This is a genomic window from Mycobacterium sp. 48b, assembly GCF_048282725.1.
In the GTDB taxonomy this organism is placed as follows: domain Bacteria; phylum Actinomycetota; class Actinomycetes; order Mycobacteriales; family Mycobacteriaceae; genus Mycobacterium.
Genome location: NZ_JBLVUL010000001.1, coordinates 5,605,921 through 5,661,397, shown reverse-complemented (window position 1 = coordinate 5,661,397; position 55,477 = coordinate 5,605,921). Strand labels below are relative to the sequence as shown.

At 67.2% G+C, this 55,477-nt stretch carries 58 protein-coding genes (2 of these 58 running past the window's edge); 16 read left to right on the top strand and 42 right to left on the bottom strand.

Features of this window, described 5'->3' with window-relative positions:
• The 5 genes from ACNQR1_RS27625 to ACNQR1_RS27605 form a co-directional block, all read right to left on the bottom strand.
• Positions 1-240, bottom strand: partial view of a nitroreductase family deazaflavin-dependent oxidoreductase gene (locus ACNQR1_RS27625; RefSeq protein WP_418048794.1) — the 5' portion only. It extends 183 nt beyond the left edge of the window; 240 of the gene's 423 nt are visible here — the first part of the coding sequence; it begins with the start codon at positions 238-240; its stop codon lies beyond the left edge, outside the window.
• Between the two features lie 61 nt (positions 241-301).
• Positions 302-628: a hypothetical protein gene (locus ACNQR1_RS27620; RefSeq protein WP_418048793.1), complete on the bottom strand. Its 327-nt coding sequence runs from the start codon at positions 626-628 to the stop codon at positions 302-304.
• 91 nt (positions 629-719) lie between these two features.
• On the bottom strand, positions 720-2,297 hold the full coding sequence (locus ACNQR1_RS27615; RefSeq protein WP_418048792.1) for a M20/M25/M40 family metallo-hydrolase: 1,578 nt from the start codon (positions 2,295-2,297) through the stop codon (positions 720-722).
• A gap of 18 nt (positions 2,298-2,315) precedes the next feature.
• Positions 2,316-3,458, bottom strand: a complete 1,143-nt coding sequence (locus tag ACNQR1_RS27610) for a zinc metalloprotease (protein WP_418048791.1) — start codon at positions 3,456-3,458, stop codon at positions 2,316-2,318.
• Between the two features lie 120 nt (positions 3,459-3,578).
• Positions 3,579-4,550 carry an NADPH:quinone oxidoreductase family protein gene (locus tag ACNQR1_RS27605; RefSeq protein ID WP_418048790.1) on the bottom strand — a complete coding sequence of 324 codons (972 nt, stop codon included), beginning with the start codon at positions 4,548-4,550 and terminating at the stop codon, positions 3,579-3,581.
• A 69-nt stretch (positions 4,551-4,619) separates the two neighbouring features.
• Between ACNQR1_RS27605 and ACNQR1_RS27600 the strand changes: the two genes are divergently transcribed.
• Positions 4,620-5,717, top strand: coding sequence for an NAD(P)-dependent alcohol dehydrogenase (locus ACNQR1_RS27600; RefSeq protein ID WP_418048789.1), 1,098 nt, complete (start codon positions 4,620-4,622; stop codon positions 5,715-5,717).
• Between the two features lie 43 nt (positions 5,718-5,760).
• Positions 5,761-6,684, top strand: a complete 924-nt coding sequence (locus ACNQR1_RS27595; RefSeq protein WP_418048788.1) for an alpha/beta fold hydrolase — start codon at positions 5,761-5,763, stop codon at positions 6,682-6,684.
• A 7-nt stretch (positions 6,685-6,691) separates the two neighbouring features.
• On the opposite strand, the gene ACNQR1_RS27590 is transcribed toward ACNQR1_RS27595, so the two are convergent.
• On the bottom strand, positions 6,692-8,044 hold the full coding sequence (locus ACNQR1_RS27590) for a flavin monoamine oxidase family protein (RefSeq protein WP_418048787.1): 1,353 nt from the start codon (positions 8,042-8,044) through the stop codon (positions 6,692-6,694).
• 27 nt (positions 8,045-8,071) lie between these two features.
• Here ACNQR1_RS27590 and ACNQR1_RS27585 point away from each other — a divergent pair, with 27 nt between their 5' ends.
• Positions 8,072-9,043, top strand: a complete 972-nt coding sequence (locus tag ACNQR1_RS27585) for a TIGR03617 family F420-dependent LLM class oxidoreductase (protein ID WP_418050531.1) — start codon at positions 8,072-8,074, stop codon at positions 9,041-9,043.
• Positions 9,044-9,088: 45 nt separating this feature from the next.
• Positions 9,089-10,591, top strand: coding sequence for a flavin-containing monooxygenase (locus tag ACNQR1_RS27580; protein ID WP_418048786.1), 1,503 nt, complete (start codon positions 9,089-9,091; stop codon positions 10,589-10,591).
• A gap of 44 nt (positions 10,592-10,635) precedes the next feature.
• Here ACNQR1_RS27580 and ACNQR1_RS27575 read toward each other — a convergent pair whose 3' ends face one another.
• Positions 10,636-11,412 (bottom strand): helix-turn-helix domain-containing protein, encoded by a 777-nt coding sequence (locus ACNQR1_RS27575; RefSeq protein WP_418048785.1) that lies wholly within the window; start codon positions 11,410-11,412, stop codon positions 10,636-10,638.
• On the opposite strand from ACNQR1_RS27575, the gene ACNQR1_RS27570 reads away from it, so the two are divergent.
• On the top strand, positions 11,411-11,812 hold the full coding sequence (locus ACNQR1_RS27570; protein WP_418048784.1) for a DUF4345 domain-containing protein: 402 nt from the start codon (positions 11,411-11,413) through the stop codon (positions 11,810-11,812). The genes ACNQR1_RS27575 and ACNQR1_RS27570 overlap by 2 nt on opposite strands.
• Positions 11,813-11,931: 119 nt before the next feature.
• Here ACNQR1_RS27570 and ACNQR1_RS27565 read toward each other — a convergent pair whose 3' ends face one another.
• Both ACNQR1_RS27565 and ACNQR1_RS27560 read right to left on the bottom strand, forming a co-directional pair.
• Positions 11,932-13,047 carry a hypothetical protein gene (locus ACNQR1_RS27565; RefSeq protein ID WP_418048783.1) on the bottom strand — a complete coding sequence of 372 codons (1,116 nt, stop codon included), beginning with the start codon at positions 13,045-13,047 and terminating at the stop codon, positions 11,932-11,934.
• Positions 13,048-14,193, bottom strand: coding sequence for a phosphotransferase family protein (locus tag ACNQR1_RS27560; protein WP_418048782.1), 1,146 nt, complete (start codon positions 14,191-14,193; stop codon positions 13,048-13,050).
• A gap of 45 nt (positions 14,194-14,238) precedes the next feature.
• Between ACNQR1_RS27560 and ACNQR1_RS27555 the strand changes: the two genes are divergently transcribed.
• The 6 genes from ACNQR1_RS27555 to ACNQR1_RS27530 all read left to right on the top strand — a co-directional run bounded on the left by ACNQR1_RS27555 (position 14,239) and on the right by ACNQR1_RS27530 (position 19,775).
• Entirely contained in the window at positions 14,239-14,847 is a 609-nt protein-coding gene (locus tag ACNQR1_RS27555) for a TetR/AcrR family transcriptional regulator (RefSeq protein ID WP_418048781.1), read from the top strand.
• A gap of 96 nt (positions 14,848-14,943) precedes the next feature.
• Complete coding sequence (locus ACNQR1_RS27550) at positions 14,944-16,236, top strand: MFS transporter (RefSeq protein ID WP_418050530.1); 1,293 nt, start codon at positions 14,944-14,946, stop codon at positions 16,234-16,236.
• Positions 16,233-17,597: an LLM class flavin-dependent oxidoreductase gene (locus ACNQR1_RS27545; protein WP_418048780.1), complete on the top strand. Its 1,365-nt coding sequence runs from the start codon at positions 16,233-16,235 to the stop codon at positions 17,595-17,597. The genes ACNQR1_RS27550 and ACNQR1_RS27545 overlap by 4 nt, the downstream gene beginning before the upstream one ends.
• 33 nt (positions 17,598-17,630) lie before the next feature.
• Positions 17,631-18,029, top strand: a complete 399-nt coding sequence (locus ACNQR1_RS27540; protein ID WP_418048779.1) for an SgcJ/EcaC family oxidoreductase — start codon at positions 17,631-17,633, stop codon at positions 18,027-18,029.
• Positions 18,030-18,031: 2 nt separating this feature from the next.
• The gene (locus ACNQR1_RS27535; protein WP_418048778.1) at positions 18,032-18,706 is read left to right on the top strand and encodes a PIG-L deacetylase family protein; all 675 of its coding nucleotides are present in this window, start codon (positions 18,032-18,034) and stop codon (positions 18,704-18,706) included.
• Between the two features lie 22 nt (positions 18,707-18,728).
• Entirely contained in the window at positions 18,729-19,775 is a 1,047-nt protein-coding gene (locus ACNQR1_RS27530; RefSeq protein ID WP_418048777.1) for a zinc-dependent alcohol dehydrogenase family protein, read from the top strand.
• Here ACNQR1_RS27530 and ACNQR1_RS27525 read toward each other — a convergent pair.
• From ACNQR1_RS27525 to ACNQR1_RS27440, 18 genes are all read right to left on the bottom strand, one after another.
• Complete coding sequence (locus ACNQR1_RS27525) at positions 19,772-20,539, bottom strand: enoyl-CoA hydratase (protein WP_418048776.1); 768 nt, start codon at positions 20,537-20,539, stop codon at positions 19,772-19,774. The two genes, ACNQR1_RS27530 and ACNQR1_RS27525, sit on opposite strands and share 4 nt — an antisense overlap.
• 19 nt (positions 20,540-20,558) lie before the next feature.
• Entirely contained in the window at positions 20,559-22,124 is a 1,566-nt protein-coding gene (gene nuoN, locus ACNQR1_RS27520) for an NADH-quinone oxidoreductase subunit NuoN (RefSeq protein ID WP_418048775.1), read from the bottom strand.
• 2 nt (positions 22,125-22,126) lie between these two features.
• Entirely contained in the window at positions 22,127-23,716 is a 1,590-nt protein-coding gene (locus tag ACNQR1_RS27515; protein ID WP_418048774.1) for an NADH-quinone oxidoreductase subunit M, read from the bottom strand.
• Positions 23,710-25,590: an NADH-quinone oxidoreductase subunit L gene (nuoL, locus tag ACNQR1_RS27510; protein WP_418048773.1), complete on the bottom strand. Its 1,881-nt coding sequence runs from the start codon at positions 25,588-25,590 to the stop codon at positions 23,710-23,712. The genes ACNQR1_RS27515 and nuoL overlap by 7 nt, the downstream gene beginning before the upstream one ends.
• 7 nt (positions 25,591-25,597) lie before the next feature.
• A complete protein-coding gene (gene nuoK, locus ACNQR1_RS27505) occupies positions 25,598-25,897 on the bottom strand; it encodes an NADH-quinone oxidoreductase subunit NuoK (RefSeq protein WP_003881446.1) in 300 nt (99 codons plus the stop codon).
• 4 nt (positions 25,898-25,901) lie between these two features.
• Positions 25,902-26,615 carry an NADH-quinone oxidoreductase subunit J gene (locus ACNQR1_RS27500; protein WP_418048772.1) on the bottom strand — a complete coding sequence of 238 codons (714 nt, stop codon included), beginning with the start codon at positions 26,613-26,615 and terminating at the stop codon, positions 25,902-25,904.
• Positions 26,612-27,136 (bottom strand): NADH-quinone oxidoreductase subunit NuoI, encoded by a 525-nt coding sequence (gene nuoI / locus ACNQR1_RS27495; protein ID WP_418048771.1) that lies wholly within the window; start codon positions 27,134-27,136, stop codon positions 26,612-26,614. Before nuoI ends, ACNQR1_RS27500 begins: the two co-directional genes overlap by 4 nt.
• Positions 27,129-28,352, bottom strand: a complete 1,224-nt coding sequence (nuoH, locus tag ACNQR1_RS27490; protein ID WP_418048770.1) for an NADH-quinone oxidoreductase subunit NuoH — start codon at positions 28,350-28,352, stop codon at positions 27,129-27,131. The genes nuoI and nuoH overlap by 8 nt, the downstream gene beginning before the upstream one ends.
• Positions 28,349-30,736: an NADH-quinone oxidoreductase subunit G gene (locus tag ACNQR1_RS27485; RefSeq protein ID WP_418048769.1), complete on the bottom strand. Its 2,388-nt coding sequence runs from the start codon at positions 30,734-30,736 to the stop codon at positions 28,349-28,351. Before ACNQR1_RS27485 ends, nuoH begins: the two co-directional genes overlap by 4 nt.
• Positions 30,737-30,768: 32 nt before the next feature.
• The gene (gene nuoF / locus ACNQR1_RS27480) at positions 30,769-32,085 is read right to left on the bottom strand and encodes an NADH-quinone oxidoreductase subunit NuoF (protein WP_418048768.1); all 1,317 of its coding nucleotides are present in this window, start codon (positions 32,083-32,085) and stop codon (positions 30,769-30,771) included.
• Positions 32,082-32,810, bottom strand: coding sequence for an NADH-quinone oxidoreductase subunit NuoE (gene nuoE / locus ACNQR1_RS27475; protein WP_418048767.1), 729 nt, complete (start codon positions 32,808-32,810; stop codon positions 32,082-32,084). Before nuoE ends, nuoF begins: the two co-directional genes overlap by 4 nt.
• 61 nt (positions 32,811-32,871) lie before the next feature.
• Entirely contained in the window at positions 32,872-34,176 is a 1,305-nt protein-coding gene (gene nuoD, locus ACNQR1_RS27470; RefSeq protein ID WP_418048766.1) for an NADH dehydrogenase (quinone) subunit D, read from the bottom strand.
• On the bottom strand, positions 34,176-34,868 hold the full coding sequence (locus ACNQR1_RS27465) for an NADH-quinone oxidoreductase subunit C (protein ID WP_418048765.1): 693 nt from the start codon (positions 34,866-34,868) through the stop codon (positions 34,176-34,178). The genes nuoD and ACNQR1_RS27465 overlap by 1 nt, the downstream gene beginning before the upstream one ends.
• On the bottom strand, positions 34,865-35,419 hold the full coding sequence (locus ACNQR1_RS27460) for a NuoB/complex I 20 kDa subunit family protein (protein WP_036388633.1): 555 nt from the start codon (positions 35,417-35,419) through the stop codon (positions 34,865-34,867). The genes ACNQR1_RS27465 and ACNQR1_RS27460 overlap by 4 nt, the downstream gene beginning before the upstream one ends.
• Positions 35,410-35,778 carry an NADH-quinone oxidoreductase subunit A gene (locus ACNQR1_RS27455; protein WP_003881436.1) on the bottom strand — a complete coding sequence of 123 codons (369 nt, stop codon included), beginning with the start codon at positions 35,776-35,778 and terminating at the stop codon, positions 35,410-35,412. The genes ACNQR1_RS27460 and ACNQR1_RS27455 overlap by 10 nt, the downstream gene beginning before the upstream one ends.
• Before the next feature lie 173 nt (positions 35,779-35,951).
• Positions 35,952-36,350: a hypothetical protein gene (locus ACNQR1_RS27450; RefSeq protein WP_418048764.1), complete on the bottom strand. Its 399-nt coding sequence runs from the start codon at positions 36,348-36,350 to the stop codon at positions 35,952-35,954.
• 64 nt (positions 36,351-36,414) lie between these two features.
• The gene (locus ACNQR1_RS27445; protein WP_418048763.1) at positions 36,415-36,930 is read right to left on the bottom strand and encodes a YceI family protein; all 516 of its coding nucleotides are present in this window, start codon (positions 36,928-36,930) and stop codon (positions 36,415-36,417) included.
• Between the two features lie 25 nt (positions 36,931-36,955).
• Positions 36,956-37,345: a nuclear transport factor 2 family protein gene (locus ACNQR1_RS27440; RefSeq protein ID WP_418048762.1), complete on the bottom strand. Its 390-nt coding sequence runs from the start codon at positions 37,343-37,345 to the stop codon at positions 36,956-36,958.
• A 58-nt stretch (positions 37,346-37,403) separates the two neighbouring features.
• Here ACNQR1_RS27440 and ACNQR1_RS27435 point away from each other — a divergent pair, with 58 nt between their 5' ends.
• On the top strand, positions 37,404-38,039 hold the full coding sequence (locus ACNQR1_RS27435) for a class I SAM-dependent methyltransferase (RefSeq protein WP_418048761.1): 636 nt from the start codon (positions 37,404-37,406) through the stop codon (positions 38,037-38,039).
• Positions 38,040-38,044: 5 nt separating this feature from the next.
• Here the strand turns inward: ACNQR1_RS27435 and ACNQR1_RS27430 are convergent, their stop codons facing one another.
• The 8 genes from ACNQR1_RS27430 to ACNQR1_RS27395 are packed head-to-tail and all read right to left on the bottom strand — an operon-like array spanning position 38,045 to position 45,704.
• The gene (locus ACNQR1_RS27430; protein WP_418048760.1) at positions 38,045-38,401 is read right to left on the bottom strand and encodes a DUF6285 domain-containing protein; all 357 of its coding nucleotides are present in this window, start codon (positions 38,399-38,401) and stop codon (positions 38,045-38,047) included.
• Positions 38,398-39,378, bottom strand: a complete 981-nt coding sequence (locus ACNQR1_RS27425; RefSeq protein WP_418048759.1) for a phosphotransferase family protein — start codon at positions 39,376-39,378, stop codon at positions 38,398-38,400. Before ACNQR1_RS27425 ends, ACNQR1_RS27430 begins: the two co-directional genes overlap by 4 nt.
• Positions 39,375-40,619, bottom strand: a complete 1,245-nt coding sequence (locus ACNQR1_RS27420; protein WP_418048758.1) for an acyl-CoA dehydrogenase family protein — start codon at positions 40,617-40,619, stop codon at positions 39,375-39,377. Before ACNQR1_RS27420 ends, ACNQR1_RS27425 begins: the two co-directional genes overlap by 4 nt.
• Positions 40,620-40,652: 33 nt before the next feature.
• The gene (locus ACNQR1_RS27415) at positions 40,653-41,264 is read right to left on the bottom strand and encodes a TetR/AcrR family transcriptional regulator (protein WP_418048757.1); all 612 of its coding nucleotides are present in this window, start codon (positions 41,262-41,264) and stop codon (positions 40,653-40,655) included.
• A 7-nt stretch (positions 41,265-41,271) separates the two neighbouring features.
• Positions 41,272-42,174 carry a hydroxymethylglutaryl-CoA lyase gene (locus ACNQR1_RS27410; protein ID WP_418048756.1) on the bottom strand — a complete coding sequence of 301 codons (903 nt, stop codon included), beginning with the start codon at positions 42,172-42,174 and terminating at the stop codon, positions 41,272-41,274.
• A gap of 1 nt (position 42,175) precedes the next feature.
• Entirely contained in the window at positions 42,176-43,378 is a 1,203-nt protein-coding gene (locus ACNQR1_RS27405) for a CaiB/BaiF CoA transferase family protein (protein ID WP_418048755.1), read from the bottom strand.
• The gene (locus ACNQR1_RS27400; protein WP_418048754.1) at positions 43,375-44,610 is read right to left on the bottom strand and encodes an alpha/beta hydrolase family protein; all 1,236 of its coding nucleotides are present in this window, start codon (positions 44,608-44,610) and stop codon (positions 43,375-43,377) included. Before ACNQR1_RS27400 ends, ACNQR1_RS27405 begins: the two co-directional genes overlap by 4 nt.
• Positions 44,611-44,612: 2 nt before the next feature.
• Positions 44,613-45,704: a homogentisate 1,2-dioxygenase gene (locus ACNQR1_RS27395; protein ID WP_418048753.1), complete on the bottom strand. Its 1,092-nt coding sequence runs from the start codon at positions 45,702-45,704 to the stop codon at positions 44,613-44,615.
• A 176-nt stretch (positions 45,705-45,880) separates the two neighbouring features.
• Between ACNQR1_RS27395 and ACNQR1_RS27390 the strand changes: the two genes are divergently transcribed.
• Positions 45,881-46,438 carry a type 1 glutamine amidotransferase domain-containing protein gene (locus ACNQR1_RS27390; RefSeq protein WP_418048752.1) on the top strand — a complete coding sequence of 186 codons (558 nt, stop codon included), beginning with the start codon at positions 45,881-45,883 and terminating at the stop codon, positions 46,436-46,438.
• Between the two features lie 7 nt (positions 46,439-46,445).
• Here the strand turns inward: ACNQR1_RS27390 and ACNQR1_RS27385 are convergent, their stop codons facing one another.
• Positions 46,446-47,069, bottom strand: coding sequence for an NAD(P)H-dependent oxidoreductase (locus tag ACNQR1_RS27385; protein WP_418048751.1), 624 nt, complete (start codon positions 47,067-47,069; stop codon positions 46,446-46,448).
• A 12-nt stretch (positions 47,070-47,081) separates the two neighbouring features.
• Entirely contained in the window at positions 47,082-48,248 is a 1,167-nt protein-coding gene (locus tag ACNQR1_RS27380) for an acyl-CoA dehydrogenase family protein (RefSeq protein ID WP_418048750.1), read from the bottom strand.
• Positions 48,249-48,710: 462 nt separating this feature from the next.
• Here ACNQR1_RS27380 and ACNQR1_RS27375 point away from each other — a divergent pair, with 462 nt between their 5' ends.
• Positions 48,711-49,688: an esterase family protein gene (locus tag ACNQR1_RS27375; protein ID WP_418048749.1), complete on the top strand. Its 978-nt coding sequence runs from the start codon at positions 48,711-48,713 to the stop codon at positions 49,686-49,688.
• A gap of 215 nt (positions 49,689-49,903) precedes the next feature.
• Here ACNQR1_RS27375 and ACNQR1_RS27370 read toward each other — a convergent pair whose 3' ends face one another.
• The 3 genes from ACNQR1_RS27370 to ACNQR1_RS27360 form a co-directional block, all read right to left on the bottom strand.
• On the bottom strand, positions 49,904-51,124 hold the full coding sequence (locus ACNQR1_RS27370) for an acyl-CoA dehydrogenase family protein (protein ID WP_418048748.1): 1,221 nt from the start codon (positions 51,122-51,124) through the stop codon (positions 49,904-49,906).
• Between the two features lie 37 nt (positions 51,125-51,161).
• Positions 51,162-52,559, bottom strand: coding sequence for an acyl-CoA dehydrogenase family protein (locus ACNQR1_RS27365; RefSeq protein ID WP_418048747.1), 1,398 nt, complete (start codon positions 52,557-52,559; stop codon positions 51,162-51,164).
• 94 nt (positions 52,560-52,653) lie between these two features.
• Positions 52,654-53,103, bottom strand: coding sequence for a winged helix-turn-helix transcriptional regulator (locus tag ACNQR1_RS27360; protein ID WP_418048746.1), 450 nt, complete (start codon positions 53,101-53,103; stop codon positions 52,654-52,656).
• Between the two features lie 136 nt (positions 53,104-53,239).
• Here ACNQR1_RS27360 and ACNQR1_RS27355 point away from each other — a divergent pair, with 136 nt between their 5' ends.
• A complete protein-coding gene (locus ACNQR1_RS27355; protein ID WP_418048745.1) occupies positions 53,240-54,157 on the top strand; it encodes an NADP-dependent oxidoreductase in 918 nt (305 codons plus the stop codon).
• 6 nt (positions 54,158-54,163) lie between these two features.
• Here the strand turns inward: ACNQR1_RS27355 and hisN are convergent, their stop codons facing one another.
• Positions 54,164-54,943, bottom strand: coding sequence for a histidinol-phosphatase (gene hisN, locus ACNQR1_RS27350; RefSeq protein ID WP_418048744.1), 780 nt, complete (start codon positions 54,941-54,943; stop codon positions 54,164-54,166).
• Positions 54,944-54,966: 23 nt separating this feature from the next.
• Here hisN and ACNQR1_RS27345 point away from each other — a divergent pair, with 23 nt between their 5' ends.
• Complete coding sequence (locus ACNQR1_RS27345; protein ID WP_418048743.1) at positions 54,967-55,314, top strand: hypothetical protein; 348 nt, start codon at positions 54,967-54,969, stop codon at positions 55,312-55,314.
• Here ACNQR1_RS27345 and ACNQR1_RS27340 read toward each other — a convergent pair whose 3' ends face one another.
• Positions 55,315-55,477: the 3' end of an FAD-dependent oxidoreductase gene (locus ACNQR1_RS27340; protein WP_418048742.1), read on the bottom strand. 1,208 nt of this gene lie beyond the right edge of the window; 163 of the gene's 1,371 nt are visible here — the last part of the coding sequence; the start codon falls outside the window, past its right edge; it ends in the stop codon at positions 55,315-55,317.

Sequence of the window (55,477 nt, the reverse complement as noted above, 5' to 3'; positions counted from 1 at the left end):
GAAGTACCAGGACGGGTGCGCCGGGTCTCCGCCCTTGGACGCCACCATGGCGTAGCGGCCGTCTTCCTCCACGCGCATCAGCGGCACGTAGCGCTTCTTACCTGACTTGGCGCCCGTCGTCGTGAACAGCACGATCGGGCGGTCCAGCACCTCGACGCCGTCGGTGGTGCCTTGTTCCAGGATGCGTTGGGTCTGGTCGCGTACCCGGTCTGTCGGGCTCAGTTCAGCTTGCTCACTCACGCACCCCGCAACACCGGCGACGTCGCTGCTATTCCACGGTGCCGCCGGCTTGCTTGCGGCCTCAACTTCCCGGCGTGATCGGCGCGACGACAAGTTGCCGGTCATCCGCCGTCACGATCTCGAAGGTCTCGTTCCACCCCGGCAGGGAGATCGCCAGCACATCGCCGGCGGGGCGATGTTCGACCGACCAGGTGCCCGCCTGACGGGCACCGCGGTCGTCGGGCCCCGGCGTACCCACCACGGCGCTGTGGTCGGGCAGCAGCGTGAAGGTCGTTCGTCCGCGCGACGGCGGCAGCGGCTGGTCGGCAGGCCGGAAGGTCTGGGTCGCTCCGCGGTCCTCCTCGTGCGAATGCGTCCAGGAACCAACGACCTGAGTTTCATCGATCACGGCGGGCACCCTTCGAGGCCGGTTGTGGCGTAGTCGCCGGTTCCATATTCGCTCCGAACGACGGCGCGCGTGGCAACAATGTCAGACACGTCTAGCCGAGCGCGGAGACCATCAAAGCCACGTTCATGCGCAGAATCTCGACCGCCAGACGGATGTCGATGAACTCCATGGTGTCGGCAGAACTGTGAACATGGTCGTTGGCGCCGTCGGCGCCCTCGATGGTCAGGACGGCCGCAATGCCCTGGTCGATGAACGGCACGTGGTCGCTGTTGAACGGATTGAGACTGGTCTGCACGGTCAGCCCGGTGTAGGTGTGTGCGGCGTCGGCGAGGTCGTCGATCAGCTGCTGCGACATCGGGGCGCCTTCCAGCAGCACCGTGGGGTCTGCGGTGTTGAGCGTCGCGATCATGTCCATGTTGACCACCGCGCGGATCCGTGATCGTTCGGCCGGGCTCAGGCTCGCGACGTAGGCCAGGCTTCCGAACAACCCTTCCTCCTCGCCGCCGAAGAGAATGAACCGTGCGTCGTGCTGACCCGAATGATGTTGGATGGCGCGGGCAATGGTCAGGACACCTGCGCTGCCCGACCCGTTGTCGTCGGCGCCGGGCGCGGGCGCGGCCGGGCCACCGGCGAGATTGATCGAATCCAGGTGCGCGGTCACCAGCACCACGCCCCGCGGCGCGGGTGCCGAGCCGGGGCGCTCGGCGATCACGTTGCGGCTGGTCCTGGCCCCCACGTCGATGGTCTGAGTGTGGGTGCGGTACCCCGCGGTCTCGAGTTCGGATTGTGCCCAGTCGGCTGCCCGGCCGAACTGTGCGCTGGTGGAATGCCGGGTGCCGAAGTCGACCAGCTTGCGCAGGTCGAGCTCGTACCGTTCGGCCGACACTGCGTCGACGCATTTCTGTACCGCCGGGTCGGGCTCGTGGGCAATCCGGTGCCTCGTCTCGAAAACAGCTCTACCCCAGGGAATATCGCGCACGCTGTAGCACGGAAAGTCGTCATCGGTGACGTCATCGGACGGGTCGGGGCCGACATCGATCACCAGGTAGCGTCCCTTGTCCGTGACCACCGGAACGTGGGGATGGGCTTTCTGGTAGAGCCGGCCGTGCTGAACCACAAGCCGCAGTTGCGCCTGGCGGGCGCGTGATGCGGCGTGTGTGGTGTCGCGGCGCAGCACCGTGTCGCCCAACTGCACCCAATCGGCTCCGATGAAATCCTGCACACGGGAAGGCAGTTCGGACAGCGATCCGATATCGCCACCACCTTCGCCGGGCGGACGGACCTGGATGGCGTCGAGGCCCAGCGCGCGTGCGGCCGCGACGTGCGCGGAGTTCTCCGTGATGAACAGCACGTCGGCGAACGTCAGTGCGGGGTTGGCCTTGGCGACCGCCCTGGCGAAGAACTCCCTGGCCGGCTTGTGCACCCCCACTTCACCCGAGAGCGTGACGTGGGTGTTCACCGGTTCGAAAAAGCCACGGATACCGAGCGTTTCGAGGATTCGGTAGTAATGCTGCGCTGGTTCGTCGAAGTCCGAGGCGAGCCCGAGCAACACGGGGATGCCGTCCTCGTCCCTGAGCTCGGCGAGATCGGTCAGTGCCTGTAACGCTCCCGGCAACAGGGCATCGCCGTCCTCGAGGGTCTGGCCGAGGTCGAACAAGACGAGTTTCATCGCAGCTGCCTGCTCCGGCTAGCTGCGGGCGACCAGGGTGGCGATCTGGGCGAGGACGGACCGCAGTTGTGCCACCTCGCGACGCAGCTCACCGACCTCCGCATCGGCCGTGGCGGTGGCGACGGCAGGTGCCGGCGATGCCTGCGGGGCTTCGCCTGCGCCGTTGGTGCCCACCGTTGCGCCGACCAGCACCCGGGGTTGCGCCGGCTCGGCCGGGGCGGCGGTGCGCGCCAGGAACGAGGCACGCGGGCCCTCCAGCGTCGCCGACATGCGAACCGACTGGCCCGCGGTGAACATGAACATTCCGGCGTCGTCGGTGTAATCCATGTAGTTCATGAACATGTCGCCGTGCGGTCCGTTGCTGCAGGTGACGTGGGGGAACGTGGGCCTGCCGAAATTCGCCCGGGCCTGATTGGGTGTGTCGTCCACAAAATCGCCACCGCTGCATCCGGATCCGTCGTCGCCCCAGATGTGCCGCAGGCTCAGCCAATGGCCGATCTCGTGGGTGGCGGTGCGCCCGAGGTCGTACGGTGCGCTGACCGTGCCAGTGGTGCCGAAGAACGTATGTGCGATGACCACACCGTCGGTTTCCGGTGGCCCACCGGGGAATTGCGCGTAGCCGAGGATGGCCTGCCCGCCGCTGCGCAGCTCACCGCAGACCCAGAGGTTGAGATAGTCCAGGGACGGCCAGGGGTCGGCGCCGCCCGTCGCGCTCGATTTCACGTCCTCGTCGTCGGCGGTGAAGAACGTCTTGTCGGTTGCGGTCCGGGTGATGCCGTCGGTCGGGTTGCCCTCGGGGTCGACGGTTGCCAGTTCGAACTCGACCTCGCAGTCGGCGATGAGGTTCGTCCAGACGGCCGGCACGCCGACCCGGTCGGGGTTGGTGGCCCGGAAGTCTTGGTTGAGGACGTCGATCTGGCTGTCGATCTGTTCCTTGCTGATGTTCTCGGCCGGCGACGCAGGGTTGTGCAGGACGTGGACCACGACGGGAATGGTCACGATGCCGCGTCTGGGCGCGCGCATCCCCGACTCGTACGCCATCGCCCTGTTCTCGAACTGATCGCACCGTTGCCGGTAACTCTCGCTCTTGTTGAGCAGGTTGTAGTGGATGGCCATCGTGGCGCACAGCTGGCGCGACAACGGAACCTGTTGTTCTTCCATGGCCGTTCCTTTCGGCGAACCGGGGGCGTCCGTGCCCGCTCAAAGTATTGGCGGGCCGAGCTTTCCGGGACACGCGTAGTCGACTACTCGACTTCGAGGATCGGCGAGGTGCGCCCTGGGTCAGCGCAGCTTCAGCACCACTTTGCCTTTGGCGCTGCGGTTCTCCAGCGATGCGATGGCCTGCGCGGCCCGCTCCAGCGGGTACACCTCGGGCTGTGGTGCGGCGACTGCGCCGGAGGCCAGCAGCGGCTGCAGTTCTGCCCACTGCTCCTGCAGGTAGCCGGGGTGGGAGAACGTCCACGCGCCCCAACCGGCGCCGATCACATCGACGTTGTTGAGCAACAGGCGATTGACCTTGACCGTGGGGATCTCGCCCCCGGTGAACCCGACGACCAGCAGCCGTCCACCCACGGCCAGCGACCGGAGCGAGTCGGTGAACCGGTCACCGCCGACCGGATCGAGGACGACGTCCACGCCGCGGCCGCCGGTAAGTTCCTTTACCGCGTCCCGGAATCCGTCGGCCAGCACCACATCCGATGCGCCTGCGGCCCTGGCGATCTCGGCCTTCTCCTCGGTGGACACCACCGCGATGGTGCGCGAGGCCCCCAGTGCCGGCGCGAGCCGCAGGGCCGAGGTGCCGATGCCGCCTGCCGCGCCGTGCACCAGGACGGTTTCGCCCTCGGCCAGCCTGCCACGCGTCCGCAACGCGAACTGCACCGTCAGGTCGTTGAACAGAATGCCTGCGCCGGCCTCGAACGACACGGCGTCCGGCAGCGCGAACACGCGCTCGGCGGGCAGTGCCACGACTTCGGCCATGCCGCCGGACAACATGGTCAGGCCCAGCACGCGGTCACCGGCGCGGACATGGGCATCCGCCGGTGCGCTGCGCACCACTCCCGCGACCTCGGCACCCGGGGTGAACGGCAGATCGGGCTTGTACTGGTAGAGACCGCGGGTGAGCAGAGTGTCCGGGAAGGCGACTCCGGCGGCGTGGACGTCGATCACCACCGCGCCGTCGGAAGAGGGCTCCTCCACCTCGGCCACCCGCACAGCGTCGGGTCCGTCGAGCCGGGTGATCTGTGCTGCACGCATCGGTGTCTCCTTCGGGTGGGGTCGCCAGCCAATTGTGACAGGTGTCAACTCCGTGGTTAGCATCACCGGATGCTCAACGCCCGCGCCGCGGTGGTGCTCGACGCCGGAGCCGATCCACGGCTCACCGACGTTCAGATCCGGGAACCGGTCGGCGACGAAGTGCTGGTCCGCATCGACGCGGTGGGCATCTGCCACACCGACGTGAGCGTGGCCGCGCGCTTCCGCAAGCTGCCGATGGTGTTCGGCCACGAGGGCGCGGGCACCGTGGTCCAGGCCGGACCGACTGCCACACCCCGGGTCGGCGATCAGGTGGTGCTCACCTTCGCCAGCTGCGGCGCCTGCCACAACTGCCAGGCTGACGCACCGGCGTACTGCGAGCGTTCGACCGACCTCAACATGCGCGGTGGCCGCCGCGACGAGTCCAGCGCACTGCACGCCGACGGTGCGCCCATCGGGGCCGGGTTCTTCGGCCAGTCCAGCTTCTGCACCTATGCGATCGCCGGCAGCCGCAACGCGGTGGTGCTGCCCGAGCCGATCGACCCAGCGCTGGCGGCCCCGCTGGGCTGTAGCGTGCAGACCGGTGTCGGCGCCGTGCTCAATGTGCTCGCGCCGCAACCCGCGGACGCGCTGGTGGTGTTCGGCGCCGGCGCTGTCGGGCTTTCGGCGGTCATGGGAGCCCGCGTCGCGGGGTGCCGGACCATCGTCGCCGTCGACCCGATCGCGCAGCGGCGCACGCTGGCAACCGAATTGGGGGCAACCGCGACGATCGACCCGACCGCTTCCGACGCCGCCGCGACGATCCTCGAGCTGACCGGGGGAGCCGCCGCGGCGGTCGACACCACCGCCCGGCCCGAGGTTCTGGCCGCGGCGGTGGGGATATTGCGGGAACGCGGCACCCTGGCGCTGCTGGGTCTCGGTGCGCTGACGGCCGAGCTGCCCGTCGCGGCCATCATGGGCAAGGGCCTGACCGTGCGCGGTGTGGTGGAGGGGGACAGCGAACCGCAGACCTTCATCCCGCGCCTCATCGATCTGCACCGCCGTGGCGAACTTCCGCTCGACAAGTTCGTGACCCGGTACCCGTTCGGTGACTTCGACCGGGCCTGGGCTGCCGCCAAGGCCGCTGACGTGGTCAAACCCGTGCTGATCACCGGCGCGGTAGGCTCGTGAATCCCCAGTTTCACTTGGCAACGGCGCCTATGATCGGAGCAGCATGACCCTTCCTCAGCTACCGCCGGCACGCAACGTCGAGGTTCGCGCCATCGACGGAGTGCGGCTGCATGCCGAGGTATTCGGGCCCGAGGACGGCTACCCGATCGTGCTGGCGCACGGCATCACCTGTGCCATCGGGGTCTGGGCCCACCAGATCGCCGATCTGGCCACCGACTACCGCGTCATCGCCTACGACCATCGCGGGCACGGCCGCAGCGAGACTCCGCACGGACGTCGCCGGTACAGCCTCAACCATCTCGCCGCCGACCTGGATGCCGTACTCGACGCCACGCTGAAGCCCGGTGAGCGGGCCATCATCGCGGGGCATTCGATGGGCGGCATCGCGATCACCTCATGGTCGCAGCGCTATCCGGCCCGGGTGGCCGCCCGAGCCGATGCGGTCGCGCTGATCAACACCACCACCGGGGACCTGCTGCGCCATGTGAAACTGGCGCCCGTCCCCGCGCCGCTGTCGGCGGCGCGCATCCGCGCGGCCGGCACCTTCCTCAAGACCTTCGGTGCCACGCCGGTGCCCCGCCTCGCCGACGGGCCGAACAAGCGGTTTGTGGCCTATCTGGCCGTGGGCCGCGACGCCGAACCGTGGGTCGCCGAGTTCGTGCACCACCTTTTCGCCGCCACGCCACCGGCCAGTCGTGGCGGCTGGGCCCGCGCTCTCGTGGACAGTTTGGGGACCACGCACATCTCGCTGCGTAACCTCGTCGTCCCGACCCTGGTGATCGGCAGCACCAAAGACCGGCTGCTGCCGATCGTCGCCTCACGCCGCATCGCCACCGACGCGCCGAACCTCGCCTCGTTGGTGGAGCTGCCGGGAGGTCACTGCGCGATCCTCGAGCGGCCGGACGAGGTCAGCGCCCACCTGCGTCGTCTTACCGAATCCGTTGCGCCACAGCGCCGTATCGGCTGAGGCGGAATCAGCCGGCCAGTAGCCCGGCCACCTCGTCTGCGGCTCGCTGCCCCGACCGCACCGCACCGTCCAGGAATCCGGTCCACTCATCGGCGGTTTCGGTGCCGGCCCAGTGAATGGCATCCACCGGCTCGCGCAGCCACCGGCCGTACTGTGTCCACGATCCCGGCGGCACCGCCGCCGTTGGCCCGCCTGGTGCGAATTGCTCTGTGCTCCAACAGTGGTCGACGTAGTCGGTGGGCTTCAGGGCGGCGTCACCGAACAGGGTGGCGAACCCGGACAGGGCCTGCTCGCGTCGCTGATCCGGTGTCAACCGGTCGAACGTGCGGGAATCGGTGAACCCCAGCAGAATGCCGGGACCACCGTCGCCGGGACTGACATCGAAGGTGATGAACACCGGCCCCTCGTCGGACAAGGCTTCGCCCGAACAACCGTTGGTGCGCCAGAACGGCCGCTCATATGCGGCGTAGGCCTTGCTCAGGTTGCCTTGTGGCCAGTTCGCGGCCAGCTCGGCGTAGGGCTTGGGTAATGGTGGGCTGAACTCGATACCGGTGCGGTGCTGGGGCGGGATCGCCACGATCACCGCACGCGCGTGCACTTCGCCGCCCGAGCAACTCACCGCCACGGTGCCGTCGGGGCGGCGCTCGATGCGGCCCACCGGGGCGCTCAGCACCACCCGATTTCCGAGTTCGTCGGCCATCTTGCAGGCGATCTGCTGGGTACCGCCCGGAAACCGGTCCTGCTGGGCGCCGCCGCGGACGTCGAGCATGCGGTCGAGTCCACCTGCTGCCTTGACGTAGCGGGCGGCGTGCAGCATCGACACCTCGTCGGGCTCGGCACCCCAGGTGACCCGGGACATGATCGCCATGAGGTTGCGCGTCGATGCGTTGGCACCGGCCGAGCGCAGCCACTGCTCGAGCGTGAGCTCGTCGAGTTTCTGGGCGTTCGGACTCTTCCACGGCTCGTTGACCCGGATCAGCCGGCAGAGCCGTTCGAAGCGCCACTGGATGCGGGAGACATCGAAGAGTTCCATCATCGACAGGCGCGGGATGGTGCTGCGGTAGGCCCGCACCCGCCCGTGCCACAGGATCAGGTTCTTGCCGCGGTCATAGGTCGGCACCGTGTCGCACCCGAGTTCGTCGGCCAGCGCCAGCACCGCATCCTGGGTGGGGCCGACGAACGTCCCGCCCAGGTCGACCGGCACCCCGGCGATCTCGGTGGTCGATGAGCGTCCGCCCACGCGGTCGCGGCCCTCCAGCACCACGACCTGGTGGCCCAGCCGGACCAGGGCGCGGGCGGCGGACAAACCGGAGAAGCCGGCGCCGACCACGACGACGTCGGTGCTGGTTGGGATGCTCACCTGTCTAGGCTCTCACGCGTGAAGGTCATGACAGCGTTGTTCGGGCCGCAAGACGCGGCCGTTCGTGCCGCGGCCCTGCGCGAGGCCGGTGCCAGTGGGGTGTTCACGTTCGAGGGGCCACACGATGTGTTCACCCCCTTGACGCTGGCCAGCACCGTCGGGGATCTCGACCTGATGACCAATGTGGCAATTGCGTTTCCCCGCAACCCGATTCACCTGGCACACCAGGCCATCGACCACCAGATCCTGTCCGGTGGGCGGTTCACGCTCGGGCTCGGCACCCAGATCCGCACCCAGATCGAGAAGCGGTTCGGCGCGGAGTTCGACCGGCCGGTGGCCCGGATGTCCGAGTTCGTCGCGGCGCTGCGGGCGATCTTCGCGGCCTGGGAGACCGGCGAGCGGCTCGATTTTCGCGGTGAGTACTACCGGCACACCCTGATGACGCCGACGTTCACGCCCCGGGACAACCCGTACGGTCCGCCGCCGATCTATGTCGGCGCGCTGGGTCCCAGGCTCACCCGGGCCACGGCACAGTTCGCCGACGGGCTGTTGGTCATGCCGTTCGGTTCCAAGCGGTTCCTGCACGAGGCGACGCTGCCCGCGGTGCGGGACGGGCTCGCCGCGGCCGGGCGTGACCAGCGGGAGCTGGCCATCGTTCCGGAGATCATCGTGTCGGCCGGCGACGACCACGACGCGGCGCGACGGCTGCTGGCCTTCTACGGCTCGACCCCGGCGTACCGCCCGGTGCTGGAGGTGCACGGCTGGGGTGATTTGCAGCCGGAGCTCAACGCACTGTCCAAGCAGGGCCGGTGGCAGGAGATGGGTTCGCTGATCGACGACGAGGTGCTGCACACCATCGCGGCCTGCGGTAGCCCCGCCGACATCGCCGCCCACATCCGTGACCGGGTGGGCGGCGTGTCCGACCGGATCTGCCTGTACCAACCGGGCCCGATCGCGCTGGATTCGCTTGCCCAGATCGTTGACGCACTGCGCGACTGAGCACCTAGGCTGGGTGGTACTGCGCGGGACCAAAGGAGGTTCGCGATGGACGGTGCTCGTCGCGCTGCGGATCCGGACTACTCGGACGTGCTCATCATCGGGGCGGGGATCTCCGGATTGGGCGCGGCCTACCGGGTCCATGAGAAGAGCCCGGGGCTGACCTACACCGTGCTGGAACGCCGGGAGCGGATCGGTGGTACCTGGGACCTGTTCCGCTACCCGGGCATCCGCTCGGACAGTGACATCTTCACGCTGAGCTTCCCGTACCAGCCCTGGACCAAGCCCGAGAACGTGGCCGACGGCGACGACATCCGCGACTATCTCACCGAGACCGCCCGGCAGCACGGCATCGATCGCCACATCCGGTTCAACACCCATGTGTTGTCGGCGGATTGGGATTCGGACACCGACACGTGGACCGTGCAGGCCGAAACCGACGGCCAGGCCAGGACGTTCCGGTGCCGGTACGTGTTCTGCGGCACCGGTTACTACAACTACGACGAGCCCTACACCCCGGAATTCCCGGGTATCGACAGCTTCGGCGGCGAGGTCGTGCACCCGCAGTTCTGGCCCGAGTCGCTGGACTACTCGGGCAAGCGGGTGGTGGTGATCGGCAGCGGGGCCACCGCGGTCAGTTTGGTGCCCGCATTGGCGCGGCAAGCCGGCCACGTGACGATGCTGCAACGCTCACCGACCTACATGGTGGCGGCGGACCGCGTGGTTCCGTCGGTGCAGACCATCCGTAAAATTCTGCCGCGCAAGCTGTCTCATCAAGTTGTGCGGTTCCGCAACGCGATGATCCACGTGCTGAGCTATTACTTCTTCCGCAAGGCTCCCGGTCTCGGCCGCAGTTACCTGCGCAAGCGGGTCGTGGCGGCGTTGCCCGAGGGCTATCCCGTCGACGTGCATTTCAAGCCGCGCTACAACCCGTGGGATCAGCGGTTGTGCCTGGTGCTCGACGGTGATCTGTTCGGGCACATCAGTGACGGCCGGGTCGACGTCGTCACCGACCACATCGACCACATCGATGCCACCGGTGTCGTGCTGAAATCCGGTGCGCGGGTGGACGCCGACGTGATCGTCACCGCGACCGGTCTGCAACTGCAGGCGCTCGGCGGGATCAGGCTGGCGGTCGACGGGCATGAGGTCAAGCCGACCGAGCGGTTCGTCTACAAGGAATTCCTGCTGGAGGACGTGCCCAACCTGGCCTGGTGCATCGGCTACACCAATGCGTCGTGGACGCTGCGGGCCGACATGACCGCGCGGGCATTCGCAAATCTGCTGGCGTACATGGGTGCTCACGGCTACACGCATGCCTATCCGCACAAGGGCGCGGCACCGATGCCCGAGAAGCGGACGTGGGACCTGGAGGCCGGCTACATCCAGCGCTCCGAGCACGCGCTGCCGCGGTCGGGGACCAGGCGGCCGTGGCACGTGCGGCACAACTACGTGCTGGACGCCATCGACCACCGCTTCGACCGCATCGAGGAGTCGATGGTCTTCGGCCGCGCCCCTGCCGTCCCCGTCACGTCCGAGGCCGCTTCCTAAGCACCGCGAGCGTGCGTGTCTGCTGCCCGGCACGCCGCATTTCGTCAGCAGTTTGCGCACGCTCGACACGGGGTGCGGATGCGTAGTCCCGTCGTCAGCAGTTGCGTCGCGGACAGCCCGAACGTGGTCTTGAAGGTGTCGGCCAGGTGCGACGGGCTGGCGAATCCGGAATCGGCCGCCGCCGTCGTCAGGTTCTGTCCGGCCGCCACGGCGGTACCCGCCGACACCAGCCTGCTCCACATCCGGTAGCGGCGGAAACTGGTGCCGGCCTCCCGGCGGAACAGATGCAGGAACCGCGATTCCGACAACCCGGCGGCCGCCGCGAACTCCCGCGCCGACACCGCTGCCGCCGGATCCTCGCGAATCTGCTTGGCCACCACCTCGATCCGGGGATCGATCCGATGAGGTGTGTCCGGGGCGGCCAGGTCCAACCAGCGTCGGGCGGCCTCGTCGTCGACGGGCCTCGCCGTCAGTACGGGCTCGGCGGCGTGACCGATGCCGATGCTGTCCTGGAACTCGGAGAACTGCTGACGGCACGACGTGCTGCGCTGAGAACTGGGATCGAGGTAGCACGACACCAACCCGCCCTGCATCGACAGATGATGGACGAGTCGCGGTGGAATCAACACGCTGCCCGCGGTGATCGCGTTGCCCTGCACCGTCACCGTCAGCGGGCCGTCGACCCCGACTGCCAGGCACCACACCGATCCGGAGTGCGGCTGCAGACCCAGACCAGGCCCGGAGTAGAGAGCCTGCCCCGGCCACAGCCACACCGTCGGGTAGCAGGTTTGTGGAAGCGCCGGCACCGGTTCAAGCTGCATGCTGGCCTCCTCGTCAACTGATCAGGAGGCTACCGTGGTCATCGCAGTGATCGTCGTGGTCGGGGTGTTCTTCCTCGGCATGGGTGTCTACGCACTGGCAGCGCCACAGGCGATTCTGCGTCCGTTCGACTACGACCTCAGAACGGCCGCCGCCCGCGCGGAAGTCCGTGGCGTGTACGGCGGTTTCGGTATCGCCATGGCCGCGGTGCTGGCCTACGCGGCCGTGGCACCAGCGGAGGTGCGCACCGGAATCCTGATCACCGTCGGCGCCGCGCTGGGCGGGATGGCTGTCGGCCGCGCCGTCTCGGCGGTGTTCGATGAACGGACGGCCTTCTACCCCAACTGGTTCTACTGCCTGGTCGAGGCGATCGGCGCGGGCGCGCTGTTCTGGGCGGCCTGAATTCGGTCACCCAATCCTGCGCCCAGTGTCACGCCAGAGTGGCTGTCGCCATTGACAGCCACTCCAGCGTGACATTGACGGGGCAGGCTGAGGAACTTCCGCGCTTCCGAGCTGGAGACCTACGGGGCGACGGTGAGCCAGTCGGCGAACCCGGACGGGTCGTGCCGGCCCAGTGCGCCATGCTCGAACAGGCCCCAGCCTTCGACCGGCGCACCGTTGCCCTCGGTGCACAAGGCCCGGCCGACATGGTCGATCACGCCGAACGCGGTCCGCCCGACGACCGCAGGGTCGTTCATGTCGTAGGTGCGACGCTCGGTGAACTTCTCGCCCTTCCACACGCCGTGGATCCAGTCGGCGTCGCCGCCGTAACCGCCGCCGACGTGAATCGGCACGGGCAGTTTGGATTCCACGTCGAACCGCACCGGGGTGCCGTCGAGCGCGGTGGCCTCGATGGTGGCGCCGGTCGGGATGCGGGTGCCCGACCGGTAGTGGATCTTGATCCGAGGCCAGCCGAGCTGCTCGACGCGGCCGTCTTTCCAGACCCGTGTGCAGTCGTTGAGCGACCGGAACCCGTTGGGCTCCTCCTGGATGATGAGGACGAGCGCGAAGTCGTCGAAGGCCATCGGGACGTACAGCCACCACATGCCTTCGAACGGCGGGTCGGCCGGACGCCCGGCGGGTTCGGCCTCACCGATCGGCCGGATGCCCCAGGACCGGTCGCGCGAGCCGATCCAGGTGTCGGGGTCGACGTCGATGCGCTGACCGTCGATCTCCAGGTAGCCACTCCAGGAACCCAATTGGGCGAAGCGCTGGGCGTCGAGGGTGACCCGGTTGCCCTGGCGCATCAGGTGCGGCTGTTCCTGTACGACGTCGAACAGCCCGTTCCAGGTGAGATCCGCGGCGATGCCCTCGGTTTCCTCGAGGACGATGCGCACCTTCTTGAGCGGCTCGGGGACCTCGACCCGGTAGGCGCCGACGTGCTGGTTGAGCCGGTCCTGGTCGATCGCGTCGGACAGATGCACGGCCGTCTGCTCGTCGCCGCGGCGAACCAGAAAGTACGCGTCCTTCACCCCGAGGTTGGGGTAGTAGCCGAGACCGGTGATGACGAAGATGTCTCCGGTGCGGTCATGGGCGTTGAAATACGAACGGTCGTAGAAGTTCCGGTCAGAAGATCCGGGCCAGGCGATCGGCTGGGGGACTTGGTGGACCGGGAATTCGTCCATCGGGCCGAGCATTTAAGACTCCTCGATCAGTCGCCGGAGCAACGGCGCGTGGTAGAACATCGTTTCGACATCGTCGGGCTTCTCGGTCTCGCCGAAGTGCACCCGCCGGGCGCCGGTGCGCATGAACACGCAACACCAGATGACGCCCGAGTAGATGTAGAACCAGCGCAGGTCGCCGAGTTCTGCTCCGGTCAACTCGCGGTACGTGGTGCGGACATCCTCCTCGCGCATCACATCGGGCAGACCGGGCAGCCCGGCCATACCCGACAGCTCCTGAAACACCATGTGCGCAAAGATGATCCACGAAACATCGAGCTCGCGGGGGCCGATGGTGGCCATCTCCCAGTCGAGTACGGCAGCCGGCCGGAAGTCGTCGTAGAGCACGTTGCCGATGCGCGAGTCGCCCCAGATCAGAACGGACTCCGACGCCGCCACGTCCTCGGGGAAGTTGTCTTCGAGCCAGGCAAGTGCCCGCTCGACCAGTGGGGAGCGGCCGATATCCGGCACCGCGTACTCGTACCAGTCCTTGAGCCAGCCGAAGTGCCTGCGCAGCGGGGTGTCGCCGGGAGGATCGATCTCGGACAGAAACCCGAACCGCTCTGCGGCGTCGGGGATCGCGTGCAGTTTCGCGAGCACCTCGACGGTGCTGTCCTGCAGTTCGCGCTGGCGTTCGAGGGGCGCATCGGCGAACCAGTTGTCGCCGAAGGTGTAGGGCATGACATCCGGTGGCACCTGGCCCTCGACCCGGTCCATCAGGAAGAACGGAGTGCCCAGCACCTCGCCGGTGGTATCCATCCAGCGCACGTTGGGGACCGGCACATCGGTCAGTTCGCCGACCTGGCGCATCACCTCGAACTGGTGGTCCAGCCGGTAGGACGAGAACACCGGCACGTCGTCATCGGTAGGGGCGACGCGGGCCACCCACTTCTGCTCCTTCGGCTCGCCGTTCTCTTCCCAGCGCCCGGTCAGCATGATCGTCTCCGAGGACATGCCGTTGGAGTCGACTCCGCTTTCCACGGTGATCTCGGGGGCGACACCGCCCGGCATCACGGTGGACAGCCATTTCGACAGCACCGTTGGCAGGGTGGTGACGTCACGGCTGGAGCGTTGCAGGTGGTCGACGTTCTCCACAGGAGCGTCCACGGCCTCGTTTGCCATTCAACTGTTCCTTACGGCCACAATTACGATACTGTTAGTAGCGTTATGAAAGCAGAGCCATCCACAGTTGGCAAGAGTGCCGGCGCGGGACGCCCCCGTGACCCGCGCATTGACGCTGCCATATTGCAGGCGACCGCGGACCTGCTTGTCGAAATCGGTTACGCGAACCTGACCATGGCCGCGGTCGCCGAGCGGGCGCAAACCACGAAAACCGCCTTGTACCGCCGCTGGTCGAGCAAAGCGGAGTTGGTGCACGAGGCGGTGTTCCCTGCTGCCGCGACCGCGTTGACGGCGCCGGCCGGTGACATCGCCGCAGACATCCGGGCGATGATCGGTGCCGCCCGCGATGTGTTCACCAGTCCGGTGATGCGCGCGGCGCTGCCCGGACTGGTCGCCGACGTCGTCGCCGACACCGATCTGAACGCAAGAGTGATGCAGCGGTTCGCCGGGACCTTCGTCACCGTGCGCGCCCGGATCGTCGACGGCATCGTGCGCGGTGAGGTCCAACCTGATGTCGACCCGGACCGCCTGGTGGAGCTCATCGGCGGGTCGACCATGCTGCGGATGCTGTTGTGGCCCGACCGCGCTCTGGACGACGAGTGGGTGGCGCAGACGGCGGCGATCCTGGTGCACGGGGCCACTGTCGGCAAGTGACCTCTGACGCCTTTGCGTCAGGGTGAGGACAAAGCTTCCGAGCCGTTCCGGTCCCGCATAACCTGCGGCCACGTGACTATTACCGACCCACGTTCAGTGGCCACTGCCAAGCCGAGCGCGCGCACCGTCGCGTTGGGCAGTGCGGTCGGCACCACGATCGAGTGGTACGACTTCTACCTGTATGCCACGGCCGCGGCCCTGGTCTTCAAACCGTTGTTCTTCCCGAACATCTCGTCGACGGCCGGCACGCTGGCCTCGTTCGCGACCTATGCCGCGGGGTTCGGGGCCCGGCCCTTGGGTGCCCTGATATCGGGTCACTACGGAGACCGGCTGGGGCGCAAGGCTGTTCTGGTCGCCGCGCTGGTGGGGATGGGGCTGAGCACCTTCGCGATCGGGCTGCTGCCGACCTATGCCCAGATCGGTTTGCTGGCGCCCGCGCTGCTGGTGGGCCTGCGATTGCTTCAAGGCCTGGCGGTGGGCGCCGAATGGGGCGGCGCGGCATTGCTTTCGGTCGAACACGCACCGGACGGCCGCCGGGGCCTGTTCGGAAGTTTCACCCAGTTGGGTTCCCCGGCCGGCATGTTGCTCTCGACGGCGATCTTCTACGTGACGAGGACAGTCACCGGTCCCGATGCCTTCCTCGCCTACGGGTGGCGAATCCCCTTCCTGCTCAGTGCCGTTCTCGTGGTGGTGGGTCTGGTGATCCGGCTGAAGCTCGATGACGCCGAGGTGTTCACCAGGTTGCGCGACCGCGATGAGGTGGCGCGGTTGCCGGTGCTGGAGGTGCTGCGCACCCAACCCCGCAATGTGTTGATCACCACCGGATTGCGGTTCTCGCAGATCGCCTTGTTCGTCCTGCTGACCACGTATTCGCTGACCTACCTGCAGGATTCGTCGTCGGCGGGTAGCCAGGTCGGCTTGACGGCGGTGCTGATCGCGTCGGCTGTCGGACTGATCAGCACCCCGGCGTGGGCCATGCTGTCCGACCGGATCGGTCGGCGTCCCCCGTATCTGTTCGGTGCGGTGGCAGGTGTGATTGCCCTCGTCCTGTTCTTCGTCGCGGCGGGCACCGGGTCCCACGTCGCGATCGTGCTGTCGATCGTGTTCGGGGTCAACATCGCTCACGACGCCATGTATGGGCCACAGGCAGCGTGGTTCGGGGAACTGTTCGATACCCGGGTGCGCTACAGCGGTGCTTCGTTGGGGTATCAGATCGGTGCGGTGCTCTCGGGCGGATTCGCACCGTTGATCGCGGCGGCGCTGCTGGTGGCAGGCGGGGGCAGCCCCTGGCTGATCGTCGGATACTTCGCAGTGCTGACGGCGATCACCTTCGCGGCAGCCTATTTTGCGCGGGAAACCCATCGCGATGACATCGGGGACGCACGATGAGCCGGATCTATCTCAATGCCTTCGACATGGCTTGCGTCGGACATCAGTCCGCGGGTCTGTGGCGCCACCCCGAGGATCAGGGCTACCGGTACCGCGAACTCACATATTGGACGGAACTGGCCCGCACCCTGGAGGCGGGTGGCTTCGATGCGTTGTTCCTCGCCGACGTGCTCGGCGTGTACGACGTGTACGGCGGTTCCCGGGATGCCGCTGTGGCCGATGCCGCGCAGGTGCCGGTCAACGACCCGACACTGGCCGTGTCGGCCATGGCGGCGGTCACCGAGACCCTGGGATTCGGTGTCACCGTGTCGTTGACGTACGAGCAGCCGTATGCGCTGGCACGGCGGTTCGCAACACTGGATCATCTGACCGACGGCCGGGTGGCCTGGAACATCGTCACCTCTTATCTCGACAGCGCCGCAAGGAATCTCGGGTTGGATGCCCAGATCCCGCACGACGAGCGGTACGAGATCGCCGAGGAGTACCTCGAGGTCTGCTACAAGCTGTGGGAGGCATCGTGGGAACCGGGCGCCGTGATCCGCGACCGGGAGCGAGGCGTGTTCACCGATCCGGCAAAAGTCCATGACATCGAACACAAGGGCCGCTACTTCACCGTACCCGGGCCGTTCCTGTGTGAACCGTCTCCGCAGCGCACCCCGGTGCTGTTTCAGGCAGGTGCATCGCCACGGGGAGTCCGCTTTGCCGCGGCTCACGCAGAGGCGGTGTTCGTGTCGGGTCCGACCCCCGAAATCGTCGCCAAACCGGTCGCATCGCTGCGCGCCGCCGCCGCTGAACTCGGACGAGATCCTGGGGCCATCAAGGTGTTCACGATGCTGACGCCGATCGTCGCCGAAACCCGCGAACTGGCCGTCGCCAAGCTGCACGAGTACCGGCAGTACGTGAGCGCCGACGGCGCTCTGGCACTGTTCGGTGGTTGGACCGGTGTCGACCTGGCCGAGCTCGGGCCCGACGAATCCCTCAAGTACGTCCAGACCGAGGCCAATCGTTCTGCGCTGGCATCGTTCACCACGTCGGACCGGAACTGGACGGCGGGCGAGCTGGCCGACGAGGTCGGTCTGGGCGGGCGCGGTCCGGTGGTGGTGGGTTCGCCCACCGAGGTGGCCGACGAACTCGAACGCTGGGTCGAGGAGGCGGGTGTCGACGGGTTCAATCTGGCCTACGTCACGACACCGGGCACCTTCGTCGACTTCGCCCGCCATGTCGTGCCGGAGTTGCGACGTCGCGGCCGGGTTCCCGACCGAGGCGAGCGGGCCACCCTGCGGGAGCGGCTCGGCGGGGCCGGACCGCTGCTCGCTGCCGAGCATCCGGGCGCAGCTTATCGACCGCAGGACTGGGGTTGACATGAACCAATGTTGAGGTCCGACACTGGTCTGGTGAACGCGAAGGATCAACGGGACATCAGGGCCGTCATGGACGCCGCGACCGACCTTTGGGTAGCGCACGACATGGAGGGCTGGGGGCGGTATTTCACCGAGGACGCTGACTTCGTCGCGCACAGTGGCCTGTGGTGGACCTCCCGCGCCGACAATGTCGAGGGGCACCGGGATGTGCCGGAATCCGTTGTGCAGCAGAAGCGCAACTACACCCAGCGGGTCGAGGCCATCGCCGAGATCGCGCCCGGCGTGGCGCTCGTGCACACGCGCTGGGACTGGCCCGACCATGCACAGCCGGGAGCGAGCCCGGAGAACCGCAGCGGAATCATCAGCTACGTCGTCGTGCAAGGCGACGGACGCTGGTTGATTCGCTCCGCCCACAACACTCGGGTGAGCTAGCCATGGCGGTACAACCGTTCCCCACGGACTGGATGACCGCGCTGGTGCTGGTGCCACATCCCGACGACCCCGAGTACGGGATCGGCGCGGCTGTGGCGAAGTGGACCGCTGAGGGCAAGACCGTGCACTACGCGCTGGCTTCGCGGGGCGAGGCGGGTATCGCCGGGATGGCGCCGGAGCAGGCCGGACCGTTGCGGGAAGGGGAGCAGCGCCGCTCGGCTGCCGTCGTCGGCGTTGACGACGTGGAGTTCTGGGATTTTCCGGACAGCGACATCCGCGATACCCCCGAGCTGCGCGCGAAGATCGCCGAGACCATCGGCGCGCGGCGTCCGGACGTCGTGGTCACCCTCTACAGCGGGCCCAGCTGGGCGCCGGGTGCACCCAACCAGCGTGATCACATCGAGTTCGCCCATGCGGTCGCCGCCGCCTATGACAGCCTGGCCGACGCTCCCACCTGGCTATTCGAGAACGGGCCGGGACCGACGCATTGTGAGGTGGTCGACGGCTACACCGAGCTGGCCGTGGATTCTCTTGCTGCCCATGAGGTTTACCTCTCGGTGCTCGACCCGGAGACGCCGGTCGTCGAACAGGCGCGCCGTCAGGTGGAGATGTCGACGCCTGAACTCCCCGGGTTCGGCGGGCGAACCGTCGGCTTCATCTTGAAACGGCATCGCTGAGGATCGGCCTACGATCGCAGCTGTGCGTGCTGTGATGTATTCCCGGGTCGGCGAGCTGCCCGAGGTGGTCGAGGTGGACGACCCCGGATGTCCCGACGACGGCGTGGTCGTCGAGGTGGCGGCCACCGGTGTGTGCCGGTCCGACTGGCATGCCTGGCGGGGGCACGATCCGGTCACCTTGCCGATCATCCCCGGGCATGAATTCGCGGGAACCATCGTGACTGTCGGTGCCGGGGTATTCGGCTGGCAGGCGGGCGACCGGGTGACCGCACCGTTCGTCCTGGGCTGTGGGCACTGCGAATTCTGCGTGGCCGGTGACGCCCAGGTCTGTCCGGATCAGCTGCAGCCGGGGTTCACGCTGCCGGGCTCGTTCGCCCAACGGGTCGCGGTGCCACGGGCCCAGGCCAACCTCGTGCGGCTGCCCGACAGCGTCTCGTTCGTCGCGGCGGCGTCGCTCGGGTGCCGTTTCGCGACGTCGTTCCGGGCTGTGGTCGCCCACGGCGGGGTGGAGCCGGGCCAGTGGGTGGCCGTTCACGGGTGCGGAGGGGTGGGCCTGTCGGCAGTGATGATCGCGAAAGCGTTCGGCGCCAAGGTCGTTGCCGTCGACCGCGACGCCCAGGCGCTCGCCACCGCCGGTCGCCTCGGGGCCGACGAGCTGATCGACGGCAGCGAGATCTCCGATATCGCAACCGAAGTCGTGCACCGGACCGGCGGCGGCGTGCACATCGGGATCGACGCCATCGGCCATCCCGCCGTCGCGGCGGCCTCGGTCTCCTCGTTGCGGCGCCGGGGCAGACATATCCAGGTCGGGCTGCTGCTGGGTGATGCGGCGCGGACCGCCTTCCCGATGGACCGGGTGATCGCCCAGGAACTCTCGATCCTCGGGTCGCACGGCATGCCCGCCGTCGACTATCCGGCGATGCTCGAGCTTCTGGCATCCGGCGCGCTGGAGCCGGAGCTGTTGGTCACCCGGCGGGTGGGTCTGGACGATGCGGGCGCGGCGATGGCCGCCATGGATGCACCCACGGGGCCGGGAATGACGATCATCGAACCCACCCGGGCCGGCTAACCGTCGATCTGGCCTCGATTACGTTGGGCCACAGCGCGGTAACGGTCACCGAGGCCGTCGAAGTCGCGGGTCTGCGCGCCGGCGATCGCCTGCTCGGCGGCGAGTGCCGGACCGATGAGGGGATCGGTGCCTCTGGTGTAGATCTCCTTGAGCCCGGCCATGATCGGGCCAGGAACCTCGGCGACCTGACCGGCCAGCTCCAGGGCCCGGTCCAGCAACCGCTCGTGTGGGACCACCTCAGTGACCAGCCCCAGTCGTTCGGCACGGGCGGCGTCGAGGATTTCTCCGGTCATGGACAGCCGGCGGGCCATTGCCGCGCCGACAACGTGGGGAAGCCGCGCCGTCATCCCGCCGCCGGGCAGGATGCCGACCCGGGCGTGGGTGTCGGCGAACACCGCGCGTTCCGACGCGATCAGGAAGTCACAACCCAGCGCCATCTCCAGGCCGCCCGTGAACGTGGCTCCGTTGATGGCTCCGATGATCGGGGTGCGCAGCTCGCCGGTCTTGGTGATGCAGTTGTGCGACCGGAACTCCGCGAAATACTCCATGCCGAGTGTTTGCGCCTCTTTGAGGTCGACACCGGCACAGAACGCGGGGTCGGTCCCGGTGAGCACGATGGCGCGCACCGCCTCGTCTGAATCGGCGTGATCCAGGGAGCTGTACAGCTCCTCGATCAGCTCGCGCCCTAGGGCGTTCCGGGCCTGCGGGCGATGGAGGGTCAGGACCCGGACGGCGCCGTGGTCGGCGGTGAGGACGGTCGTCATCGTTCGAATCTAACGGAGCTCACCGCAGGAAGGTCTCGGCGTTGTTCGCCAGATCGAGCAGCGGCTGGGGCAGGGCGCCGAGCGCGAAAGTGATGGCCGCGGTGACGGTGATGACGGCGGTGGTGAGGCCGCTGGGGACGACCACCTCGGGTGCGTCCTCGGGTGGATCGGTGAAGAACATCAGCACGATCACCCGCACATAGAAGTAGGCCGCGACGGCACTGGCGATGACGCCGACGATGACCAGCGGGATCGCGCCGCCCTCACCAGCGGCCTTGAACACCGCGAACTTGCTGACGAATCCGCTGGTCAGCGGAATGCCGGCGAACGCCAGGAGGAACAGTGAGAACACCACGCCGACAATCGGATAGCGTCGCCCCAGACCGGCCCATTGGGTCATCCCGGTGGCTTCCTCGCCTGCGGCGTTGCGGACCAGACCGACGACCGCGAACGCGCCGAGCGTGCTGAATCCGTACGCGAATAGATAGAACAGGGTCGAGGACACCCCGGCGGGATTGGCCGCGATCACACCGGTGAGGATGAACCCCGAGTGCGCCACCGCGGAGTAGGCCAGCATGCGTTTGACGTCGGTCTGGGTCACGGCGGTGATGGTGCCGACCACCATGGTCAGGATCGCGATCGCCCACAGGACGGGCCGCCAGTCATCGCGCAACTGCGGCAGGGCAACGTAGAAGATCCGCAGCATGGCGCCGAACGCGGCGATCTTGGTGGCCGCGGCCATGAACGCGGTGATCGCGGTGGGGGCACCCTGGTACACGTCGGGAATCCATGAATGGAACGGAACAGCACCGACTTTGAACAACACCCCGACGAGCAGCAGGGCGACGCCGATCAATGCCAGTGGAGTGTTGGGTTCCCTGGTGACCACGGCGTTGGCGATGCCGTTGAGGTCCAGCGTCCCGGCATAGCCGTACAGCATGGCCGCCCCGTACAGGAAGAACGCTGACGAGAAGGCGCCCAGCAGAAAGTATTTCAATGATGCTTCCTGCGACAGCAGTCGCCGGCGACGGGCCAGCCCGCACAGCAGATACAGCGGCAGCGACAACACTTCCAGTGCGATGAACATGGTCAGCAGATCGTCGGCGGCCGGGAACAGCAGCATGCCGCCGATGGCGAACATGGTCAGCGGAAACACCTCGGTCTGCATCACCCCGGTCTTCGTGGCCAGTTGCTCGGCCACACTTCCCGGTACCGCCGAGGCCTGCGGTGTGAAGCCGTCCAGGCCGCGGGCATCACCGGAAGTCTCTGAGGCGGGCTGTCGTTCGGCGATGAGCAGGATGCCCAGGATGCCGACCAGGGCGATGGTGCCCTGCAGGAACAACGCCGGAGCATCGAGCACCACCGAGCCCAGCACCGCGGGCTTGCCGGGGGTGCCGTGCAGTTCCCGGGCCAGCAGCACGACTGCCACCACGGCGGCCGCCAACCCACCCAGCGCGAGGGCGACCTGCACCCGATACCGGGCGCCGCGGGGAAGGAAGGCCTCGACCAACACTCCGGCCACCCCGACCCCGAACACGATCAGCATGGGGGAGAGCAGACCGTATTCGATGCTCGGCGTCACCATGATCAGCGTCCCCCCTCGGCGATGGTCGGTGGCGTGCTCGGCACCGGATCGGTCTGTCCGATGGTCGTCAAGGTGTGCTGCACGGCCGGATCGATGACGTCCAGCGCCGGTTTGGGGTAGATGCCCAACACCAGCAGCAGTGCGATCAACGGCGCGACCACAACCAGCTCGCGTGGCACCAGATCCCGTACCTTGTTCTCACCGTCGAGCATCTCGTCGCGGACCGGACCCGTCATCATCCGTTGGTACATCCACAGGATGTACACCGCCGACAACACCAGCGCGGTGGCGGCGAACACCGCGACCACCGGATAGCGCGTGAATGTGCCGATGAGAACCAGGAATTCACTGATGAAGGGCGCCAGACCCGGCAGCGACAACGTCGCCAGGCCCGCCACCAGGAACGTTCCGGCGAGCACCGGGGCCACCTTCTGCACACCGCCGTAGGCGTCGATCAACCGGGAACCGCGCCGCGACACCAGGAACCCGGCGATCAGGAACAGTGCGGCCGTCGAGATCCCGTGATTGATCATGTAGAGCGTCGAACCGGCCTGGCCCTGACTGGTCATCACGAAGATGCCGAGAATGATGAAACCGAAGTGCGAAATCGAGGTGTAAGCGATCAGGCGCATCACATCGGTCTGACCGATCGCCAAAACCGCGCCGTAGATGATGCCGATCACCGCGAGCGTGATGACTAGTGGGCGGAAATACGTTGAGGCGTCAGGAAACAGGGGCAGGCAGTAACGCAGCATGCCGAATGTGCCGACCTTGTCCATGATCGCCATCATCAGCACCGCGCTGGCCGGGGTGGCCTGAACCGCCGCATCAGGAAGCCAGCGGTGGAACGGCCACAGCGGGGCCTTGACCGCGAACGCGAACATGAAACCCAGGAACAGCAGGTTGGCCACCGCGGGGTTGATCACGAACTCACCCGACGAGACCGCGGCGACGATCGCCCGGAAATCAAAGGTGCCCGAATCGAATGCGTCGCTGCCCGCCGTGACCACGTACAGCCCGATCACCGCGGCCAGCATCACCAGACCGCCGAACAGGTTGTACAGCAGGAACTTCACCGCGGCTCTGGATCGATGTTCCCCGCCGAACCCGCCGATCAGGAAATACATCGGGATCAGCATGGCCTCGAAGAACACGTAGAACAGCAGGATGTCCAGAGCCACCAGGGACATGAACACCATGCCCTCGACGGCCAGGGTCAACGCCAGGTACGCCTGCACGCCCCGGCCGCCGAGCCCGGTCTGATGGGTGGCGTCGTTCCAACCCGCGACGATCAGCAGCGGCAGCAGCACGGCGGTGAGAACAACCAGGGCCAGGGCGATTCCGTCGACCCCGAGGATGTAACCGGTACCGAAAGACGGGATCCAGCGGTGTGATTCGACGAACTGATACTGGTCGCCGGCCGGATCGAAGCCGACGGCGATGACGCCGGCAACGCCCAGGGCCGCGAGCGAGATCACCAGGGCCAGCCATTGCGCCAGTGTCCGTTGCGCGGCCGGGAGCAGCATCACCACGGCGGCCCCCACCGTCGGCAGCGCCCACAGCGCCGTCAGCCACGGAAATGTGCTCACCACAGTTGCACCGCCAGAATCGTCGCCACCACCAGAGCCGCCCCGCCGAGCATGGAGAGCGCATACGACCGGGCAAAGCCGGTCTGCAACTGGCGCAACCTATCCGAGGTGCGGCTCACCAACGCTGCCAGCCCGCCTGCGGTGCCGTCGACCACCTTGTCGTCGACGGCGGCCAGGGCCGCGGTCAGGGTCTGGCCGCCTCGCATGAACACCGCCTCGTTGAATGCGTCGCCGTACAGATCGCGCCGTGCGGCCACCGTCAATGCCGACCCGTCGGGTACCTCGGCCGGGACCGGCCGCTGCGCGTACATCCGGTAGGCCACCACGATGCCGACCGCGACGACCGCGAGCACCACCACCGTGACCACCCACGCGGGGATGGCGTGGTGCGCCTCGTGAGCGCCGACCACCGGCTCGAGCCAGTGCGACAGCGTGCCGCCGATCGCCAGCGCACCGCCGGAGACCACCGAGCCGACCGCGAGCAGGATCATCGGCCAGGTCATCACGGCCGGGGCCTCGTGCGGATGTGCCTTGTCCTCCCAGCGCGGCTCGCCGAAGAAGGTCATCAGCATCACCCGGGTCATGTAGAACGCGGTGATCCCGGCGCCGAGAATCGCTGCCCCGCCAAGGATCAGGCCCCGGACGCCTCCGGCGCCGAGCGCCGCCTCGATGATGCTGTCCTTCGAGAAGAAGCCGGCCAGCGGCGGTACCCCGATGATGGCCAGGTAGCCGAGCCCGAAGGTGGCGAACGTGATGGGCAGGACCTTGCGCAGCCCGCCGTAGCGGCGCATGTTCACCTCGTCGTCCATGGCGTGCATCACCGACCCGGCACCGAGGAACAAGCCGGCCTTGAAGAAGCCGTGGGTGAGCAGGTGCATGATCGCGAACGCGTAACCGGCGGGCCCGAGCCCGGCTGCGAGCACCATGTAGCCGATCTGGCTCATCGTGGATGCGGCAAGGGCCTTCTTGATGTCGTCCTTGGCGCAGCCGATGATCGCACCGAACAGCAACGTGACGGCGCCGACGATGACCACACCGGTCTGGGCGCCCGGTGCCAGATCGAAGATCGGGCCGGACCGAACGATCAGGTAGACGCCGGCAGTGACCATGGTGGCGGCGTGGATCAGCGCCGACACCGGGGTAGGGCCCTCCATCGCGTCACCGAGCCAGGACTGCAGCGGCACCTGGGCCGATTTGCCGCACGCGCCCAGCAACAGCAGCAGCCCCATCGCGGTGAGCGTGGACTCGCTCAACGACGGTGCGGCGCTGAAGACTCCGGCGAACGAGATCGACCCGATGGTGGCGAACATGATCATCAGCGCGATGGCCAGGCCCATGTCGCCGACCCGGTTGACGACGAATGCCTTCTTGGCCGCGGCGGCGGCCGACGGTTTGTGCGCCCAGAATCCGATCAGCAGATACGAGGCCAGGCCCACGCCTTCCCACCCGGCGTACAGGCCGAGGTAGTTGTCGGCGAGCACGAGCAGCAGCATGGCCGCCAGAAACAGATTCAGATACGCGAAAAACCTTCGCCGGTCGGGGTCGTCGGCCATGTACCCGATCGAGTAGATGTGGATCAGCGAGCCCACACCGGTGATCAGCAGCACGAAACACACCGACAGCTGATCGAGCTGCAATCCGAAATCGACCTGCAGGCCGGCCACCGGCACCCACGAGAACAGGGTTTCCTGGATCGTGCGATGCTCGGCCGGACGGCTGAGCATCTGGGCGAACAGGACCGCAGCGATTGCGAACGACGCGAGCGCCGCCGCGCAACCCAGCAGGTGTCCCCACCGGTTAGCCCGCCGGCCGGCCAATAGCAGGATCGCCGCACCAGAGGCCGGCAGGTCGATGAGCAACCACACTGGAAGTGACATCGCGCCCTTAATGTTTCAGCAGGCTGGCGTCGTCGACCGAGGCCGAACGGCGGGTGCGGAAGATGGTCATGATGATCGCCAGGCCCACCACCACCTCGCAGGCGGCGACCACCATGGTGAAGAAGGCCACGACCTGGCCGTCGAGATGGCCGTGCATCCGGGAGAACGCCACGAACGCCAGATTGGCGGCGTTGAGCATGAGCTCGACGCACATGAACATCACGATGGCGTTGCGTCGCAACAACACTCCCGATGCGCCGATGGTGAACAACAGTGCCGACAGATAGAGATAGTTGTCGGGATTCACGGCATCACCCCTCCCCGTTCGCCGAGTTGCTGATCGTGCGCTGCGGCAGAATGGCGCTGACCGACAACGCCGCGTCGGAGCCGTCGGGCAGCCGGGCCGGGACATCGACGGCGTTGTGACGGGCATAGACACCGGGGTTGGGGAGCGGAGTCGGATGCCCTCCGGCCTGGAACCGCTCGACGGCCAGTTCGCGCTGGGTCTTGCGGCGCTCGAAGCGTTCCCGGTGCGCGAGCACCATCGCGCCCAGTGCCGCGGTGATCAGCAGGGTGCTGGTCAATTCGAACGCCCACAGGTAGCGGGTGAAGATCAGTGCTGCCAGCCCCTCCACGTTGCCGCCGCTGTTGGCCTGCGCCAGCCCGGTGAAGCCGGCCACCGAAACGTTGCCCATCCCCGCGATCAGCAGAATGCCGAATCCGGTGCCGGCGGCGAGCGCCGCAAGGCGTTGTCCACGTAGCGTTTCGGCGAACGATTCGGACAGGTCGACACCGATGAGCATCAGGACGAACAGGAACAGCATCATCACCGCGCCTGTGTAGACCACCACCTGCACCACTCCGAGGAACAGGGCGTCCTGGGCGATGTAGAGCACTGCCAGCGAGATCATGGTGCAGGCCAGGAAGACCGCCGAGTACACCGCTTTCGGTGCGGCGACCACTCCGATGGCGCCGAGCACCGCGACCGTCCCGAGGATCCAGAACAGAACCGCCTCGGGGCTCACTGGGCGTCCTCGGTCAGGGGGTTGATCCGGCCGAGGTAGTAGTCGTCGTCGGTGCTCCCTGGCGCCATGTCATGCGGGGGCGCCTGCATGCCGGGTTCCAGCGGCGCCAGCAGCTTGTCCTTGCCCCAGATCAGGTCCGCCCGGTTGTCGTCGGCCATCTCGTACTGGTTGGTCATCGTCAGGGCGCGGGTCGGACAGGCCTCGATGCACAATCCGCACCCGATGCAGCGCAGGTAGTTGATCTGGTAGACCCGGCCGTAGCGCTCACCGGGTGAGAACCGTTCTGCGTCGGTGTTGTCGGCGCCTTCGACGAAGATGGCGTCGGCCGGGCAGGCCCAGGCGCACAACTCGCAGCCGATGCACTTCTCCAGGCCGTCGGGGTAGCGGTTGAGCTGATGGCGGCCGTGATAGCGCGGCGCGACCGGCCCGGGTTTCTCCGGATACTGCTCGGTGAGTGGCTTTTTGAACATCGAGCCGAAGGTGACCGCGAATCCGGCCAGGGCATCGAGGAACTTAGGCATCGATGGCCTCCTTTCCAGCATTCGGCAGCGGCGGCACCGGATAGGCGCCGGCGCTCTGCTGCGGTGTTGGCTGAACGGTCCTGCCCCGCAGTGCCTTCCACAGCGCGACGGCAAGCACTGCGACGACCACGACTGCGGTGGTCACCAGGCCGGTGGCCCAGTTGTGGTAACCGTGCTCGCGCAGGCTGTGGGTGACCGCGACGACCATGATCCAGACCAGCGACACCGGGATGAGCACCTTCCAGCCCAATGCCATGAACTGGTCGTAGCGCAACCGGGGCAGGGTGGCCCGGAGCCAGAAGTACAGGAACATGAACGTCCACACCTTGGCGGTGAACCACAGCAGCGGCCACCAGCCGCTGTTGGCGCCGTCGATCAGGTTGAACGGGAACGGTGCATGCCAGCCGCCGAGGAACATCGTGGTGGCCAGTGCGGAGACGGTGGTCATGTTCACGTACTCGGCGAGCATGAACATGGCGAATTTCAGCGACGAGTACTCGGTGTGGAATCCGCCCACCAGTTCGCCCTCGGCCTCGGGCAGATCGAAAGGCGCCCGGTTGGTCTCGCCCACCATCGAGGTCACGTACACCACGAACGACGGCAGCAACAGGAAGACGTACCAGGTGCGGTCCTGGGCCGCCACGATGCCGGAGGTGGACATGGTGCCCGCGTAGAGGAACACCGCGGCGAACGACAAGGCCATCGCGATCTCGTAGGAGATCACTTGGGCGCTCGATCGCAGGCCGCCCAGCAGGGGATAGGTGGACCCGGATGCCCAGCCGGCCAACACAATGCCGTACACCCCGATGGAGGTGACGGCCAGGATGTAGAGGACCGCGACGGGGAGGTCGGTCAACTGCAGTGCGGTGCGGTGACCGAACACCGAGACCTCACCGCCCATCGGGATCACCGCGAACGCCATGAACGCCGGGATGACCGAGATGATCGGCGCCAGAAGGTAGATGGGCCTGTCGATGCCGGCGGGGGTGAGGCCCTCCTTGAGCGCGAGTTTCACGCCGTCGGCCAACGACTGCAGCAGGCCCCACGGGCCCACCCGATTGGGGCCCGGCCGCAGCTGCATGCGGCCCAACACCTTACGTTCGATCAGGATCGCGGAGAGCACGGTGAGGAGCAGGAAGACGAACACTCCGAGCGCCTTGGCCAGGATCAGCCACCACGGGTCGTGGCCGAACAGGGTGGGGTCGGGGTAGGTCATGAGCCGGCCCGCACGATCGACACCAGTGCCCCGGCGGTCACCCCGAGCTGGCGATGGATCGCCGACCCGGGGGAGTTGGTGGGAGCCCACACCACCCGGTCAGGCATCTCGGTGACCGCCAACGGCAGCGTGACAGAGCCGTGGTCGGTGCTCACCGTCACCGAATCTCCCGGTGCCACGCCGAGTTCGGTGGCCGTGGCCGGGGAAAGGCGCACCACGGGGCTGACCGCCGTACCCGCCAGGTAGGGCTCGCCGTCCTGCAGGCGTCCGGCGTCGAGCAGCAGGCGCCAACTGGCCAGCACGGCCTGCCCCGGGCGCGGGGCAGGTGCCGGCGCGGGCACTGCAGACGGTTCGGCGGGGCGGGGCCCGGTCCAGGCACCGAGCCGGGACAGCTCGCTGTCGGCGGCTTCGGGTCCGCCGAGGCCGAGGTCGACGCCGATCTCGTCGGCCAGGTAGTGCAGCACCCGCAGGTCGGGAATGGCGTTGGTCTGCAACGCCGGCTTGAACGGGCGGCTCCGGCCTTCCCAGTCGAGGAATGCGCCGGCCTTCTCGACCACCGGCGCGACGGGGAAGACCACGTCGGCCAGCTCGGTGACCTCGCTCTCGCGCAGTTCGAGGCTCACCACGAACGGGGTGGCGCGCAGCGCGGCCAACGCCATGGCAGGGTCGGGCAGATCGGTGACTTCGACGCCGCCGACGATGAGCGCGGAGAGCTTTCCGTCGGCGGCCGCGGCCAGGATGGCGCCGGTGTCGCGGCCCGCCGTGTCAGGCAGATCGGACGTGTTCCACACCGCGGCGGTCTGGTCCCGGGCCTCGGCGTCATCGACGGGACGCCCGCCGGGTAGCAGGTTCGGCAGGGCACCGGCCTCCAGAGCGCCACGCTCACCGGCCCGGCGTGGGATCCAGGCGATCCGGGCGCCGGTGGTCGAGGCCAGCCGCAGCGCGGCCGACAGTGCACCGGGTGAGGTGGCCAGTCGTTCACCTACCAGGATCACCGCGCCCGGGCGTCGCAGCCGCTCGTCGGTCTCCAGGACATCCAACGCGGCCGCCTCGGTCCCGGGGACCGTCGGGAGCAGCGTCCCTGCCATCTTGGTCAGCCCACGGCTCGCGAACGGTGCCACCGCCAGTACCTGCACGCCGTTCTTGCGGGCGGCCTTGCGCAGCCTCAGGAAGACGATGGGGGACTCTTCTTCGGGCTCAAGCCCGACGAGCAGCACGGTCGGCGCCTTTTCCAGTTCCGCGTAGCGCAGCGTCATGGGTTGCCCGGCGATACGTGCCGCGAGGAAATCTGCCTCCTCACCGGAGTGGGGGCGAGCACGGAAGTCGATGTCGTTGGTACCCAGCACCATTCGAGCGAATTTCGAGTACGCGTAGGCGTCCTGCACGGTGGAGCGCCCACCCACCAGCACGCCGGTGTTGGTGCCCGCGGCCAGCAGTTCCGCTCCCGCGACCGTCAGCGCCTCCGACCACGAAGCCGGCCGCAGCACGCCGTCTTCACGGATCAACGGCGTGGTGATCCGGTCACCGACCGTCGCGTAGGTGAACGCCCACCGGCCCTTGTCGCAGTTCCACTCCTCGTTGACCTCGGGGTCGTCGCCGGCCAGGCGGCGCAGCACTTTTCCGCGTCGATGGTCGGTGCGCTGGGCGCAACCCGAAGCGCAGTGCTCACAGACGCTTGGGCTGGAGACGAGGTCGAACGGCCGGGCCCGGAACCGGTAGGCCGTGCCGGTGAGGGCACCCACCGGGCAGATCTGCACAGTGTTACCGGAGAAGTACGACTGGAAAGGTTCGCCCGGAGCGATACCGACCTGTTGCAGCGCACCGCGTTCGAGCAACTCGATGAACGGGTCGCCTGCGATCTGTGCGGAGAATCGGGTGCAGCGTGCACACAGCACGCACCGTTCGCGGTCCAGTAGTACCTGCGCGGAGATGTTGATGGGCTTCGGGAAGGTCCGTTTGACATCCTCGAACCGGGTTTCCGGACGTCCGTTGGACATTGCCTGGTTCTGAAGCGGGCATTCGCCGCCCTTGTCGCAGATCGGGCAGTCCAGCGGGTGGTTGATCAGCAGCAGCTCCATCACTCCGCGTTGCGCCTTGTCGGCGGCTTCGGAGCTGTACTGGGTGTGCACCACCATGTCCGGGCTGACCGTGGTGGTACACGAGGCCATCGGTTTGCGCTGGCCCTCCACCTCGACGAGGCACTGCCGGCAGGCCCCGACCGGATCGAGCAGAGGGTGGTCGCAGAACCTGGGGATCTGGACTCCGATCAGCTCGGCGGCACGGATCACCAACGTGCCCTTGGGAACACTGACCTGTTCACCGTCGATGGTCAGCGACACCATCTCCACCGGTGGGGTGTCCTTGGTCGGCTCGGCCAGCGTCATGCACGTCCCCCTTTCCTCGCGGTGAGAAACATCTACGCACCCGCCCCTTCGGTCGCCATCAGCGTCGACGCATGCGGATCGAACGGGCAGCCCCCGTCCAGGTGTGCCACATACTCGTCACGGAAATGCTGGATCGAGGACATGATCGGGCTGGCCGCACCGTCTCCCAACGCGCAGAACGACTTTCCGAAGATCCCGTCGGCGATGTCGAGCAGCTTGTCGATATCGGCCTGGCTGCCCGCGCCGGTTTCCAGCCGGGCATAGATCTGGGCCAGCCAATAGGTGCCCTCGCGGCACGGTGTGCACTTCCCGCAGGACTCGTGGGCATAGAACTGCGTCCAGCGGCGCACGGCCCGTACCACGCAGGTGGTCTCGTCGAAGATCTGCAGCGCCTTCGTGCCGAGCATGGACCCGACGGAGGCCATGCCCTCGTAATCGAGTGGCACGTCGATGTGTTCGGCCGTCAGCAGGGGCGTCGACGAACCGCCCGGGGTCCAGAACTTCAGGGTGTGCCCATCGCGAACACCCCCGGCGTAGTCGAGCAGTTCGCGCAGCGTGATGCCGAGCGGCGCTTCGTACTGGCCGGGCCGGTTGACATGCCCCGACAGGGAATACAACGTGAACCCAGGGGACTTCTCCGATCCCATCGACCGGAACCAGTCCACACCGTTGACGAGAATGGCCGGGACGCTGGCGATGGACTCGACATTGTTGACGACGGTCGGGCACGCGTAGAGACCGGCGACGGCGGGAAACGGTGGGCGCAGCCGTGGTTGGCCGCGCCGGCCCTCCAGGGAATCCAGCAGCGCGGTCTCCTCGCCGCAGATGTAGGCGCCTGCACCGGCGTGCACGGTCAGGTCCAGATCGAAGCCCGAGCCGAGGATTTCGGTGCCGAGGTATCCGGAGGCGTAGGCTTCGGCGACGGCGGCCTGCAGGCGCCGCAGCACCGGTACCACCTCGCCGCGCACGTAGATGAAAGCGTGCCGGGCCCGGATCGCATAGGCCGCGATGATCACTCCCTCGATCAGGAAGTGCGGGGTGGTCAACATCAGGGGAATGTCCTTGCACGTACCGGGTTCCGACTCGTCGGCGTTGACCACGAGGTAATGCGGCTTGGCGCCCGCCCCGTCGTCACCCTGCGGGATGAACGACCACTTCGTTCCGGTCGGGAAGCCGGCGCCGCCGCGTCCACGCAGCCCGGAGTCCTTGACCAGAGCGATCACGTCGTCCGGCCCCATCGCCAGGGCCCGCTCCAACCCGCGGTAGCCGTCGTGGCGGCGGTAAGTGTCCAACGTCCACGGTTCTGGTTCGTCCCAGAATCGGCTGAGTACCGGGGTCAGTGCGGTCATGCGATCGGACCTGCCTGGGGAGTGGACATTCCACGTTTCCGGGCTTCCCGCAGGCCGGCCAGTGTGGCCGCCCCGGGGGCGCCGCCCGAGGGATCGGGGTCGGTCACACCGGCCAAGGTGCGAGCCGTCTCCCGGAAGGTGCACAGTGGCGCCCCGCGGGTGGGTGCCGGGGGCGTTCCGCCGCGTAAGCCGTCCACCAGATCCCTTGCCGACGACGGAGTCTGGTTGTCGTAGAACTCCCAGTTGACCATCACCACCGGGGCGTAGTCGCACGCCGCATTGCATTCGATGTGTTCGAGGGTGACCCGGCCGTCGGGGGTGGTCTCGCCGGCGTGGAGGTCCAGATGGTCCTGCAGTGCATCCAGGATCGCGTCGCCGCCCATGATCGCGCACAAGGTGTTGGTGCACACGCCGACCAGATAGTCGCCGGTAGGGGTGCGCCGGTACATCGAGTAGAACGTCGCCACCGCGGTCACCTCGGCCTCGGTCAGGCCCAAAAACGCTGCGCAGAAGCCGATTCCGGCGGGCGTGAGGCAGCCGTCCTCTGCCTGCACCAGATGCAGCAGCGGCAGCAGTGCGGAGCGGGCGTCGGGATAGCGGGCGGTGATCCGCTCGGCATCGGCAGTGAGCCGTGCCGTCACCTCGTCTGGATACGCCGCGGGCCCGTTGATCGGCGGGCCCGCTTCATCGGGGCGTTGCCCCAGTTGAATGAATACGTCAGTCATCCGTGCTGTCTCCTCTTCGCGCAAGCGCTCACAGTCTGTTTCTTCTTCACGCAAGCGCTCATCAGCGGTCAACACCGCCCATGACCGGATCAATCGACGCCACCGCGGCGATCGCGTCAGCCACCATGCCGCCCTCGCACATCGCCGCCACCGCCTGCAGATTCGTGAACGAGGGATCGCGGTAATGCACGCGGTAGGGCCGGGTGCCACCGTCGGACACCATGTGCACGCCCAGCTCCCCGCGCGGGGACTCGACCGCGACGTACACCTGCCCGGCCGGTACCCGGATGCCCTCGGTGACGAGCTTGAAGTGATGGATCAGCCCCTCCATCGAGTGGCCCATGATCTTGGCGATGTGCTCGGGGGAGTTGCCCAGCCCGTCCGGCCCGACCTTCAGGTCGGCCGGCCAGGCCAGCTTCTTGTCGGTGATCATCACCGGGCCGGGGCCGAGCTTGTCCAGCTTGTCCACACACTGCTCGACGATCTTCAACGACTCCCGCATTTCCTTGACCCGGATGATGTACCGGCCATAGGAGTCGCAGCGGTCATCGGTGATGACGTCGAATTCGTATTCCTCGTAACCGCAATACGGTTGTGCCCGGCGCAGATCGTGGGGGAGCCCGGTGGACCGCAATACCGGACCGGTGATCCCGAGTGCGATGCACCCGGTCAGGTCGAGGTATCCGACACCGACGGTGCGGGCCTTCCAGATGTAGTTCTCGTTGAGCAGATCCTCCAAGTCTTGCAAGCGTTTCGGCAGCAGATCGAGCAGCGCCCGCACCTGGCCGACCGCGTCGTCGGGCAGGTCGGCGGCCAGCCCGCCCGGCCGGATGTAGGCATGGTTCATCCGCAGGCCGGTGATCGACTCGAAGACCCGCAGGATCTCTTCGCGTTCCCGGAATCCGTAGAACATCGCGCTCATCGCGCCGAGTTCCATTCCGCCGGTGGCCAACGCCACCAGATGGGAGGAGATCCGGTTGAGCTCCATGAGCATCACGCGCACGACACTGGCGCGTGGCGGAATGTCGTCGGTGATGCCCAGCAGCTTCTCCACACCCAGGCAGTACGCCGTCTCGTTGAAGAACGGCGACAGATAGTCCATGCGGGTGACGAACGTGACGCCCTGGGTCCAGTTGCGGTATTCCAGGTTCTTCTCGATCCCGGTGTGCAGATAGCCGATGCCGCAACGGGCTTCGGTGATGATCTCACCCTCGATCTCCAGGATCAGTCGCAGCACCCCGTGCGTCGACGGATGCTGGGGACCCATGTTGACCACGATGCGTTCGCCGGCGTGCTCGCGGGCCGCGGTCACCACGTCGTCCCAGTCCTGTCCGCCGACCACGACGACGGGGGATTCGGTACTCATCAGCTGTAGGACCTCCGCTGATCGGGTGGCGGAATCTGCGCGCCGTGGTATTCGACCGGAACACCGCCCAGCGGATAGTCTTTGCGCTGGGGATGGCCGACCCAGTCGTCGGGCATCTCGATCCGGGTCAATGCCGGATGCCCGTCGAACACGATGCCGAAGAAGTCGTAGGTCTCGCGTTCGTGCCAGTCGGTGGTGGGATAAACCGAATAGAGCGAGGGTATGTGCGGATCTTCGTCGGGCGCTGCGACTTCCAGCCGGATCCGGCGGTTGTGGGTGATCGACATCAACGGGTAGACCGCGTGGAGTTCGCGATCGGTGTCGTCGGGGTAGTGGACCCCGCTCACGCCCAGGCACAGCTCGAACCGCAACTGAGGATCGTCGCGCAGGATGCTGGCCACGGCGGGTAATTGGACCCGGCTGACCTCCAGCGTCAGCTCGTCTCGGTGAACCACCACGCGCTCGATCGAGACGGCATAGCGCTCCTCCCCGAGGAGTTCGGCCAGACGGTCGACCACTTCGTCGAAATACCCGCCGTAGGGCCGAGGAGAACTGCCCGGTAGCGCCACCGAACGCACCAGCCGGCCGTACCCCGACGTGTCGCCCGTTCCCGAGGCGCCGAACATGCCGCGGCGCGTCCCGATCACCTCGGAACCCTGGCCGGTCTCGCTGCTTCCGTTCGTCGTGCTCACCGCAGCAGACCTTTGAGTTCGATGGTGGGGGTGACGGCGAGTGCGGCCTGTTCGGCTTCCCGGATGGCCTCTTCGCGGTTCACCCCGAGCGGCATCTGCTGAATCTTGTCGTGCAGCTTGAGAATTGCGTGCAGCAGCATCTCCGGCCGCGGTGGGCAGCCGGGCAGGTAGATGTCCACGGGCACCACGTGATCGACACCCTGGACCACCGCATAGTTGTTGAACATCCCGCCCGAGGAGGCGCAAACGCCCATGGCCAGGACCCATTTCGGCTCGGCCATCTGGTCGTAGATCTGGCGCAGCACCGGCGCCATCTTCTGGCTCACCCGGCCCGCCACGATCATCAGGTCGGCCTGCCGCGGCGTCGCGGAGAAGCGCTCCATGCCGAACCGCGCGATGTCGAAACGCGGTCCGGCAGTCGACATCATCTCGATGGCGCAGCAGGCAAGGCCGAACGTGGCGGGCCACAGCGACCCCTTACGCACATAGCCAGCGACCGCCTCGACCGTCGAGAGCAGGATTCCACCGGGCAGACGTTCCTCTAGTCCCAATTCAGGCCCCCTCGCCGCCAGACATAGGCGTACGCCACGAATACCGTGAGCATGAACAGCAACATCTCCACCAGCGCGAACAACCCGAGACTGTCGAACGCCACCGCCCACGGGTAGAGGAAGACGATTTCGATGTCGAACACGATGAACAACATCGCCGTCAGGTAGTAGCGGATCGGCATGCGCTGTCCGGTCACCCCGGCGGCCCCGGGCTGCATCGGTTCGATCCCGCATTCGTAGGCCTCGAGTTTGGACCGGTTGTAGCGGCGCGGGCCGATGACGAGCGCGATCCCCACGGAAACCACGGCGAAGGCGGCCGCGATCGCTCCGAGAACCAGGATGGGCGTATATAAATTCATGCCACTTATCGCTCCCTCGGTGGGCTGTCGATGTGAGCTAACCCACAGCCTAGCGAGGTTTGCGGCCTGTGCCACACATTTTGGTTAGTATCGTTTCATATCGGGGCAGCGTGTCGCTGCGGCCACAGCCGTGCCGCGAACAATCAACGGCAACAGGGCAATTCGCGGAGAAATTACCGGACCGGGGTGCGCAACAGCGACACCACCGCATCGCCCAGCCGGATCGGATCGATCGGGTGTGGCACCGCCGCCTCGGCCTGTGACCAGCTAGCCAGCCAGGCGTCGTCGGGCCGCCCGGTCAGCACCAGGATCGGCGGGCAATCGGCGACTTCGTCCTTGAGTTGTTTGGCCACTCCCATGCCCCCGGCGGGGGTGGCTTCACCGTCGAGGATGGCCAGGTCGATGCCCCCGGCGTCCATCCGCGAGACCACCATCGGCGCGGTGGCGATCTCCACGTACTCCAGCTCGGGCAGTTCCGGATGCACGCGTTTGCCCAGTGCGAGACGTACCTGTTCGCGGGTGCGCGGATTGTCGCTGTACACCAGGATGTGCAGCGGCGCGGGGCCGGCCATGATGCCGATGCTACTGCGCATCGCGGCGTAGGCCGGACAACTCAGCGAATTCTGTTGTGGGGCATCAAACTCGGGTGAACACAAGTTCACCCGACAGCACCGTCGTCGGACCGACCATCCCGAGCAGGTCTCCCGACACGCCGAAGTCGTCTCGTTGGACCTCGCACTGGCCCGACAACTTCAGTGCGCCGTCGTCGAGGACCTGCACATCGACCGGCAGTTCGACGGGTTTCGACACTCCGCGAACCGTCAGGACCGTCGTCAACCGGACCCTGTCGTCGGACGGCTCCAAACCGGTCACCTCCACGGTGATGTCGGGATGAACCTCGACATCGAAGAAATCGGCGGACCGCAGGTGGTTGTCCCGCTTACCGATCCCGGTCTGCACCGATGCCGCTGCGATCACCACCCGACCGTTCACCCCGGCGCCGGCAGAGCCTTCGCCGGTGAACTCGGTGAACCGCCCGGTGACGGTGGCCAGGCCCCACAGCGTCTTGTTGCGGAACGTCACCCGGGATCGGTCCGGGGCCAGCGTCCAGTTTCCGGCGCTGGCAGTCAGGACGTCGCTGGTCGTGGCCATGACACCTCCATTTCATCGGCTCGGTTCAGGTGAACAACGGCGCGATGTCCTTCGGATCGAAGTATTCGTCGATGCGGTGGATCAGACCGTCGGTACCCACTCTGATCACGATGCACACCCGCAGGGCGATCAATGTGCCGTCACGGGCACCGGCGTGCAGCACGTGTTGCTGCACGAAACCGCCGTCGAAGAACTGCCGGTCCAGCACCTCATAGCGGCGCTCACGGGTGGCGTCGATGAACCAGTCGATGACTTTCAGCGCGCGGGTCCGGTCGTTGTCCCTGGAGTCGCCCGTGTGCCACACCGTGACATCGTCGGCCCACAGCCGGGCCACGCCGGCCTTGTCGCCGCGCTCGATCGCGTCGAACAGTCGGTGCGCGACATCGTCGGCGACTTCGGCTTCGGCAGGGGACATCATCGGCTCCTCGGGTAGGGCTTGACCTCAACGGCTATTCAGGTTTCAGACTCGAATCATGAACTCCACGCCTACACATTCGCTGTTCGACGAAGCCTACGAGTCCCGTACCGCACCGTGGGTCATCGGCGAGCCGCAACCGGCCATCGTCGAGTTGGAACGCACCGGCCTTCTGGGTGGCAAGGTGCTCGATGTCGGCTGCGGCGCCGGTGAACACACCATGCTGCTGACCCGGCTCGGTTACGACGTGCTCGGCATCGACTTCTCCGAACAGGCCGTCGTCCAGGCGCGTGAGAACGCCGCGCAGCGGGGTGTCGACGCCCACTTCGCCGTCGCCGATGCCACCCGACTCGGCGAGTCGGAGGGCCCGCGGTACGACACCATCGTCGACAGTGCGTTGTTCCACGTCTTTGACGATGCCGACCGGCCCCGCTACGTGGCCAGCCTGCACCGAGCGGCCCGCCCCGGTGCGACGGTGCACGTGCTGGCGCTGTCCGACGCGGGGCGCGGATTCGGGCCGCAGGTCAGCGCCGAGGTCATCCGCCAGGCATTTGCCGAGGGCTGGGAGCTGGAGGCCCTGGACACCACGACGTACCGCGGCGTGGTCGGCGCGGCCCACGCCGAGGCCCTGGGCGAGCAGGTCGGAGCCCGGGTGGACGAGCCGGCGTGGCTGGCCCGGATCCGCAGGCTCTGACCGGTTCACTGCTGGTCGTAGCCCGGATGTGCGGCGGCAAGCCGCTGACGGACCAGCATGCGCAGGCAGGCGGTGACGTCGTCGGCCCGGTCATCGAGTTCTCCGGCCCGGATCGCCGCCGCCAGCGCGGCCTCGTCGGTGAACCCGAGATCCGCCATGGCCGCGAACGAGGCGCCGGCCGCCGCCGGGCGCTCAGAGGCCAGCAGTTCGCGTTCGACCATGCGTAGCGCGTTGGCCGCGACCCTGGCCTGGAATTTCACCGGGGCCCCGACCGTCTCACTGTCGCGCACCTCGGTGTCGAGGAATTCTGCGACCGCGGCGACGAGCTCGGCCGCCGTCGGCCGTCCGTACAGGTTGCTCACCAGCTGCTCCCGTCCAGCAGACACAACAGGTCCCACTCCGTCTCGCAGACGCGGCGGCCGATCGTGGCCAGTTCCACCGACGGGGTCTGCCCGCTCAGATGACGTTCGGCCTGATAGCGGCAGATGACGCCCCAGCGCAGCGTGGCGAGCACCAGCCACCAGCGGATCGCGGACCTGTCCAGGGTGGCGCCACCGGCTTCCTCGTAGGCGTCCAGAAAGCTCTCGATGCTGCCCAGCCCGCCCGCACCGAGGGCGGCCGGGGCACCGAACCGCCAGGCCCGGATACAGAACCAGGCCAGGTCCTCGTACACCTCGCCGAGGTGCACCAACTCCCAGTCCAGTACCGCTGCCAGGCCCGAGTCGTCGACGATCACATTGCCCATCCGGAAGTCGCCGTGCACCAACCGCAGCGGCGACGCGGGTGGTCGGTTGGCGGCCAGCCAGCGGAACACCCACTCGAAAGTGGCGGTGGTATCGCCCATCTCGTCGAGCTGCTCGCGCCACTGGGCCATCTGGTCCTGCTCGACGAGACCGGGCGATGCGGGCGGTGTGGCCCGGTGGACTGCGGCCAGCGCCTGCGCACACTGGGTGAGCAGCCGGGTGCGGCCGGCATCGTCGAGTGTGCGTTGAATGCGTCGAACGATGGTCTCGCCACCGATGAAGTCACAGATCAGAAAGGGGTCGCCCAGCGGGGCAACGGAATCGTCGGCGACCAGCACGTGGGGGACCGGTGCCCCGGCCATGGCCGCCGCCCGCTGTGCCCCGGCCTCCAGTTCCATCCCGGCGTGGACCTCGTCGGGCGCACCGGTGCGCAGGATGAGGGGGCGCCGAGCCGAGTCCGTGACGGCCTCGAAGGACCACGTGGTGCGGCTGGCTCCGCCGGTCAGCTCACGCAGGTTCTCCACCGCGACGCCGCTGCCCAGCACCGGTGTGAGGACGTCGGCCAGTCGCGGAGCGAGCAGGTCGGCTCCGTTCACCGCTTGGCCTTGCCGAACCCGAACAGCCGCTGCGCCACCCGGCGCATCTGAATCTCCTCGGCCCCCTCGGTGATGCGGTAGCGGCGGTGGTGGCGGTAGATGTGCTCGAACGGTTCGTGACGGCTGTAGCCGATGCCGCCGTGCACCTGCATGGCCCGGTCGGCGGCCTCACACACCAGCCGGTTGGCCCGGTAGTTGGCCATCGACACCTTGTCGGACACCTCCATGTGGTGGTTCTGGTCCAACTGCGTCGCGGCATACCGGACGAGCAGCCTGACCATCTGCGCCTCGGTCTGCAGTTCGACCAACGGCCACTGCACGGCCTGGTTCACCGCCAGCGGCTTGCCGAACACCATGCGCCGGTTGGCGTAGTCCACAGCGCGGTCGATACAGAACTGCGCGGCGCCCAGGCTGCTGGCGGCCTGACGAATCCGGTTCTCGTGCAGGAACGTCTGCCCGACCTCCAGGCCGCGGTCGACCTCGCCGAGCACCGCGTCGGCGGGCACCCGCACGTCGTTCAACTCCACCTCACCGTGGTCGGTCGGCATGTTGAACGTCCACCAGTAGAACGGGACGGTGAATCCCGGTGAGTCGGTGGGCACCAGGAATGCGGTGATCCCACGGGCCTGCCCGGGTTCGCCGGAGGTCCGGGCGAAGATCAGATCGTGCGTGGCGCGGTGCACTCCGGTGTTCCATCGCTTGCGGCCGTTGATGATCCAGCCATCTCCGTCGGGTGTCGCGGTGGTCTCCAGCCAGGTGGCATCCGAGCCGTGGTCGGGTTCGGTCAAACCGAACGCCATCGAACGCTTGCCGGTGAGCATCGCCTCGACCCAGTCAGCCTTCTGCGCCTCGGTGCCGAACCGGTCCATCATGATCACCTGCGGGAAATTGCCCACGATCGAGGACTCGTCCTGCAGATCGTTGTGAAGCCCGAGGCCCTTGTGCGCCAGGTGTTCCCGGATGACGGCCATGTCCAGGTTGCTGCCGTCGCGCCCGCCGAACCGGGCGGGCAGCCCGTACCGCAGCCAACCGGCGGCATCGGCACGGCGGCGCATCTCGTCGAGCAGGTCCTCCCAGGCCCGCGCGGGCACCCCACCGTTCTCCCAGTCGGTGCGGGCGTATTCGCGACGCTGGTCGAAGTACTGCATGTGTTCGCGCTCAAGCGGCTTGATCTCCGCCTCGATGAACTCGTCCATCTCGGCAAGGACAGTTGAAAGATGTTCGGGCAAAGCGAAATCCACGATGATCTCTCTTTCTCGGGTCAGAAGCCCGGGTCAGAAGCCGTACAGGGTTCTCTTCCAGATGGTCGACAGGGTGGCGATGGCGTCGGCATCACCGATCTCGATCCCGAGCCCCGACTGGCCGACGAAGACGGTGGTGAAGTTCTCGAACAGCAGGGCGATGGCCGCACCGACGTGTTCGGGCTGCAGGCCCTGCGCGTGGCCCTGCCCCTGGGCGTGGTGCACCGCGGCGATGACGATGTCGATGCCGAACCGCCGGAACTTGTTCTGTACGTCGGCGAATCGTTGCTGGGTGGCTGCCAGCTGGGCGACCGCGATCATGATGCCGATGTTCTGTTTGAAGATGTTCCAGTAGCCGGTGACCACCGTGGTGAAGAACTCGGTGTCGTCGGGGGAGTCCGGCAGGTGCAGGTTCAGCCCTGACGGTTCGACGACGTCGTGGAGGAACGATTCCGCCAGTGCCGCCAGCAGATCCTCCTTGTCGGAGAAATACCGGTAGAACACCGCCGGGCTCTTGCCCGCGGCCGAGGTGATGTCGGCCAGGGTGGTGCCGTGAAAGCCGCGTTCGGCAAACAGCTTCCGCGCGGCCAGCTCGATGGCTGACCGCGTCTGGCGGCCCTTGGTGCCCAGCTCGGCAGCGGTCATCGGCGCCTCAGCCCAGGATCCGGTCGCCGGCCCGCAGCAGTGCGCTGGGAAGCTCGTGGCCGACGGCGTCCTGGGCGACGCGGGCCGCGTCGATGGCCGCGGACAGTTCGACGTCCACGTCGATGTCGCTGTCGCGCAACATGTAGACGAGATCCTCGGTGGCGATGTTGCCGCTGGCGCCCGGCGCGAACGGGCAACCACCCAGGCCGCCGACCGATGCGTCCAGGCGCGTGACGCCGGCCTGGACGGCGGCGTACGCACTGGCCAATCCCGCTCCACGCGTGTTGTGGAAGTGTGCGCCCAGTGGCAGGTCGCCGATGAGCGGCCGGACCTGCTCGACCAATGACGTGACCCGGCGCGGGGTGGTGGTACCGATGGTGTCGGCGATCGCTATCCGGTTCACGCCGGAACCGACTGCTGCCGAGGCGATGTCGAGCACCCGCTGTGGATCGGTCGGGCCGTCGAACGGGCAGTCCCACGCGGTGGCGATGATCACCTCGACCGAGGTGCCGCTGTCACCCGCGATGGCCACGATGTCGGCGATCTGGGCGGTGGCCTCGGCCAAGGTGCGTCCCACGTTGGCGTGCGAGTGCGCATCCGATGCGGACACCACGTATTCGATCGAACGCAGGCCGGCGGCGATGGCACGTTTGGCGCCGTTGGGGCTGGCCACCAGTGCGGAGAATTCCACCTCGGGGAATCTGTGCAGCTCTTCGGCGAGTTCGGCCGCGTCGGCCAGGGCCGGCACCTTCGAGGGTGAGACGAACGCCGTCGCCTCTACTTCCCGCACGCCGGTGGCGACGATGGCCTCGAGGATCGCGACCTTGGCGGACAACGGAATCGGCGTCTCGATCTGCAGGCCGTCCCGCAGGCACACCTCGCGGATGTCGACCTTCGTGGGTAGGTTCATCTCACAGCACCCCCTCTGCGCGCAGGGTTTCGAGGTCTTGTGCACTGCGCCCGAGCAGGTCGCCGTACACCTCATCGTTGTGCTGGCCCGGCCGGGCCGAGCCGGCGTTGCGGATCGTGCCGGGTGACTCGGAGAGCACCGGGACCACGCCGGGGCCCTTCACGGTCCGTCCGATCCGCTCGTCGAAGTGATCGGCGATCATGCCACGGGCCTGCAGTTGCGGATCCTGCACAACCTCGGCCACGGTGTTGATCGGTCCGCTGATCACCCCGGCCTGTGACAGGGTTTCGATGATCTCCTCCGGCTGCCGCTTGCCGGCCCAATCGCCGATGATCTTGTCCAGCTCATCCTGATTACGCCCGCGGGCAACGTGATTGGAGAATCGATCGTCCGTCGCCAGTTCAGGACTGCCCATCGCGGCGCACAACCGGCGGAACACGGTGTCCTGGTTGGCCGCGATCACCACCCAGCTGCCGTTGGCGCTCTGGTAGATGTTCGACGGAGCGATGCCTTCCAGCCGCGTGCCCGACGGCCCGCGCACCACCCCGCCGATGTCGTAGTCGGGGATGGTGGATTCCTGTATCGCCAGGCAACTTTCGGTCAGTGCCGTGTCGACGATCTGGCCCTCGCCGGTGACGGTCCGGCGGTACAGCGCGGCCAGGGCGCCCTGGGCGGCGAACATGCCGGCCAGGCTGTCGCCCAGCGACAGAGCCAGCCGGGGCGGGGGACCGCCCGGGAACCCGTTCATGTGCCGCAGGCCGCTCGATGCCTCGGCCACCGAGGCGTAGCCGGCCTTGCCGGCGTCCGGCCCGGTCTGCCCGTATCCGGACACCCGCACCAGGATGATGCCCTTGTTCCGCCCGCGCAGAACGTCGTAGCCCAGATCCCACTTCTCCAGGGTGCCGGGCCGGAAGTTCTCCACGATGATGTCCGACTGCTCGACCAGCTCTAGAAATAGATTCCGGCCGGCTTCCTTCCGCAGGTCCAGGGTGACGGCCTTCTTGTTGCGGGCGTGCACGGTCCAGAAGAAATGGTGCCCGTCGAGTTCGGCCTGGCCCCAGGTGCGCAGCGGATCCGGGGTGGCCGGCAGTTCGATCTTGATGACCTCGGCGCCCATGTCGCCGAGCAGCCTGCCGGCGAACGGGCCGGAGATCAGGGTGCCGAGCTCGATCACCCTGATGCCGTCCAAGGCTCCGGTCGTCATGCCGGATCCAGTGACTGTGTTGATCCCCGGTCGCTTCGCTCCTGCCCTCCGAACCCGTGCCGGTGCAGCCAATCCGTGGAGATCGCGACGGCCTGGCGCAGGGTGCCGCGCTGATCCGGGCCCGAGTAGTAGTGGTTGGCGCCTGGGATCTCGTGCATCTCCTTGTCGGGATGACCGATCGCCTCATAGAGCCGGCGGGTGTGACTGGGCGTGCAGGCGTCGTCGGCGAGGTTGCCGATCACCAGGGCGGGGACCGCGATGTCGGGCCCGGCCTTGACGGCGTCACCGTTGGCGTCGTCGTAGCTCCACTGCGACAGCCAGCTGCGCAGCGTGCAGAATCGCGCCAGGCCGACGGGGCTCATGTTGACCACCTGGGGATCGCCCAGATAACAGGTTCCGGGTTTGCGATCGTTGGGATCGACGGTCGGGTCCAGCCAGCGCGGGTCGGCCATGGTGCCGTGCACGACGAACGCGAACTCGTCGTCCGGGCGTCCGGCGGCCTTGAGCTCGGCGAGCTTCTCTTTGACCCACTTGGTGATTCGCCGATTGCGGGCGATCTGGGCCTGGTGGTACCGCTCGAGGAACTCCGCCGTGTAGGGCGGCTGGTTGGGGTTGTCCGGGTTGTAGAGGTCGAGTTCGGGGTCCCGCTTGGTCGGGTCGTTCTCGTCGAGGATGGACGCGTCCATCCATTCGGTCATGGTGCCGTGCCTGCTGATGTGCGCGGCCAGCAGCATGATTCCGTCGGCGGGGATCAGACCGAGCTTGGTGAGGTCGGGCCCGTCACCGGACGGGCTCGCCGTCACGGTGGGGTTCTGCGCCTGCTGCTGGTAGAACACCGACAACGAACCACCGCCGCTCCACCCGGCCAGCACCACCTTGTCGTAGCCCAGCCGGTTCTTGGCGTCCTTGATGCACTCGCCGAGATCCTCGACCACCTTCTCCATCAACAGTGCCGAGTCGGTGCCGCGGAACCGGCTGTTGCAGTAGATGACGTGGTGTCCGGCGCGGGCCAGGGCGTTGATCATCGGCAGGTAGGCGCCGCCCCCGATCGGGTGCATGAACACCAGCACCGTATCCGAGGGCTTCGCTTTGGGCCGCAGCAAGTAGCTCTCCAGCACCACGAGTTCGGCGACGCCGCCGTACACGTCGCGCACCGACGAGTTGTTCTCGTAGGCAACCAGATACGGGATGCGGTCGTACTCGTGCTTCACAGGTGCTTCAACGGTTGTCATCACTAGTGTTGCCCCAGATCGTTGGCGAGGATTTCGGCGGACGGGATGAGACGACGACGGGTGTCGATGGCGATCACCGACCAGTCAACCCGGTCGTAGTCGTCGAACTTGCGGCGTGCGCGTTCGCGCGCCTTCTCGGGCGCTCCGTGGTGGACACCCTGGGGTGCATGAGAGACCAGGCCGGGCGGCATCGGGATGCCGTACAGCGAACCGGCGTGAAAGAACGCGATCTCGTCGTAGTCGACGTTGCGGTGATACCACGGGGTGCGCTCGGTGCCCGGCACGCTCTCGGCGGGCTTGGGCAGGAAGTTCATCACATACACACCGGTGGCCTGCATGAAGAGGTGCACGGTGGGTGGCAGGTGCACGCTCTCGGAGGTGATGACGGTGTAGTCCTCGATGTTGAAGGTGAACGGGAAGTTGTCGCCGCGCCAGCCCTCCACGTCGAGGGGATTGTGTTGGTAGAACAGAGAAGTCGGCCCGCCCTCATGTATCAGGCGGACTTCGTACTCGTCCCGCCCGTCATCGTCGATGGGCTGCGGCTCGGGGATCGTGACCTGCGCCGGATCGAACGGGAAGTGCCGGCCCAGGGTGCCGGCCGGCGGGACCCGGAAATCGTCGGTGGCCTGGATCATGAGCCACGTGCTCTCGGTCTCCGGTATCTGACGGAACGTGCAGGCCTTCGGGATGTAGACCCAGTCGCCCTCGCGGTAGCGCAGCGGGCCGAACTCGGTCTCCAGCAGGCCCGATCCCTTGTGTACGAACAACAGCAGATCGCCGTCGACGTAGCGGACGAAAAACGGCATCTCCTCGGTGCGCCGGCTCAGCAGCACCTGGCAGTCGGCGTTCGAGAACATCAGCAGCGGGCCACCCTGGGCGTCGGTGGCGTCGCTCGGTTTGAGCTCGCTGGACAGTACGTCGGTCGGGCGGAGCGGACCGACGGTGCGATAGGCGGTGGGGTCGTTGCGGCGGTACATGTTGGCGGTACGTCCGACGAAACCGCCGCGACCGAGCTCGTCGTCCTTGAGACCGTCGAGGTCGGCGTGCACCCGTTTCGGGGTCTTGCCTTTACGCAGGTGGACGAAGGATTCCATGCTCGACTCCTGAAAGGTGCGGGGCGAAAACTGAAAGTGACTTTACTTTTTGTTACAGCCGCTGACAAGGGGTGTCCGGGGTCGAACTTCGGCGTTTCGGGCTCGGCGTCCCCGGGTAGCCCTCGATCGGGCGCCCGAACTCGCCATTGCCCGTCGGTGTCAACGAAAGGACTGTCATGAGAAAGGAATTGGAGGGCCGCAGGGTCGGAATCCTTGCCGCCGACGGTGTGGAGCGCATCGAACTCGAACAACCGCGTGCCGCCGTCGAGAACGAGGGGGGCCATGTCGAGCTGCTGTCGCTGCGAGCCGGCGAAATCCAGGCCCGCGATCACGATCTCGAACCCGCGGGCACGTTTCCGGTGGACCGCACGGTCGCCGAGGCCAAGGTCGATCAGTTCGACGCGTTGATCCTGCCCGGAGGGACCGTGAACCCGGACAAGCTGAGGCTGGACGAGACGGCGGTGGCCTTCGTCCGCGATTTCGTCCGATCCGGAAAGCCCGTCGCGGCGATCTGTCACGGACCGTGGACCCTCGTGGAAGCGGACGTGGTGCGTGGCCGCACGCTGACCAGCTATCCGAGTATCCGCACGGATCTCGCCAACGCCGGCGCCGCCGTGGTGGATCGGCAGGTCTGCGTCGACGGCAACCTGATCACCAGCCGCTCTCCCGGCGATCTTCCCGCGTTCTGTGAGGCGATCACCGAGGCGTTGGCGTGTACTCCGGCCCAGACCTGAGCGCCCCTCACGCCCCCGAGTTGCGGGCGGCTTCGCGGGCCCGCTCGATGGCCTCGACGCGCATCTGTTCCCGTTCGGCAGGTTTCCACCGTGTGGTGGGCTCCACGACCAGGGTGTCGACGCGGTAGCCCAGCATCCCGAACACGTACTCCAGGTAGGGCTTCTGGAAATCTTGCAGCTCGGGGTGGCGCCCGTCGTAAGCGCTGCTGCGGGTCAGGATGAGCTGCAACGGTTTTCCCTCGCCCAGGGTGCCCACGTGTTCGCCTCGCTCGTTGAGGGTGAAGCTGGCCACCGGCTGCACGATGATGTCGATCCACGCCTTGAGTGCGTGCGGCACGTGCCAGTTCCACATGGGGGAGGACACCACCAGCCGGTCGAACCCACGCACTCGCTCGATCTCGGCGAGCACCTGCCGCCATACCGCCTGCTGATCCTCGGTGATCGGTTCACCGAACAGCTGCGCGAACTTCGCGATCGCCGCATCCCGGCCGAACCGCAGCGCATCGTCGTCCCATACCGAGAACCGTTCCACCTCGCCGACCCCGTCGGCGGCTTCCAGATAGGCCTGCGCCAATTGTGAGGACAACGCGTCGTCCCCTTTCGGGCTGGCCTCGATCCACAGAGTCCGCATCAGATCAGCCCGTCAGATCATGGACGTACGGGGGATTCGCATCCCCAGCGCCAGTGCACCGGCCAGCTCGCGGCTGGTGTCGTAGTCGAACACCACATGGCCCGACAGGACGTCGACGTCGCGCTTGAACCGCTGCAGAGGGCTGGACAGGAAATGGATGCTCGCACCGCCCGCGCCCAGCAGGTCGGCGATCACCGCCTTGGACTCGTTGACGATGTGCGCGGCCGACAGCCGGGCCTGCGCACGTACCGGCTTCTCCACCGGGTCACCCGACACCACGATGGCCTCGATCTCGCCGACGGTGTCGGCCAGCAGGGCGCGCAACGCGCGCACCCGTACCTGAGCGCCGGCCAGATGCGCCTGGGCGATCGGCTTGTCCTTCTGTACGACGCCCTCGTAGGGCAGCACACGTTCGCCGAGGCGCTGCGCGTAGATCTCGGTCACCCGTTCGGCGCTGCCCAGCGCGGGCATCGCCGCCAGCAGGGCCAGGGCCGGCACCATCGGCCAGCGGTATGCGGTGCTGTCGTGCAATCCGGCGCCCGGGGCCGTACCGGAATAGATGTCGAGCACTTTCACCAGCCGGTGCTCCGGAACGAAGACATCGGTGGCGATGGCGTCGTTGGAGCCGGTGGCGCGCATGCCGTCGGTGTGCCACACGTCGGCCACGGTCACATCGCTGATCTGCAGCAACGCCAGCGCCGGGTACAGCGCGTCGTCGGGGCCGCACAGCGCGGCGACGATGATCCAGTTCCCGTGCATGACGCCGGTGGCCCAGGACCACCGGCCGGTCAGGCGGATGCCGCCGTCGGCCGGCAGTCCGCGCCCGGTCGGCGCGAGTGGGGCAGGGGCCAGGAACGGGCGGCTCGCGAAGGCCTCCTCCTGGGCCTGCTCGCCGAACAGCGACAGCATCCAGTTGTGCAGGGCCAGGAAGCCGATGGTCCACGCGCTGGACGTGCAGCCGTGAGCCATCCGGCGCACGGGATCGAGGATCGCCGGGAAATCGGCCTGCTGACCGCCGTAACGGGCTGGCACCAGGAGCTCGGTGAAACCGGACTCGACGAGGTCGCTGACGGTCGCGTCGGGGAGCCGGCGCAACTCCTCGGCTTCCGCGGCGCGTTCGGCCAGTCGTGCGACGAATTCGGGGCTGATGACGCAGTCGGCGGTAGGGGTCGAGGTCATGGTCCGAAAGCTACCATACTTTTTAGTATGGTCCGGTTTCGGGACCGTGGAAGGGTGCTGGGCGGGCATTTCGAAAACCGGTTGGCGACGATCGGATAACCCTCCGGACACCAGTTGTGAACGGAAAGGCATCGGTGTTCATCGCGCACCGTCGGCGCTGTCTGGGGGGTGCAGGCGTTTTCCCAGCTAGATCGCCTGCCTGCGGCCAATAGATAAAGCCGAATTCACTTTTTTGAATCCGTAGATATGCAGTTCGGCGGCGCGCCGCGGGTTTTCCCCCGTCGTGGGCCCGTGATTTACTCATGGCGCAACAACTGAATTCTTCGGTCCGCTCTTCAGAGGCACCGGCTCAGACGGGCGGGCGTGACAGTGCAGTGACTCGGTCGCTGCGGTGTCGCTTGGCGATGCTGATCGCCGAACGCACAAATGGCGTAGTTGACCGGAAACGGATGGATTCGCAGTATGACCTTCATTGACAAGATTCGTGGCCATTGGGCACGCCGCATGACGGTGGCGGCTGTGGCAGCGCTGATGCTGCCTGGCTTGATCGGAGTGACCGGCGGGTCGGCGACCGCGGGAGCGTTCTCCCGGCCGGGTCTGCCGGTGGAGTACCTGATGGTCCCGTCGCCGTCGATGGGCCGCGACATCAAGATTCAGTTCCAGAGTGGCGGACCGGGTTCGCACGCGGTCTACCTGCTCGACGGCCTGCGCGCTCAGGACGACTTCAACGGCTGGGACATCAACACCAACGCCTTCGAGATGTTCCTCGACAGCGGCCTGTCCGTGGTCATGCCGGTGGGTGGTCAGTCCAGCTTCTACAGCGACTGGTACAACCAGGCCTGCGGTAAGGCCGGCTGCACCACGTACAAGTGGGAGACCTTCCTGACCAGCGAGCTGCCGTCCTGGCTGGCCGCCAACCGCGACGTCGCGGCGACCGGCAACGCCGCGATCGGTCTGTCGATGGCCGGTTCCGCCGCGCTGATCCTGGCGACCTACCACCCCGACCGGTTCATCTACGCCGGGTCGATGTCGGGCTTCCTGAACCCCTCCGAGGGCTGGTGGCCGTTCCTGATCAACATCTCCATGGGCGACGCCGGTGGCTACAAGGCCAACGACATGTGGGGTCCGACCGAGGATCCGAACAGCGCCTGGAAGCGCAACGACCCGATGGTGCAGATCCCGACGCTGGTGGGCAACAACACCCGCCTGTGGATCTACTGCGGTAACGGCAAGCCGAACGAGCTCGGCGGTGGCGATCTGCCTGCCACCTTCCTGGAGGGCCTGACCATCCGCACCAACGAGACGTTCCGCGACAACTACATCGCGGCCGGCGGTAACAACGCTGTGTTCAACTTCCCGGACAACGGCACGCACAACTGGGCCTACTGGGCCCGGGAGCTGCAGGCCATGGTTCCGGACCTGCAGCGGGTGCTCGGCTAAGCCCGACGACACGCGATAACGAAATCGCCCAGAACACCCTGTGTTCTGGGCGATTTCGCTATGTGTGGGTCTGTCCTCGATCCCCATGCCGTCGACACCGATGGCTGCACCGATGGCCCGCAGCGATGGCCGAGCTGACGCGAAAGTGCCCGGTTTCCATGGAAACCGGGCACTTTCAGGTCTGCTCGCCGGGAGAAAACCGGCGGGAGCACGAACTACTTCAACTCGGCCGAGGACAGCCCCAGCAGGCGGCGGGCGACCACCAGTTGCTGGATCTGCTGCGTGCCCTCGAAGATGTCGAGGATCTTGGAGTCGCGGGCCCACTTCTCCAGCAGGGTCTGCTCGGAATAGCCGACGGTTCCGGCCATTTCGACCGCCTTGAGAGTGATGTCGCTGGCCACCCGGGCGGCCTTGGCCTTGCCCATCGAGGCTTCCTTGGAGTTGGGGATGCTGTTGTCGGCCTGCCATGCCGAACGGACGGTCAGCAGGTATCCGGCCTCCCAGTCGGCCTCCATCCGCAGGAACTCCGCCGCGGGGGCGCTCTGCGCATGGGCCGGCTTGTCGTAGGAGATCTCGATCCCGGCGTCGGTGAGGATCGTGCGCAGATCCTCCAGCGCGGCGCGGGCGATGCCGACCGCCATGGCCGCCACGATCGGGCGGGTGTTGTCGAAGGTCTCCATGACCCCGGCAAAACCCTTCTCCACGTGGATCTCCGGATCACCCAGCAGGTTGTCCTTGGGGATGCGGGCGTTCTCGAACCGGATCACCGCCGTGTCGGACGCCTTGATGCCGAGCTTGTGCTCGAGGCGCTCGACGGTCACGCCGGGGTGTTCGCGCGGCACGATGAACGACTTGATCGCCGCCCGGCCCAACGACTTGTCCAGCGTCGCCCACACCACGATGTGGGTGGCGCGCGAACCGGCGGTGACGAAGATCTTCTCGCCGTTGATCACGTACTCGTCGCCGTCGAGCACCGCGGTGGTCGTCACCGCGGCCGAGTCGGAGCCGAAGCCGGGCTCGGTGATGGCCATCGCGGCCCACACGTCCTTGCCGAGGCGCTCGAGCTGTTCGGGGGTGGCCACCGAGGAGATGGCGGCGTTACCCAGGCCCTGGCGCGGCACCGACAGCAGCAGGGCGACATCGCCCCAGCTGATCTCGAGAGCGTTGAGCAGTGCGGACATGTTGGCGCCGTTGACGGTGACCTTCTCGCCCTTGGTGTTGGCGTCGTCGCGGAACGCTTCGGCGCCGGCGAACGAGATGGTCTTGGCTTCCGAGATGCCTTCGAAGAGCGTGGCAAGGGTGTCCAGCTCGACCGGGTAGGCGTGCTCGGCGAGATCGTACTTGCGCGAGATCGGGCGAAGCATCTCGGCGGCGCCCTGGTGGCCCTTCTCGATGACCGCCTGGAGCTTGCGGGGCATTTCCAGATTGATTGCCATGTTTAGTCTTTCAGCTCAGTAAGGGAATGGCGCCGGGCTAGATGACGACAACACCCTCGGCGACGCCGATGGCCCGCAGATCGCGGTACCAGCGCTCGACCGGGTGTTCCTTGGTGTAACCGTGACCGCCCAGCAGCTGCACGCCGTCCAGGCCGATCTGCATGCCCTTGTCGGTGCCGAGCTTGCGCGCCAGCGCGGCCTCGCGGGCGAACGGCAGGCCCTGCTCGGCGCGGGCGGCGCCGCGCCAGGTGATCAACCGCAGGCCGTCGAGTTCGATGGCGATGTTCGCGGTCATGAAGGCCACCGACTGGCGGTGGGCGATCGGCTCGCCGAAGGCGGTGCGTTCCTTGATGTAAGGGATGACGTAGTCGAGCACCGCATGCGAGGTACCGACGGCCAGCGCGGCCCAGCCGAGCCGGGACAACGCGATGGCCTCGCTGTAGTCCTGATCGGTGGCCTCGTCCTCGCCCAGGCGGTTGGCCAGCGGCACCGCCACGTTGTCGAGCTCGACCTGGCCGAGCGCGGCGGCCCGGATGCCCATGCTCGGATCGGCCTTGACCGTCAGACCCGGTGACGACGCCTCGACGATGAACAACGCCGGCTTGCCGTTCAACTGTGCTGCCACGATGAACAATTCGGCATCGGCGGCGGCGGGCACCAGCGACTTCACACCGGACAGGCGGTACCCGCTGGGGGTGCGCACCGCGGTGGTCTTGAGCGCGGTGGGGTCGAACAAGGCGTGCGGTTCGGCGATCGCCACGCAGGCTTGCGGCACGTTCTCGCCCGCGAATTCCTTGAGATAGGTGGCCTGCTGGTCGGCGCTGCCCCAGTGGGTCAGTGCCGAGGCGACGCCACCGGGCGCCAGGATCGGCAGGGCCAGACCCATGTCGCCGTAGGCCAGTGCCTCGGCGACGAGTGCATTGGTCACGGTGCTGCGGTGTTCGGCGATGCCGTCGAAGTCCTCGGGAACGTTGACGGCGGTGATGCCCAGCTCAGCGGCCTTGGCGATGAGATCCGCAGGGTAGGCGGCGGCTTCGTCGGCGTCGTGCGCGGCGGGGCGCAGGATCTCCTCGGCGAACTCCCGGACCGTCTCGACGATCATCTGCTGGTCTTCGTCGGGGGTCAGGTCGAAGTAGTCGGCCCCGCTGGCCTTCAGCCGGGTCGGAGCCTTGCCCAGGCCCTGAACGCGCTGGAATTGCCGGGTGGCGGCGCCTGCGGCGGAAAACACCTGCTTCACACCGTATTTCAGGCTGCGGTTGAGCGGATCGCGCAGGCCGTAACGGTCCAGAAATTCCTGACCGACGATGGGCGTGATCAGCGCCAACCCGATGTCGGTCGCTGTCCGCTTGTGCTTGTGCAGTCCGACAGCGCTTTGCTGGCCGGAGCTGGAGGGACGGGAGGGGGTGCCGTTCTTGGACGGCAGGGTGTTGGTCATGTCAGCTGCCTCTGCTGGTCGTGGCGACGCATCTGACCGTATCTTACTCCGGAGTAAGGTACGGCATCTGTTACCAACTTCACACCACCGGAGATCAGGGTTCCACTGCCGAGAGCTGGTCGTACTGCTCGCGGTTCAGGCGTACCTCGTCCATGTGCGCCTCGGCCCACGATTTGACCCCGACCATCAGTTGTTGCAGAGAAAGGCCCAGGTCAGTCAGCTCGTAGGTGACGGTGACCGGCACGCTCGGTGTCACCGTCCGGGTGAGCAACCCGTCGCGTTCGAGAGAGCGCAGGGTCTGGGTGAGCATCTTCTGACTGACCCCGGCGAGCCGCCGGGAGAGCTCGGAATAGCGCATCGGCCGCGGTGCGCCGCCGTCGCCGGCGCCGGGGCGCGGACCGTCGCCGCCGAGCGCCGCCAGGATCAGCGCAACCCACTTGTCGCTGATCCGGTCGAGCAGTTGACGGCTGGGGCAGTTCGCCAGGAAGGCGTCGTATTCCAGCTTTGCTCGTGCCCGCTTCTGGGCTGCAGTTGTCGTCGGCACATCCGCTCCTTTGCTCCGAGATGAGCCTCGCGGTGAGTTACGCACTTCCGAGTGCGTACTTCCCATTGGAGAGCTACCCCTCCATCGTGGAGTAGGAGAGCAGTTCACCACAAGGTTCAAAAAGGAGTGAGTTTTCATGTCTGTTGCCACGTTTCGCGCCGCGGTTGTCCGTTCTCCAGGCGGACCCGATTCCATCGAGATCGTCGACGTTCCGCCGACCGAACCGGGTAGCGGCCAGGTCCGGGTGAAGGTCGCCGGGGCGACGGTCAACCCCGTCGACCTCGGGGTGGCCGCCGGTGTGTTCCACGATCTCGGGCTGGTGCACCAGCCGAATTGGACCGGTCTCGGCTGGGAATTCGCCGGCACCGTCGAGTCTGCCGGTCCCGGTGTAGATCTGGCGGTGGGCACGAGGGTTGCCGGGATGGTGGCCGGGTTCGACCGGGACTACGGCACCTACGCCGAGCGCCTGGTGGTATCCGCCGCCGACGTTGCTGTCGTACCCGACGGGCTGGGCTTGACCGCCGCAGCGACGCTGCCGCTCAACGGGTTGACCGCCGCACAGATTCTCGATCTGCTCGGCGACGCGCCCGCCGATGGTGCCCGGCTCCTGGTTACCGGTGCGGCCGGCGCGGTCGGGGGTTACCTCGTCGTGCTCGCTCAGGAGCGCGGCTGGAAGGTGACCGGTCTGGCCCGCGAACACGACGAGGAGTTCGTCCGCGGACTCGGGGCGCAGTTCAGCGCCGACGCCGGGCCGGGATGGGACGCGGTCGCCGACGCCGGGGCGATGCAGCAGGCGGCGCTTGCGCTGGTCCGCGACGGTGGGCAGTTCGTCGGGGTGCAGCCGAGTTCGGAGCTGCCGGCCGAACGCGGAATCACCGTCGCCGCCGTGGTGGCCCACCCTGACGGCCCCAGGCTCGCCGGCCTTCTGGAGCGCGCGGCGGCAGGCCGGTTACCGGTGCGGGTGCATTCCGTGCTGGGGTTGGATCAGGCGGCCGATGCCCACCGGACGCTCGCCAAAGGCGGCGTACGGGGCCGGATCGTCATCCAGCCGTGAGCTCAGTTAGCCGGTGAGCTTGTCCAGCACGGCGGTATGGAGCGGCCCGTTGGTGGCCAGCGCACTGCCGCCGTGTGGCCCCGGGGCGCCGTCGATGCTGGTGAACGTGCCGCCGGCCTCACGGATGAGGATGTCCAGCGGGGCGATGTCCCACAGTTTCACCTCGGGCTCGCAGGCGATGTCGACCGCGCCCTCGGCGACCATGCAGTACGACCAGAAGTCGCCGTAGGCGCGGACCCGCCACACCGCGTCGGTGAGTTCGACGAACCGGTCGCGGCGGTCCTCCCATCCCGTCGTCAGGTCCGAGTACGACAGGCTTGCCGACGCGAGGTCCGTGACGCCCGACACCGACAGCTTGCGGGTGACCCCGGCAAACGAGCCGAACGCGCCCTGACCCAGCCCGGCCCACCACCGCCGGGCGAGGGCCGGTGCGCTCACCACTCCGACGGTCGGGACGCCGTCGTCGAGCAGCGCGACCAGCGTGCACCACACCGGGACACCGCGGACAAAGTTCTTGGTTCCGTCGATCGGGTCGATCACCCACTGCCGGCCCGTCAATGTCGTTGTGCCACCGAACTCTTCGCCGAACACCGTGTCGTCCGGGCGGGCCGCGGCCAGGGATGCGCGCAGTGCTTCCTCGGCGCCACGGTCGGCGTCGGTGACCGGGGTCAGATCGGGTTTGGTCTCGATGTGTAGATCGAGGGCGCCGAAGCGATCCATGGTCAGTGCGTCGGCCTGGTCGGCCAGTTCGAGGGCCAATGCCATGTCATCCGCGACGGAACTCATGGCTGCAGTCCTACCATGGCCTCGTGTGGGAATTCGGCATACTCCTGTTGCTCGTGGGTGCTCTGGTGCTGCTGCTGGCGCCACGGATCATGCGGCGCCGGGGAATTCGCGGTGAACTGGCGCACGGCACCCTGCTCGTCACCGGGGTGAGCCCGCGTCCGGACGCGACGGGGGAGCAGTACGTCACCATCACCGGCGTCATCACCGGACCGACGGTCAACGAGCACGTCGTGTACCAGCGAATGGCCGTCGACGTGAACAACTGGCCGGCCATGGGAACGCTGTTCCCGGTCGTCTACTCGCCGAGCAACCCGGACAAGTGGGCCTTCGCGCCCGCGGAGACCCCGCCGGACGGACCGCCGCCTGCCTGATCAGGCGTGCGCGATCCGGAGCAGCTCGGCCACGCTCGCCAGCTTCACCCGCGGCCGGCCCAGCGGTTCGCCTGCGCCGCGCTCATGCGCGTCGATCAGCTGCCAGTGCTCACCTGTGACGAGGGCCGGCTGGTGCTCCAGCAGCCATTCGGCCAGTTCGAGG

Excerpts from the sequence above, each read along its gene's own strand:
- ACNQR1_RS27615 (WP_418048792.1), bottom strand. The coding sequence starts at position 2,297 with ATGAAACTCGTCTTGTTCGACCTCGGCCAGACCCTCGAGGACGGCGAT.
- ACNQR1_RS27610 (WP_418048791.1), bottom strand. The coding sequence starts at position 3,458 with ATGGAAGAACAACAGGTTCCGTTGTCGCGCCAGCTGTGCGCCACGATG.
- ACNQR1_RS27605 (WP_418048790.1), bottom strand. The coding sequence starts at position 4,550 with ATGCGTGCAGCACAGATCACCCGGCTCGACGGACCCGACGCTGTGCGG.
- ACNQR1_RS27600 (WP_418048789.1), top strand. The coding sequence starts at position 4,620 with ATGCTCAACGCCCGCGCCGCGGTGGTGCTCGACGCCGGAGCCGATCCA.
- ACNQR1_RS27595 (WP_418048788.1), top strand. The coding sequence starts at position 5,761 with ATGACCCTTCCTCAGCTACCGCCGGCACGCAACGTCGAGGTTCGCGCC.
- ACNQR1_RS27585 (WP_418050531.1), top strand. The coding sequence starts at position 8,072 with ATGACAGCGTTGTTCGGGCCGCAAGACGCGGCCGTTCGTGCCGCGGCC.
- ACNQR1_RS27580 (WP_418048786.1), top strand. The coding sequence starts at position 9,089 with ATGGACGGTGCTCGTCGCGCTGCGGATCCGGACTACTCGGACGTGCTC.
- ACNQR1_RS27570 (WP_418048784.1), top strand. The coding sequence starts at position 11,411 with ATGCTGGCCTCCTCGTCAACTGATCAGGAGGCTACCGTGGTCATCGCA.
- ACNQR1_RS27575 (WP_418048785.1), bottom strand. The coding sequence starts at position 11,412 with ATGCAGCTTGAACCGGTGCCGGCGCTTCCACAAACCTGCTACCCGACG.
- ACNQR1_RS27565 (WP_418048783.1), bottom strand. The coding sequence starts at position 13,047 with ATGCTCGGCCCGATGGACGAATTCCCGGTCCACCAAGTCCCCCAGCCG.
- ACNQR1_RS27560 (WP_418048782.1), bottom strand. The coding sequence starts at position 14,193 with ATGGCAAACGAGGCCGTGGACGCTCCTGTGGAGAACGTCGACCACCTG.
- ACNQR1_RS27555 (WP_418048781.1), top strand. The coding sequence starts at position 14,239 with ATGAAAGCAGAGCCATCCACAGTTGGCAAGAGTGCCGGCGCGGGACGC.
- ACNQR1_RS27545 (WP_418048780.1), top strand. The coding sequence starts at position 16,233 with ATGAGCCGGATCTATCTCAATGCCTTCGACATGGCTTGCGTCGGACAT.
- ACNQR1_RS27535 (WP_418048778.1), top strand. The coding sequence starts at position 18,032 with ATGGCGGTACAACCGTTCCCCACGGACTGGATGACCGCGCTGGTGCTG.
- ACNQR1_RS27525 (WP_418048776.1), bottom strand. The coding sequence starts at position 20,539 with ATGACGACCGTCCTCACCGCCGACCACGGCGCCGTCCGGGTCCTGACC.
- nuoN (WP_418048775.1), bottom strand. The coding sequence starts at position 22,124 with ATGGTGACGCCGAGCATCGAATACGGTCTGCTCTCCCCCATGCTGATC.
- nuoL (WP_418048773.1), bottom strand. The coding sequence starts at position 25,590 with ATGTCACTTCCAGTGTGGTTGCTCATCGACCTGCCGGCCTCTGGTGCG.
- nuoI (WP_418048771.1), bottom strand. The coding sequence starts at position 27,136 with ATGCCTAAGTTCCTCGATGCCCTGGCCGGATTCGCGGTCACCTTCGGC.
- nuoH (WP_418048770.1), bottom strand. The coding sequence starts at position 28,352 with ATGACCTACCCCGACCCCACCCTGTTCGGCCACGACCCGTGGTGGCTG.
- ACNQR1_RS27485 (WP_418048769.1), bottom strand. The coding sequence starts at position 30,736 with ATGACGCTGGCCGAGCCGACCAAGGACACCCCACCGGTGGAGATGGTG.
- nuoF (WP_418048768.1), bottom strand. The coding sequence starts at position 32,085 with ATGACCGCACTGACCCCGGTACTCAGCCGATTCTGGGACGAACCAGAA.
- nuoE (WP_418048767.1), bottom strand. The coding sequence starts at position 32,810 with ATGACTGACGTATTCATTCAACTGGGGCAACGCCCCGATGAAGCGGGC.
- nuoD (WP_418048766.1), bottom strand. The coding sequence starts at position 34,176 with ATGAGTACCGAATCCCCCGTCGTCGTGGTCGGCGGACAGGACTGGGAC.
- ACNQR1_RS27455 (WP_003881436.1), bottom strand. The coding sequence starts at position 35,778 with ATGAATTTATATACGCCCATCCTGGTTCTCGGAGCGATCGCGGCCGCC.
- ACNQR1_RS27450 (WP_418048764.1), bottom strand. The coding sequence starts at position 36,350 with ATGGCCGGCCCCGCGCCGCTGCACATCCTGGTGTACAGCGACAATCCG.
- ACNQR1_RS27445 (WP_418048763.1), bottom strand. The coding sequence starts at position 36,930 with ATGGCCACGACCAGCGACGTCCTGACTGCCAGCGCCGGAAACTGGACG.
- ACNQR1_RS27440 (WP_418048762.1), bottom strand. The coding sequence starts at position 37,345 with ATGTCCCCTGCCGAAGCCGAAGTCGCCGACGATGTCGCGCACCGACTG.
- ACNQR1_RS27435 (WP_418048761.1), top strand. The coding sequence starts at position 37,404 with ATGAACTCCACGCCTACACATTCGCTGTTCGACGAAGCCTACGAGTCC.
- ACNQR1_RS27415 (WP_418048757.1), bottom strand. The coding sequence starts at position 41,264 with ATGACCGCTGCCGAGCTGGGCACCAAGGGCCGCCAGACGCGGTCAGCC.
- ACNQR1_RS27410 (WP_418048756.1), bottom strand. The coding sequence starts at position 42,174 with ATGAACCTACCCACGAAGGTCGACATCCGCGAGGTGTGCCTGCGGGAC.
- ACNQR1_RS27405 (WP_418048755.1), bottom strand. The coding sequence starts at position 43,378 with ATGACGACCGGAGCCTTGGACGGCATCAGGGTGATCGAGCTCGGCACC.
- ACNQR1_RS27400 (WP_418048754.1), bottom strand. The coding sequence starts at position 44,610 with ATGACAACCGTTGAAGCACCTGTGAAGCACGAGTACGACCGCATCCCG.
- ACNQR1_RS27395 (WP_418048753.1), bottom strand. The coding sequence starts at position 45,704 with ATGGAATCCTTCGTCCACCTGCGTAAAGGCAAGACCCCGAAACGGGTG.
- ACNQR1_RS27390 (WP_418048752.1), top strand. The coding sequence starts at position 45,881 with ATGAGAAAGGAATTGGAGGGCCGCAGGGTCGGAATCCTTGCCGCCGAC.
- ACNQR1_RS27385 (WP_418048751.1), bottom strand. The coding sequence starts at position 47,069 with ATGCGGACTCTGTGGATCGAGGCCAGCCCGAAAGGGGACGACGCGTTG.
- ACNQR1_RS27380 (WP_418048750.1), bottom strand. The coding sequence starts at position 48,248 with ATGACCTCGACCCCTACCGCCGACTGCGTCATCAGCCCCGAATTCGTC.
- ACNQR1_RS27375 (WP_418048749.1), top strand. The coding sequence starts at position 48,711 with ATGACCTTCATTGACAAGATTCGTGGCCATTGGGCACGCCGCATGACG.
- ACNQR1_RS27370 (WP_418048748.1), bottom strand. The coding sequence starts at position 51,124 with ATGGCAATCAATCTGGAAATGCCCCGCAAGCTCCAGGCGGTCATCGAG.
- ACNQR1_RS27365 (WP_418048747.1), bottom strand. The coding sequence starts at position 52,559 with ATGACCAACACCCTGCCGTCCAAGAACGGCACCCCCTCCCGTCCCTCC.
- ACNQR1_RS27355 (WP_418048745.1), top strand. The coding sequence starts at position 53,240 with ATGTCTGTTGCCACGTTTCGCGCCGCGGTTGTCCGTTCTCCAGGCGGA.
- hisN (WP_418048744.1), bottom strand. The coding sequence starts at position 54,943 with ATGAGTTCCGTCGCGGATGACATGGCATTGGCCCTCGAACTGGCCGAC.